The sequence below is a fragment of the Marinobacterium litorale DSM 23545 genome (assembly GCF_000428985.1).
GTDB classification, from domain to species: domain Bacteria; phylum Pseudomonadota; class Gammaproteobacteria; order Pseudomonadales; family Balneatricaceae; genus Marinobacterium_D; species Marinobacterium_D litorale.
Map to the genome: position 1 here is coordinate 1 of NZ_AUAZ01000024.1, position 57,671 is coordinate 57,671.

45 protein-coding genes, 2 tRNA genes, 1 pseudogene and 1 riboswitch (1 of these 49 running past the window's edge) are annotated in these 57,671 nt (G+C 56.7%); of the genes and pseudogenes, 23 read left to right on the top strand and 25 right to left on the bottom strand.

Annotated elements, in window-relative coordinates:
• From G403_RS25890 to G403_RS0116085, 5 genes and pseudogenes are all read left to right on the top strand, one after another.
• Window positions 1-143 (top strand): annotated as a pseudogene (locus tag G403_RS25890) (transposase); the annotation flags it as partial.
• A gap of 114 nt (window positions 144-257) precedes the next feature.
• A complete protein-coding gene (locus tag G403_RS23630; RefSeq protein ID WP_084404074.1) occupies window positions 258-1,193 on the top strand; it encodes a TRAP transporter substrate-binding protein in 936 nt (311 codons plus the stop codon).
• A gap of 56 nt (window positions 1,194-1,249) precedes the next feature.
• Window positions 1,250-1,774: a TRAP transporter small permease gene (locus tag G403_RS23635; protein ID WP_036234191.1), complete on the top strand. Its 525-nt coding sequence runs from the start codon at window positions 1,250-1,252 to the stop codon at window positions 1,772-1,774.
• The gene (locus G403_RS0116080; protein WP_027854898.1) at window positions 1,771-3,042 is read left to right on the top strand and encodes a TRAP transporter large permease; all 1,272 of its coding nucleotides are present in this window, start codon (window positions 1,771-1,773) and stop codon (window positions 3,040-3,042) included. Before G403_RS23635 ends, G403_RS0116080 begins: the two co-directional genes overlap by 4 nt.
• A gap of 332 nt (window positions 3,043-3,374) precedes the next feature.
• A complete protein-coding gene (locus G403_RS0116085; protein WP_027854899.1) occupies window positions 3,375-9,731 on the top strand; it encodes an AAA family ATPase in 6,357 nt (2,118 codons plus the stop codon).
• Between the two features lie 168 nt (window positions 9,732-9,899).
• Here G403_RS0116085 and G403_RS0116090 read toward each other — a convergent pair whose 3' ends face one another.
• Window positions 9,900-10,811, bottom strand: coding sequence for a LysR family transcriptional regulator (locus tag G403_RS0116090; RefSeq protein WP_027854900.1), 912 nt, complete (start codon window positions 10,809-10,811; stop codon window positions 9,900-9,902).
• A gap of 107 nt (window positions 10,812-10,918) precedes the next feature.
• On the opposite strand from G403_RS0116090, the gene mdlC reads away from it, so the two are divergent.
• The 5 genes from mdlC (at window position 10,919) to G403_RS0116115 (ending at window position 17,354) form a co-directional block, all read left to right on the top strand.
• Window positions 10,919-12,508 carry a benzoylformate decarboxylase gene (gene mdlC, locus G403_RS0116095; protein ID WP_027854901.1) on the top strand — a complete coding sequence of 530 codons (1,590 nt, stop codon included), beginning with the start codon at window positions 10,919-10,921 and terminating at the stop codon, window positions 12,506-12,508.
• Between the two features lie 44 nt (window positions 12,509-12,552).
• Window positions 12,553-13,572 (top strand): TRAP transporter substrate-binding protein, encoded by a 1,020-nt coding sequence (locus G403_RS0116100; protein ID WP_027854902.1) that lies wholly within the window; start codon window positions 12,553-12,555, stop codon window positions 13,570-13,572.
• A gap of 20 nt (window positions 13,573-13,592) precedes the next feature.
• Window positions 13,593-15,044: an aldehyde dehydrogenase gene (locus G403_RS0116105; RefSeq protein WP_027854903.1), complete on the top strand. Its 1,452-nt coding sequence runs from the start codon at window positions 13,593-13,595 to the stop codon at window positions 15,042-15,044.
• A gap of 156 nt (window positions 15,045-15,200) precedes the next feature.
• Complete coding sequence (locus G403_RS0116110; RefSeq protein WP_051299151.1) at window positions 15,201-16,178, top strand: ketopantoate reductase family protein; 978 nt, start codon at window positions 15,201-15,203, stop codon at window positions 16,176-16,178.
• Between the two features lie 42 nt (window positions 16,179-16,220).
• Window positions 16,221-17,354 carry an alpha-hydroxy-acid oxidizing protein gene (locus G403_RS0116115; RefSeq protein WP_036234198.1) on the top strand — a complete coding sequence of 378 codons (1,134 nt, stop codon included), beginning with the start codon at window positions 16,221-16,223 and terminating at the stop codon, window positions 17,352-17,354.
• Window positions 17,355-17,804: 450 nt separating this feature from the next.
• On the opposite strand, the gene G403_RS0116125 is transcribed toward G403_RS0116115, so the two are convergent.
• A tRNA-Thr gene (locus tag G403_RS0116125) sits at window positions 17,805-17,880 on the bottom strand.
• Window positions 17,881-18,071: 191 nt separating this feature from the next.
• Between G403_RS0116125 and G403_RS0116130 the strand changes: the two genes are divergently transcribed.
• From G403_RS0116130 to G403_RS25015, 5 genes are read left to right on the top strand one after another with little or no spacing between them, the layout of a single operon-like run.
• A complete protein-coding gene (locus G403_RS0116130) occupies window positions 18,072-19,184 on the top strand; it encodes a 4Fe-4S dicluster domain-containing protein (RefSeq protein WP_027854907.1) in 1,113 nt (370 codons plus the stop codon).
• On the top strand, window positions 19,181-20,029 hold the full coding sequence (locus tag G403_RS0116135; RefSeq protein WP_036234201.1) for an FAD/NAD(P)-binding protein: 849 nt from the start codon (window positions 19,181-19,183) through the stop codon (window positions 20,027-20,029). The genes G403_RS0116130 and G403_RS0116135 overlap by 4 nt, the downstream gene beginning before the upstream one ends.
• A complete protein-coding gene (locus G403_RS0116140) occupies window positions 20,029-20,832 on the top strand; it encodes an NADH-quinone oxidoreductase subunit B family protein (protein ID WP_027854909.1) in 804 nt (267 codons plus the stop codon). The genes G403_RS0116135 and G403_RS0116140 overlap by 1 nt, the downstream gene beginning before the upstream one ends.
• Entirely contained in the window at window positions 20,825-22,126 is a 1,302-nt protein-coding gene (locus G403_RS0116145) for a Ni/Fe hydrogenase subunit alpha (protein ID WP_027854910.1), read from the top strand. The genes G403_RS0116140 and G403_RS0116145 overlap by 8 nt, the downstream gene beginning before the upstream one ends.
• On the top strand, window positions 22,123-22,653 hold the full coding sequence (locus tag G403_RS25015; RefSeq protein ID WP_084404075.1) for a hydrogenase maturation protease: 531 nt from the start codon (window positions 22,123-22,125) through the stop codon (window positions 22,651-22,653). Before G403_RS0116145 ends, G403_RS25015 begins: the two co-directional genes overlap by 4 nt.
• On the opposite strand, the gene G403_RS0116155 is transcribed toward G403_RS25015, so the two are convergent.
• Both G403_RS0116155 and G403_RS0116165 read right to left on the bottom strand, forming a co-directional pair.
• The gene (locus G403_RS0116155) at window positions 22,584-23,411 is read right to left on the bottom strand and encodes an ATP-grasp domain-containing protein (protein ID WP_027854912.1); all 828 of its coding nucleotides are present in this window, start codon (window positions 23,409-23,411) and stop codon (window positions 22,584-22,586) included. The two genes, G403_RS25015 and G403_RS0116155, sit on opposite strands and share 70 nt — an antisense overlap.
• A gap of 326 nt (window positions 23,412-23,737) precedes the next feature.
• Window positions 23,738-24,376: a TetR/AcrR family transcriptional regulator gene (locus G403_RS0116165; protein WP_027854913.1), complete on the bottom strand. Its 639-nt coding sequence runs from the start codon at window positions 24,374-24,376 to the stop codon at window positions 23,738-23,740.
• Between the two features lie 183 nt (window positions 24,377-24,559).
• Here G403_RS0116165 and G403_RS23640 point away from each other — a divergent pair, with 183 nt between their 5' ends.
• Window positions 24,560-25,786, top strand: coding sequence for a multidrug effflux MFS transporter (locus tag G403_RS23640; RefSeq protein ID WP_051299153.1), 1,227 nt, complete (start codon window positions 24,560-24,562; stop codon window positions 25,784-25,786).
• 3 nt (window positions 25,787-25,789) lie between these two features.
• Here the strand turns inward: G403_RS23640 and ggpS are convergent, their stop codons facing one another.
• The 7 genes from ggpS to G403_RS25800 all read right to left on the bottom strand — a co-directional run bounded on the left by ggpS (window position 25,790) and on the right by G403_RS25800 (window position 33,337).
• A complete protein-coding gene (gene ggpS, locus G403_RS0116175) occupies window positions 25,790-28,060 on the bottom strand; it encodes a glucosylglycerol-phosphate synthase (RefSeq protein ID WP_027854914.1) in 2,271 nt (756 codons plus the stop codon).
• A gap of 284 nt (window positions 28,061-28,344) precedes the next feature.
• Entirely contained in the window at window positions 28,345-29,610 is a 1,266-nt protein-coding gene (locus G403_RS0116180; RefSeq protein ID WP_027854915.1) for an HDOD domain-containing protein, read from the bottom strand.
• A 137-nt stretch (window positions 29,611-29,747) separates the two neighbouring features.
• Window positions 29,748-29,824: riboswitch (cyclic di-GMP riboswitch) on the bottom strand.
• Window positions 29,825-29,902: 78 nt separating this feature from the next.
• The gene (gene folM / locus G403_RS0116190) at window positions 29,903-30,607 is read right to left on the bottom strand and encodes a dihydromonapterin reductase (RefSeq protein WP_027854916.1); all 705 of its coding nucleotides are present in this window, start codon (window positions 30,605-30,607) and stop codon (window positions 29,903-29,905) included.
• The gene (locus G403_RS24615; RefSeq protein ID WP_051299155.1) at window positions 30,597-31,643 is read right to left on the bottom strand and encodes a CYTH domain-containing protein; all 1,047 of its coding nucleotides are present in this window, start codon (window positions 31,641-31,643) and stop codon (window positions 30,597-30,599) included. The genes folM and G403_RS24615 overlap by 11 nt, the downstream gene beginning before the upstream one ends.
• 47 nt (window positions 31,644-31,690) lie before the next feature.
• A complete protein-coding gene (gene folX, locus G403_RS0116200; protein ID WP_027854917.1) occupies window positions 31,691-32,065 on the bottom strand; it encodes a dihydroneopterin triphosphate 2'-epimerase in 375 nt (124 codons plus the stop codon).
• Entirely contained in the window at window positions 32,065-32,622 is a 558-nt protein-coding gene (gene folE / locus G403_RS0116205; protein WP_027854918.1) for a GTP cyclohydrolase I FolE, read from the bottom strand. The genes folX and folE overlap by 1 nt, the downstream gene beginning before the upstream one ends.
• A gap of 73 nt (window positions 32,623-32,695) precedes the next feature.
• Complete coding sequence (locus G403_RS25800) at window positions 32,696-33,337, bottom strand: TetR family transcriptional regulator (RefSeq protein ID WP_027854919.1); 642 nt, start codon at window positions 33,335-33,337, stop codon at window positions 32,696-32,698.
• A gap of 124 nt (window positions 33,338-33,461) precedes the next feature.
• Here G403_RS25800 and G403_RS0116215 point away from each other — a divergent pair, with 124 nt between their 5' ends.
• Genes G403_RS0116215 through G403_RS0116225 form a run of 3 tightly spaced genes read left to right on the top strand, consistent with a single transcriptional unit; the run spans window position 33,462 to window position 39,139 of the window.
• Window positions 33,462-34,610 carry an efflux RND transporter periplasmic adaptor subunit gene (locus G403_RS0116215; protein WP_027854920.1) on the top strand — a complete coding sequence of 383 codons (1,149 nt, stop codon included), beginning with the start codon at window positions 33,462-33,464 and terminating at the stop codon, window positions 34,608-34,610.
• Between the two features lie 12 nt (window positions 34,611-34,622).
• Entirely contained in the window at window positions 34,623-37,739 is a 3,117-nt protein-coding gene (locus G403_RS0116220) for an efflux RND transporter permease subunit (protein ID WP_027854921.1), read from the top strand.
• Window positions 37,736-39,139: an efflux transporter outer membrane subunit gene (locus tag G403_RS0116225; protein WP_027854922.1), complete on the top strand. Its 1,404-nt coding sequence runs from the start codon at window positions 37,736-37,738 to the stop codon at window positions 39,137-39,139. Before G403_RS0116220 ends, G403_RS0116225 begins: the two co-directional genes overlap by 4 nt.
• 12 nt (window positions 39,140-39,151) lie before the next feature.
• Here G403_RS0116225 and G403_RS0116230 read toward each other — a convergent pair whose 3' ends face one another.
• Window positions 39,152-40,075, bottom strand: coding sequence for a LysR family transcriptional regulator (locus G403_RS0116230; RefSeq protein WP_027854923.1), 924 nt, complete (start codon window positions 40,073-40,075; stop codon window positions 39,152-39,154).
• A 98-nt stretch (window positions 40,076-40,173) separates the two neighbouring features.
• Between G403_RS0116230 and G403_RS0116235 the strand changes: the two genes are divergently transcribed.
• Window positions 40,174-42,111, top strand: a complete 1,938-nt coding sequence (locus G403_RS0116235; RefSeq protein ID WP_027854924.1) for an FAD-dependent monooxygenase — start codon at window positions 40,174-40,176, stop codon at window positions 42,109-42,111.
• 93 nt (window positions 42,112-42,204) lie between these two features.
• Window positions 42,205-42,858 (top strand): glycerophosphodiester phosphodiesterase family protein, encoded by a 654-nt coding sequence (locus G403_RS0116240; protein ID WP_027854925.1) that lies wholly within the window; start codon window positions 42,205-42,207, stop codon window positions 42,856-42,858.
• A gap of 186 nt (window positions 42,859-43,044) precedes the next feature.
• On the opposite strand, the gene G403_RS0116245 is transcribed toward G403_RS0116240, so the two are convergent.
• The 7 genes from G403_RS0116245 to G403_RS0116275 all read right to left on the bottom strand — a co-directional run bounded on the left by G403_RS0116245 (window position 43,045) and on the right by G403_RS0116275 (window position 48,981).
• Complete coding sequence (locus G403_RS0116245; protein ID WP_051299158.1) at window positions 43,045-44,025, bottom strand: 2Fe-2S iron-sulfur cluster-binding protein; 981 nt, start codon at window positions 44,023-44,025, stop codon at window positions 43,045-43,047.
• 76 nt (window positions 44,026-44,101) lie between these two features.
• Window positions 44,102-45,085 (bottom strand): toluene-4-monooxygenase system hydroxylase subunit beta TmoE, encoded by a 984-nt coding sequence (tmoE, locus tag G403_RS0116250; RefSeq protein WP_027854927.1) that lies wholly within the window; start codon window positions 45,083-45,085, stop codon window positions 44,102-44,104.
• Between the two features lie 10 nt (window positions 45,086-45,095).
• Window positions 45,096-45,407, bottom strand: coding sequence for a toluene-4-monooxygenase system effector TmoD (gene tmoD, locus G403_RS0116255; RefSeq protein WP_027854928.1), 312 nt, complete (start codon window positions 45,405-45,407; stop codon window positions 45,096-45,098).
• Window positions 45,408-45,468: 61 nt separating this feature from the next.
• On the bottom strand, window positions 45,469-45,807 hold the full coding sequence (tmoC, locus tag G403_RS0116260; protein WP_027854929.1) for a toluene-4-monooxygenase system ferredoxin TmoC: 339 nt from the start codon (window positions 45,805-45,807) through the stop codon (window positions 45,469-45,471).
• Between the two features lie 5 nt (window positions 45,808-45,812).
• Window positions 45,813-46,067: a toluene-4-monooxygenase system hydroxylase subunit gamma TmoB gene (gene tmoB, locus G403_RS0116265; protein ID WP_027854930.1), complete on the bottom strand. Its 255-nt coding sequence runs from the start codon at window positions 46,065-46,067 to the stop codon at window positions 45,813-45,815.
• Between the two features lie 20 nt (window positions 46,068-46,087).
• A complete protein-coding gene (gene tmoA, locus G403_RS0116270) occupies window positions 46,088-47,590 on the bottom strand; it encodes a toluene-4-monooxygenase system hydroxylase subunit alpha TmoA (protein WP_027854931.1) in 1,503 nt (500 codons plus the stop codon).
• Between the two features lie 26 nt (window positions 47,591-47,616).
• Window positions 47,617-48,981, bottom strand: coding sequence for an OmpP1/FadL family transporter (locus G403_RS0116275; RefSeq protein WP_084404078.1), 1,365 nt, complete (start codon window positions 48,979-48,981; stop codon window positions 47,617-47,619).
• A 270-nt stretch (window positions 48,982-49,251) separates the two neighbouring features.
• On the opposite strand from G403_RS0116275, the gene G403_RS23650 reads away from it, so the two are divergent.
• Together G403_RS23650 and G403_RS23655 are read left to right on the top strand one after the other, a co-directional pair.
• Window positions 49,252-52,188: an ATP-binding protein gene (locus tag G403_RS23650; protein WP_036234206.1), complete on the top strand. Its 2,937-nt coding sequence runs from the start codon at window positions 49,252-49,254 to the stop codon at window positions 52,186-52,188.
• Window positions 52,185-52,814, top strand: coding sequence for a response regulator transcription factor (locus G403_RS23655; RefSeq protein ID WP_036234208.1), 630 nt, complete (start codon window positions 52,185-52,187; stop codon window positions 52,812-52,814). The genes G403_RS23650 and G403_RS23655 overlap by 4 nt, the downstream gene beginning before the upstream one ends.
• Window positions 52,815-53,045: 231 nt before the next feature.
• Here G403_RS23655 and G403_RS0116290 read toward each other — a convergent pair.
• The 6 genes from G403_RS0116290 to rplT form a co-directional block, all read right to left on the bottom strand.
• Window positions 53,046-53,122: transfer RNA gene (locus G403_RS0116290), tRNA-Pro, on the bottom strand.
• A gap of 71 nt (window positions 53,123-53,193) precedes the next feature.
• A complete protein-coding gene (locus G403_RS0116295) occupies window positions 53,194-53,556 on the bottom strand; it encodes a MerR family transcriptional regulator (protein WP_027854933.1) in 363 nt (120 codons plus the stop codon).
• A complete protein-coding gene (ihfA, locus tag G403_RS0116300) occupies window positions 53,528-53,839 on the bottom strand; it encodes an integration host factor subunit alpha (protein WP_027854934.1) in 312 nt (103 codons plus the stop codon). The genes G403_RS0116295 and ihfA overlap by 29 nt, the downstream gene beginning before the upstream one ends.
• A gap of 14 nt (window positions 53,840-53,853) precedes the next feature.
• Window positions 53,854-56,232, bottom strand: coding sequence for a phenylalanine--tRNA ligase subunit beta (pheT, locus tag G403_RS0116305; RefSeq protein WP_027854935.1), 2,379 nt, complete (start codon window positions 56,230-56,232; stop codon window positions 53,854-53,856).
• Window positions 56,233-56,271: 39 nt separating this feature from the next.
• Complete coding sequence (pheS, locus tag G403_RS0116310; RefSeq protein WP_027854936.1) at window positions 56,272-57,255, bottom strand: phenylalanine--tRNA ligase subunit alpha; 984 nt, start codon at window positions 57,253-57,255, stop codon at window positions 56,272-56,274.
• 88 nt (window positions 57,256-57,343) lie between these two features.
• Window positions 57,344-57,671: the 3' portion of a 50S ribosomal protein L20 gene (rplT, locus tag G403_RS0116315; RefSeq protein WP_027854937.1), read on the bottom strand. 29 nt of this gene lie beyond the right edge of the window; the window shows 328 of its 357 coding nt (coding positions 30-357); its start codon lies off the right edge, out of view — the gene reads right to left on this strand; its stop codon occupies window positions 57,344-57,346.

A 57,671-nucleotide genomic window follows, 5' to 3' on the forward strand; every position in this document is an offset into this window, starting at 1 on the left:
TTTCCTGATCCTCGATAACCACCCGGTTCATCATGCTCGTCGGGTTCGAGACTATGTTGAGAGTCTCGACGGCAAGCTCAGGTTGTTCTTCCTGCCGCCGTACTCGCCGGAGCTGAATCCTGACGAGTCTGTTTGGGGCTATATCAAATACCATCACGTCGGTAAAAAGATCATTAACAGCAAAGAACAACTTCGGAGCACTGTTTACCGGCAGCTTCGACGTTTGCAAAAATTGCCACGACTATTGAAATCGTTTTTTGGCCATCCGGATTTGGCTTATATCTCCGGGTAATGTTCGCTTACTTTATTTCGAATTAGTAACCCCGCCCAGCCACATCTGGCACAAGGTTGCAGAGCGTTTTGACGCTAATCTTCAGGCGGCCACCGGTGGTGATGATTCGATGATGATCTTCCCGCTCGGCAAACTGGGTGGACCGGATCAGATGATGGATCTGCTCCAGTCCGGCGGCCTGCAACTGGCCATCCTCACCGCCAGCTCCGTGGCCAACCGCTACGAACCGATGAACGCCTGGTTCCTGCCATACACCTTTAACAACGTGACGGAAGCGGCCAAAGCCAGCCAGTCGCCGGAAGCACAGCAGATGCTGAAGGATCTGGAAGAGCACAAGATGATCGGTCTGGGCTACGCCATGGCCGGTATGCGTCACGTGCTTTCCGCCGAGCCGATGACCGACATCGACTCGTTCGAGAACAAGAAGATCCGTGCCTTCCCGAACCCGGTCTTTAATGACTGGTGGTCCGAGCTGGGTGCTGCCCCCACCGCGCTGCCGTTGGCGGATGTCTCCTCCGCGCTGACCACCAATCTGTTGGACGGCGTCGATGTGGATCTGGACATCGTGGTTGGCCTGAAGATGTACCAGCAGGCACCGAACCTGACACTGACCAACCACATGGCCTTCCCGGCAGTGGTTGTCGCCTCGGAAAAATGGTGGTCAGGCCTGTCTGCCGAAAAGCAGCAGATCGTTATGGAGGCATTCAAGGAAGCCGAAGCCTGGGGCTTTGAACAGCAGGCGAAAGCGGAAGTCAGCAACCTGCAGTTGCTCAAGGATGCCGGTGTCACCGTTAACGAGATCGACCCGGTCGAGCTGCGCAAAGCGGCTGGCACAATCGTCGACAAGTACACCTCATCCAACGAAGCCATCGCTGAGTTCTACAAGGCTCAGACCGAGTAAACGTGAGGCCGGGCCCGGCCAGGACTCAAACTAGGACCGGGCCCACAGGGGTTGCCATGATCAAGTTGATTGAACGGCTGGACCGGGGAGTCGCGCGCGTTGAATTCACGCTGCTTATCGCCCTGATCGCGGCTCTTACGCTTATCCTTTCCGCTCAGGTTATCCTGAGATACCTCTTTAACAGCCCGCTGTTCTGGGCTGAGGAAGTGGCGGTTCAGATTCTGATCTCGGCCACCTTCATTGGCGTCAGCTATCTGACCTTCGCCGACTCGCTGGTACGGGTCGACTTCCTCATCGATCAGTTGCCACCCGCCTTACAGAACACGCTTGTATTCCTGCTGCGTCTGATCGGCTTGGGCGTTCTGGCGATCTTCTGCTACTACGCCACCGACTGGATTCTGCGCCCGGAGATCAAAGCCGATATCTCGCCAACCACCGGGTTGCCGCGTTGGTACAACTACTCGGTGCTTGTTGGTGCGTTCTACTGTATGACCTGGCACATGCTCGTCAAGCTGGCGCTGTTCCGCCCCTATCAGCATCAAGACGCGACCGGCGCGACTAACGTGGGAGGCGAGGCATGATTACCACACTGACTTTCTTTGTAGCCCTGCTGATCGGGCTGCCGATCTTTATCACCCTGCTGCTGGGCACCCTGGTTTTCCTCTGGCAGACCGATCTGACTATCCTGATGAGTTCGCTGCCGATCCAGCTATATGGCTCACTGAACCAGAACGGCCTGTTGGCGATTCCGCTGTTTATGCTGGTGGGCGAACTGATGAACAAGGGTGGGCTCACCCGCCGTCTGATGAACGCCGCCGAGGTGTTCGTCGGTGGCTTTCGCGGTGGGCTGGCCTACGTCAACCTGCTCACCAACGCCATGGCCGCCTCGATCCTCGGTTCTGCCACCGCGCAGATCTCAGTAATGAGCCGACTGATGGTGCCGACCATGGTCGAGAAGGGCTACAACAAGGAGTTTTCCGCTGCGGTAACCATGGCGGGCGGGCTATTGGGGCCGATCCTTCCGCCATCCATGCTGATGATTATCTACGGAGTGGTGGCGTATCAGCCGATCTCCGCGCTGTTTATCGCCGGTATCCTGCCGGGCCTGGTCATCATCGCCGGTTTTGCCCTGGTGATCTTCCTGACCGGCCTGACCCAGGGGCTGCCCAAGGGGGAAACGCATCATCGCGAAACCCTTAAAAAAGACCTGATCGGTGGCCTGCTGCCGGGCGCGATCCCCGGTGTAGTCATCGTCTGCATCATCACCGGCGTGATGACACCGACCGAAGCAGGTGCCATCGCCTCCATCCTGTCGTTCCTGCTGGGCAAATTCGTCTACAAGGCGATTGCGCTACGCGATCTGCCGCAGATGTTCGGCTCCGTGGCGATCAACACCGCCACCATCACCGGACTGATCGGTATCGCCTCGGTATTCGGCTGGGCGCTCTCGTTCGAGGGTGTGCCGGACATGATGGTTGAGTACATCACAGGGCTCACCGATTCTCCGGTAATGTTCCTGATGCTGGTCTATCTGCTGGTGATCCTGCTGGGCATGTTTCTGGAGAGTATCAGCGTGATGATCGTCATCGTACCGATCATCCTGCCGGCGGCGATCTCCTACGGCATCGACCCGATCCATTTCGGGGTGATTATCAGCCTGGCGACCCTGGTGGGCCTGGTGACACCACCGGTGGGCCCCGGTCTCTATATCGCGATGACCGCAGCTAATCTACCGATGGGCAGACTGTTCAAGGCGATGCTGCCATTCCTGGCTACGATGCTGCTGAGTATGTTAATCATCGCGCTAATCCCGGCGATATCGCTCTGGTTACCCGGTTTCATGGCGTGATGGTTTAAAACCTTGGTGCGATGAACATGTTGAGACCTGGTGCGACTTTTATGATCACACCAGATCCCTTTTTCACCCTGGGACCAACCGGCGAAACCGGGGGCCGGTCGCTAAAGTATTGCGGTCTATCGAGGACTGGGGGCGATTCAGTTGGTGATCTCATCGTCCCTTCTATATATTGCCAGTATGAGTGCTCATCCATCGCTAACCGCCATCGCAGAAAGGCCTCGGCCCGGACTGTCACATGTATTCCGCACGCCTCGACCAGTGGCGGAGCTGACGATTCAGTCATGTGTGAATGAGCACCCTCTGTTCGCAGGCGATGTCAGTCAATGAACACACCGCAAGGCTACGAGGTTGCTCGCCACCTGCACCGCCGCAAGGGCGTACTGATCAGTCGCGCCGTGCGGGTGCAAGACAACCATCAGGTCATACTCAAGCAACTCGATCCCTCCCAGTGCGGTCGCGAGGATCCGGGGCGACTGCAGCACGAATACGAGCTGCTCAAGTCACTCAAGATTACCGGTATTCTGCGCCCACTTGAGCTGATATCGACCAATAATACCTTAGTGGGCGTCTTCGAAGACTCGGGGGCGATTCCGTTACGTCAGTTCATCTCCGAGCAGCAGATGGAGTGGCACCATTGGATTCCCGTCGCTATACGTCTGAGTGAACTGATTGGCCGTCTCCACGAGGCTCGGGTCATACATAAACAGATCAGCCCGGATCATGTACTGCTGCATCCGACCACCCTGCAACCGGTACTGATCGGGTTCGACTACTGCACGCGCTTGAGCCGGGAGCAGCCCAACTGGCATGCCCAGGCGCTGCACACTTCGGCCCTTGCCTACATCGCGCCGGAGCAAACCGGACGGATCAACCGTACCATCGACTACCGCACCGACTACTACAGTTTAGGTGCGACGCTGTATGAACTGATGACGGGTCGCCCACCCTTCATCGGCGGTCAGGATATAGAGCTGGTCCATAATCAGATTGCGCGTCCGCCCGAACCGCCCAGCCGCATCAATCCGAGCCTGCCGGAGATGGTCTCTCGCATCATTCTGAAGCTGCTCGCCAAGGATGCGGCCCAACGCTATCAATCCACCGTGGGTTTGATCCACGATCTGCGCCGCTGTCAGAAAGAGTTTAATCAGCACAGTCGCATCTCGACCTTCGAACTGGCCGAACAGGATATTGCCGCCCAGTTCCAGATACCCCAGCGGCTCTATGGACGCGAGGCTGTGTTGCAACAGCTGCGGGGGCTGATGGACCGGGCCGTGCAGGGCAAACAAACGCTGGTGCTGATCAGCGGCTATGCCGGTATCGGCAAATCCAGCCTGGTGCACGAGCTGCGGCAGTATGTGAACGAACTCGGCGGCCACTTCAGCAGCGGAAAGTTCGATCAATACCGGCGCAACCGCCCCTACTTCGCCATTGTTCAGGCACTGCAATCACTGGTCAGACAGCTGCTCACCGAGCCGGAAGAGTCGATCCAGCAGCTGCGTATCGAACTCAATACCAGCATGCGTGGCCAAGGTCAGATGCTGCTAAAGCTGATACCGGAGCTTGAGCTCATCATCGGCCCCCAACCGAGCCTTCCTGCCGCCACCCCGGCCGAGGAGCAGCGCCGGTTTTCACGTCTGTTTATCCGCGTGCTCGATGTGCTGGCCACACCCGAGCGACCGATGCTGCTGTTTCTCGATGATCTGCACTGGGCCGACCAGGCCTCACTGCAGCTGATCGAGACGCTGGTAGAGAGCGGCGAGAGCGCTCACCTCTTACTGATGGGCAGCTTTCGGGATCAGGAGCTGGAGCCTGCACCCCAAAAGACACTGGACCGGCTACGCGCGCTGCAAAAAACAGTGATAGAACTGCAACTGGGGCCGCTGGACCTGCAACAGGTATCCCAGCTGCTGGCCGACACCCTGCGTCGTGACGTTTACTCCTGCCAGAGTCTGGCCCGCATCTGCATGCGTAAAACCCAGGGCAACCCCTTCTTCCTCAGCCAGTTTCTCTATGCGCTGCATGAGGAGGGGCTGATAAGCTTCCGAGAGCAACGCTGGCAGTGGGATGAAAACGCCATTGAAGCCCGGGAGATGACCGACAACGTGGTAGCGCTGATGGTCAGCAAGATCCAGCGACTCCCCAAGGCCACGCAGCGTACGTTGCCCCTGGCCGCCAGCATCGGCGGAAGTTTTAACCTGCGCACGCTTTCCGTGGTCAGCAAGCTGCTACCCTCAGAGGCAGTGGACGCGCTCTGGCCGGCGATGACCGAGGGCTTGATCGTCCCACTGGACGATCAGTACCGCGTGTTCGAAAAGACGGATCAGATCAACACACGTTACCGTTTTATCCATGATCGCGTTCAGCAGGCTGCCTATTCACTGATACCGGAGCAGGCTCGCGAATCCCTGCATCTGGAGGTAGGACGTCAGCTCTGGCGGAGCCTGAGTGCCGATGAAATCGACAACCGTATCTTTGAAATAACCAACCACCTGAATCTTGCATCGGCGCTGATTGAGGATCCACAAGAACACGTCGAGCTTGCCCAACTCAACCTGCGCGCCGGCACCCGGGCACGAGAATCCGCCGCGTTTGACGTGGCTATGGACTATCTCAAGCGCGGTTTGGGATTGCTGCCGGAACAGAGCTGGCAACACCACTACTCGTTAACCCTGGCCCTGCACTCTCTGGCCGCGGAAGTGGCTAACATTCGTGGCGAGCAGGCGCTGATGGACAACCTGATTCTCGCCGTGGAGCAGCACGCCCAGAATCTGCTCGACCATGTGCGTGTGCATGAGGTCAGAATTCAGTCACAAGTAGCCAATAACCAGTTCAGAGAAGCGCTGAGTACCGCGCTGACATTGCTACATCAGCTGGGCGTAGAACTGCCCGAACATCCAACGCCGTTTCAGAACACCTGGATCGCTAACCGGGTCAAATGGCTGCTTAAGCGCACGCCACCGGAGCGCGTCCCTGATCTGAAGTCGATGAAAGAGCCGACATTGCTGGCAGCCATGCCCCTGTTAACCGGCATGTTCGGCATCGTTAAGTTTTCCAGCTCCGGACTGCGCCCCATGCTGATGGCCAAGCAGGTGGAGCTGACACTGACGTACGGTTTATCAAACGCTTCCGCCCTGGCCTTCGCTGGTTATGGCGGTGTGCTTTGCGGCAAGATGAACGATATAGATCAAGGCTATCGGCTCGGACTGCTGGCTCTGGAACTCGACAAGCGAATGCCTGACACCGCTAAGCACCACCGCACCATGTCGTTGTTCAACAGCTATATCCGCCACTATCGGGAACCGCTGGCGGTCTGCCGTGACTCGCTACTTGATGCTCACCAGCAGGCGCTGGATTGCGGCGACATGGAGTGGGGTGCATACGCACTCGCCGCGTACATACAGTACGCGTTCCCGCTGTGCCAGAATCTGGATCAGCTGCAACCGAAACTTGAAAAAGATACCCGGCTGCTTCGCCAATACGGTCAGAAGCAGTCGCTGCAATACTCGCTGTTCATTCTCCAAACCATGGAAAACATGCGCGGCCAGAACAACGACCCGACCCGGCTCGACGGCCGTTTTTACCGCGAGGATCGTGATCTTGCGGAACTCACGCGCGAGAACCACCGTACCGCTATCTGTCTGCACCATTTCTACAAGGCGTTGCTCAGTTTCATCTTTGGTGACATGGAAGCGGCCTATCATCACAGTGAAATCAGCCTTGAGCTGCGTGACTCCATATCGGGGACCTTTACCGTCCTCTGGATCATGATGATCAACGCCTTGAGCATTATCCAGCTACTGCCAAACACCAGCATTCTGACGCAACCGACTCGGCTGAAAACCGTCCGCAAAGCCCAGCGTTACATCCGCAAACTGGCCCGTTTCGCGCCGGATAACCGCTTGCACCACTATGAGCTGCTCAGCGCTGAGCTGCTTCGCAGCAAGCGGCGTTACACCAGCGCCATGAACTTATACGAGAAAGCGATTGAGCACGCCCACAGGCAAGGGCTAAAACTCGATCAGGCAATGGCCTGCGAGCTGGCCGGCCGCTTTTATCAGCAGTGGCAAAAGCCGGGGATTGCGCGCACCTACCTGCTGGATGCCTACCGGCTCTACGCTGAACTCGGCGCCCAGGCCAAGCTGCAACAGATGCAGACGCAGTACGATATCGACCTGCCCTCCCCCCACCCGATGGCGGTGGAGTCACGCGCCTCAAGCACGGAGCAGCGCCGCGCGCTGGACAACCAGACTCTGGATATCAGCTCGGTGATCAACGCCTCGCAGGCAATCTCCGACGAGATCGTACTGGAAAAGCTGCTGAGTCGGCTGATGCGACTGGCGATTCAGAACGCCGGTGCGCAAAGGGCGATACTGGTGATGTACCGTCGGCAGCAGTTGTTCATCGAGGCGGAGACCCGCATCGACGAGGCACCGGCCCTGTTTACCGCCATACCACTCACCGACGGTGCGGATATGCTGCCTCTCAGTATCATCAACTTTGTAGCGCGCACCAAAGATCCTGTGGTCCTGGGTAATGCGGTTGAGCATCAGATGTTCCAGTCAGATGGCTATATCCGCCAGCAACAGCCCCGTTCACTGCTTACCCTGCCGATTCTCTACCACAGCGAACTGACCGGTATTCTCTATCTTGAGCACCGCGAAAGCCGGGATGTTTTCAGCCGCGAACGCCTGAAAACCTTGCAGATACTATCGGCACAGGCGGCGATTTCCATCGAAAACGCCAAACTTTACAAAAGCCTCGAACAATCGGAACGCGAATACCGTTCTCTGTTTGAAAATGCGAGCGAGGGGATCTTCCGCATCGCACCCGACGGTCGCCTGATCTCCGCGAACCCGGCCCTTATATCGCTGCTGGGCTACGACGCTTGCGAGCAGTTTCTGCACGAGGCCACCGATCTGATTATGGACTGCTTCATCGATCCCGAGCAGGGACGACAGTTCCTCGCCACCCTGCAAGCCGGGCAGCGCGTCAAAGATCTGGAGACCCGCTGGCGGCGGCAGGATGGCGGCGAGCTGCATGTATCCATATCGGCACACCGCATTGCTGACGAGCATGATGCTATTCGCTACTACGAAGGCTCCCTTACCGATATCGGCGAACGGAAGGCTAAAGAGCTGGCGGAACTCGCTCGCCAGAAAGCAGAAGCGGCGAGCGAAGCCAAGAGCCAGTTCCTGGCCACCATGAGCCACGAAATACGGACCCCGATGAACGGCATTCTTGGTATGGCGCAACTGCTCAAGCGTTCAACAATGAACCCTTCACAACGTGATCAGGTCGAGTCCATCTACCAGTCGGGCCAGTCCCTGCTGACCATTCTTAACGATGTGTTGGACTTCACCAAAATCGAAGCGGGTCAGATGACCTTCGAGGCGGAGAATTTCGAGCTACCCCAGTTGCTGAAAAGGCTCAAGACCCTGCTCACGCCCATGGCGCGGGAGAAAAAGATCGACCTGATCCTGAGGCTCGACCCCAAGCTGCCCCAAACGGTTCAGGGCGATGCGAGGGCATTGAACCAGGTTCTGATGAACTTGTGCACCAACGCCCTGAAGTTCACCGACGCAGGTTATGTGGTGCTCAAAGCTCGTCCCTTAGCGCATGAGGACGCCGGCCACCTGATCCGTTTTGAAGTCGAAGACAGCGGCATCGGGATCCCACCCGAAGCCCACGAACGTATTTTCCAGCACTTTAGTCAGGCCGACAGTTCGATCACCCGACGTTACGGCGGCACAGGACTTGGCCTTTCCATCTGCCGCAAACTGGTCGAAAAACAGCAGGGCCGGATCGGGTTCAACAGCCAGGCAGGTAGCGGCTCACTGTTCTGGGTTGAACTGCCCTATCAGGCCGCCGATCAGACCACCGCACCTGAGCCGCCGACGGAGTCCGTCACGCCCAGCGAGCCAAAGCAGACCCTCAGCATATTGCTGGTGGAAGACACACCCATCAATCAGGAGGTGACCGCCAGCCTGCTGCGCGCAGAAGGCCACCATGTCAGCATCGCGGATGATGGGTACACGGCGCTGTCGATGCACAACGACAACGATTACGATCTGGTACTGATGGATATCCATCTGCCCGATATGGATGGACTGGAAACCACCCGCCGCCTGCGTGCCCACCGTGACGCTGACAAGGCCAAGGTAACGGTCGTGGCATTAACAGCAGCCGTTACCCGCCCGGAGATAAGACGCTGCAAAGACGCGGGTATTGAAACGGTGCTAAGCAAACCCCTGCAGTTCGAGGAGCTTGAACAGGTGGTACGCGCCGTCGGCCGGCTAGAGTGCCTGCCACCTCCATCGGTCCACTCCTCCGCCGATACGGAAGGAACACTCGATATCGTTTTGCTCAATCAGCACCGGCGAATGCTCGGCGAAAAACGCATGCTGGAGCTGCTCGATACGATGGGTAAACAGTGCGAATCACTGCTGCGTGAGCTGGAGCAGGCAGATACTCCCCAGCGGGCTTCTGTGCTGCACAAGCTTGCCGGCGCCAGCGCCAACTTCGGATTGCAGCAGATGGCCGAAAGGTGCCGAAAACTGGAAACAGAGGCCAACGTAACGACTGAACAACTGGCCTCACTCAAGACGCTATGGGCCGATACCCTTCAAGCACTGTCCGCCTTCAAAACGACACCCTGTGCGCAGACGGAAGCGCGAGACTAACGCTCAGCAATAAGTGACTCGACCCGGATGCAGGGCGGAGGCTATGAAATCGGCTTGGCCGAGAATGTGAAGTGCAAGTCCCCAATCAAGTGTGGTGTGGCGATACCACATACATCTGGGCGCCGAATCGCTGGCACTATCAGGCGATTGTGATCGAGAAGAACATCATTAGCTTGTTACCGAGTCAGGCTGGTCGAGCGCCGCGATAATGCATTCTCTAAACCAACGCTGAGAGTGTGAGCGTTCATTGCGTGCCAACCAGTAGAGAGCGACCTCAACCCCCGGTACCTCAAACGGAAGTGGGAAAATCTTGAGCGGCGCCATTGTCGAAAACGCCTGGGCTATCTTGCCCGGCACGATCGCCAGCAGGTCTGTCTCGCGCAAAACTGACGGCAGGATCGAGAAATGTTGCAGCACCAGACTCACCTTTCGCCGCACACCCAGCTCCGCCATAACCTCTTCAGCTAATCCATGACCCAGAGAGCGGCTGACAACCGCATGCTTGTACTCCAGGAACTGTTCCATTGTCAGCTCGTCTCCCTGAGGCGCTATCTGCGCATTCATCACACAGACGTAGCGCTCCTCAAGAATCACCCGCCGCTCAACGTCAGAGCCCGCTATCGGCCTGCTGCAGATCACGGCGTCTACCTTTCCGGTCACCATCCATTCGTACGCTTTATCGATTTCCAGGGGAACGATTTCCAGCTCCACATTGGGGGCTTGGTGTTGCAACTCTCTGAAGATATGGGGCAACAACGTCATCTCGCCTAAATCGGTCATCGCGACGGTAAAACGCTTCTCCGAGATCAACGCCTCAAAACCCCGGGCGCTCTCGATGGTGCTCTCTATCTGGGTAAGAGACTGACGCAGTACGTGATAAAGCTGGGTGGCGACGGCCGTGGGCTGCATTCCTTCCCTGGTCCTCACGAACAGGCGGTCATTCAATAGATCCCGCAATCTCGATAGGGCGTAACTCACCGAAGGCTGGGTGACAAAGAGTTGCTCGGCAGCGAGAGTCACGCTTCGTGACTCATACAGCACCACGAATGTACGGACCAAGTTTAGATCGATACTGGACAAAAATAGATACCCTCTATTTTTAAAAGAAAAACTATCAATTTGATCAATTAAAACAGGCGCAATAAGGTGTGTTCAAGCATTAATCGATCTAATAAGAGACACCTTTTATGGCGACCGTACATTCAACGACCTACGAGCTGTTGCGCAATCAAGGAATCACCAAGGTTTTCGGTAATCCCGGCTCCAACGAACTGCCTTTTCTCAAAGGCTTTCCCGAAGACTTCGAGTACATCCTCGGATTGCACGAAGGGGTTGTCATGGGCATCGCCGACGGTTACGCCCTCGCAGGCTCCAGACCGGCTTTCGTCAACCTCCATGCCGCTGCCGGCACCGGCAATGCGATGGGCGCGCTGACAAACTCCTGGTACTCACACTCCCCCCTGGTTATTACCGCCGGTCAACAGGCGCGCTCGCTGGTGGGCGTCGAAGCGATGCTGTCCAATGTCGATGCCACTCAGCTGCCGCGCCCACTGGTTAAGTGGAGTTATGAACCCACTTGGCCCGGCGATGTACCGCGGGCTCTGAGTCAGGCCATTCACATGGCAACTCAACCAGCCCCCGGGCCGGTTTACGTTTCCATCCCACATGACGACTGGGAGCAGGAGATCGACGATGATGCGCTATTACTCGCCGAGCGTCAGGTAGCCACCGCCGGACTTCCCTCCACAACCCAGCTTGGTGATCTGGCAGAACGTCTTACCACTGCACGCAACCCGGTCCTGGTGCTCGGTCCCGACGTCGATGCTTATCAGGCCAATGCGAAGGCTGTCGAACTGGCGGAGAAGCTGGCAGCACCCGTATGGGTAGCCCCCTCTGCTCCGCGCTGCCCCTTCCCGACACGACACCCCTGCTTCCGTGGCGTTCTGCCAGCGGCCGTTGCCGGAATATCGGCAAGGCTTGAAGGGCACGACCTGATCGTTGTGATCGGAGCGCCGGTATTTCGCTATCACCAGCACGCCCCGGGTCACTACCTGCCCAAAGGTGCCAAGCTCATTCACCTCACCTGCGACCTTCAGGAAGCATCTCGCGCGCCGATGGGAGACGCCCTGATCGGCGACATCGGTGAGATGCTCAATCTGCTATTACAGAACATCCAGCAGAGTGATCGAGCGATGCCCGAACCGCTCCCCCTCCCGGCTCCCCATGCAGACGCTGATGAGGGGCCACTGGCACCGGAGGCGGTTTTTGACGAGCTCAATGCTCTGGCACCCGAGGATGCGATCTATGTGAAGGAATCCACTTCCACCGTCACCGCCTTCTGGCAGCGGGTCGAGATGAAACATCAGGGTAGCTACTACTTTCCTGCCGCCGGCGGCCTTGGGTTCGGTCTGCCGGCAGCCGTCGGCGCTCAACTTGCTCAGCCTAATCGCCAGGTGATCGGCATCATCGGCGACGGCTCTGCCAACTACTCCATCACCGCGCTGTGGACAGCCGTGCAATATCAGATCCCGGTGATCTTCATCATTCTGAAAAACGGCACCTACGGCGCATTGCGCTGGTTCTCACGCATTCTGGATGCAGAGGATTCTCCCGGCCTGGATGTACCCGGTCTGGATTTCTGCGCCATTGCCAAGGGATACGGTGTCGATGCCGTCACTGTGAATACGCGAGAAGAGTTCAGATCCGAGTTCAACAAGGCGCTTAAAGCGCAGGGACCGGTACTTCTTGAAGTGCCCACCACCACCATTGAACCCTGAGTGTTCATTAGAAAAACAAAACAAAAATAAAGCGGGAGAAAAGTATGAACAACACACTCAAATCAGGCATCCTGGCTGCGTCGATAGCTCTAATTGCAAGCCAGGCCTCGGCCGAAACCACGCTGCGCCTGTCGCACATCTGGCCAGCCACCTCGGCGGTGCACACGGATATTTTCGACGTGTGGGCAAAGAGTGTCGAGGAAGCGTCCAACGGGGAACTGAAAGTAAATATCTACCCCTCACAAACGCTGGTTAAAGCAGCCAAAGCGTATGATGGGGCCGTCAGCGGCTTGACCGATATCAGCGCTGTCGTACAAGGCTATTCCGCAGGTCGCTTTCCGCTGTCCGAGATTGCACAGTTACCGGGCGTAACCGAGTCAGCTACACAGGGTAGCTGCATTCTGCAGTCGCTGTACGATTCTGGAATGATTGCGGAGGAGTACGCCGACAGCCATGTACTGTTCATGTACTCGACCGGTCCGGCCTATATCCATACCCGTGAGAAAGAGGTCAAGAAACCCTCTGATCTTGCCGGCTTGAGAATGCGTCGCCCCAATGCCGTGGCCGGTGAGATGCTCGCTCAGATGGGCGCATCACCGGTGGGCATTCCGGCACCTGACATTTACCAGGCGATGGAGCGTGGCGTTGTCGACGGTCTTAGCTTCCCGGCAGAAGCCATGAAAGTATTCCGCATCAATGAATTGACCAAATACCACGTTCAGATCCCCTACTCGAGCAGTATCTTTGTCGCGACCATGAACAAACAGCGCTATGACAGCCTGTCGCCTGAGATGCAGGCAGTTATTGATGACCACAGCGGCATGGAGTGGGCGAAGGTAGCCGGACAGGTCTTTAACAAGCTAGATATGGAGGGAATGGCGGAAGCTCGAGATCAGGGCGATATCATCCATGTGGTCAACGATCCGCTGAACGATCCTGACTGGTCGGCGCCGCTCAAGGAAGGAACGAAGAAATATCTTGACGATATCACCAAGAAAGGTGCTGAAGGAGCCAAGGACGTCTACCAACGCGCGCTTGAGCTCGGCCAGGAATGCGCATCATAACGAGAATTAAAGGTAGCAATATGAACAAAATAGCACTGTTAGTCGGCGGCCAGGAACGCCATGCCGAACAAAAGGCACTCTTTCAACGCCGCAACCCACTTAGTGAAGAGGTCGTTACAGAAGCCGCTGCCGCTTCAGTAGCCGATGCCAAAGCGGCTGCAACGTCCGCCGCACAAGCGTTTAAGCATTGGTCAGCATCAAGCGTCGGTGAGCGCAGGGCAAAGCTGCTCAAGGCCGCTGATCTGATGGAGTCCTATCAGGACGAGTTCATCGCCCGCATGGTCGCAGAGACCGGTGCCACTCCCACCTGGGCGGGGTTCAATGTGATGGTGGCCGCTGGCGTTCTGCGCGAAGCAGCAGCGCTGACTACACAAGTGGGCGGGGAGATCATACCGTCCAATGTACCCGACAACATGGCGATGGGCATTCGTGTACCCTGCGGCGTGGTGGTCGGTATCGCACCGTGGAATGCACCGATTATTCTCGGTACCCGCGCCGTCGCCACCCCGCTTGCTTGCGGTAACACGGTCATTCTGAAGGCCTCCGAGCAATGCCCGGCAACCCATCACCTGATTGGGCAGGTGCTGGTGGAAGCAGGCTTTGGCGAAGGTATCGTCAACGTCATCACCAACGCGCCGGAACAGGCGGCCGAGGTTGTAGAGGCACTGATCGAGCACGATGGGGTTCGTCGAATCAACTTTACCGGCTCAACCGGTATCGGCCGCATCATCGCCGAAAAAGCCGCACGTAAGTTAAAACCCGTGCTGCTGGAACTCGGCGGCAAAGCCCCCTTTGTGGTGCTTGAAGATGCCGACCTCAATGCTGCTGTCGAAGCTGCCGCATTCGGCGCTTTCTTCAACCAGGGCCAGATCTGCATGTCGACCGAGCGTCTGATTGTGGTCGATGCAGTCGCCGACGAGTTTGCCCGTAAACTGGCGGCGAAGGCAAAAAGCCTGAAAGCCGGCGATCCGTTAACTGAGGGTAACGCTCTGGGTACGTTGATCAGTGCACATGCCGGTACCAAGCTCAACGCTCTGCTTGAAGACGCGCAAAGCAAAGGGGCCAGTGTGCTGTCGGGCGGCCCGGCAGCCGGTGTCATTATGCAAGCCACATTGGTGGACAACGTGACGGCCGACATGCGTCTATACAGCGAAGAGTCGTTCGGCCCAATGGTGGCGATGATCCGGGCCAAGGACGAAGCCGACGCTATCCGGTTGGCCAACGATACCGAATACGGCCTCTCCGCGGCAGTCTTCAGTCGCGACATAGCGCGCGCCATGCACGTCGCCAAGCAGATCGAATCCGGTATCTGTCATATCAATGCCCCCACTGTGCATGATGAGCCGCAGATGCCGTTCGGCGGCGTCAAGGCAAGCGGCTACGGCCGTTTCGGTGGCAAGGCCGGGATCGATGAGTTTACTGATCTGCGCTGGATGACCATCCAGATGGGGCCGCGACACTATCCTATCTAAACGCTAGACAAGGCCCTGCTCACACACGCCGGTGAACGCGCGAGTTCGCCGGCGTGTTGTCTCACTTAGGCTCGGGCATGCCCTTTCCATGGTGCCAAGCAATCGATAGCAGCCTATTTAACCCGACCGATTAGCGCGTTTCTTTGGAGTTTACTTATGTCAGATCAATCATTTGATCAAGCCAACAGTCAGTTGACAGATTTTCCTGCTAACCCTCGCATTACCGTCGTCGGCGCTGGTGCTATGGGATGCTATTTCGGCGGTATGCTGATCCGCGCCGGACAAAGGGTTACGCTGGTTGACGTCAATCCCGCGCAGATCGAAACGATCAACACCCGCGGGCTGATCCTGGACACCGACGAGGGTCGTAGTGAGCTGAAGGCGACCGCCGCACTGGCAAAGGATGTGGACGAGGCAGCTGACCTGGTTGTGCTGTTCACCAAAACACTGCACACCGAAGCGGCCATGGCCTCCATTGAGCATCTGCTAACCCCCACTACCGTCGTGCTGTCGTTGCAAAACGGACTGGGCAATGCCGAGCGAATATCGAAATACCACGACAGCGCCAGCATTGCGGTCGGCACTACGCTGGTACCCGCTGACCTTCAGGGCCCCGGACATGTCGTCTCTCACGGCCCCTCCAGCTCACGCATGATGGATACCAACACCCTGCATCCAAAGTGGGTGGATGCATTGGCCGCGCTCTTTAACAGTGCGGGGCTAACCACCGAGCTGGACCCCGATATCCATTCCGTCATCTGGTCCAAGGTGGCGTTCAATGCGGCGATGAATGCAATCTGCGCTGTCACCGGTGCGACTCCTGGCCGCATCGGGCAGGTCGACGCAGCGGTCGAATTGGCTCGCATCGTAGTGCATGAAACCGTTCAGGCCGGCAAAGCAAAAGGGATCTCGCTGGACGGAACCCATATCTGGCAGAGCGTGGAGATGGCGATGCGAGAACACGCCAATCACAAACCCTCGATGCTGCAGGATATCGAACACGGCCGTGCAACCGAAGTCGATGCCATCAACGGCGCCATCGTTGACGCGGCTTTGCAGGCAGGTCTGGACGCGCCCGCCAACAGAACGCTGTTTCAGCTGGTTAAACTGAAGGAATTGCTCACCCGGGACTAAACCCCAAGTTCTCCAAAGTATCGCATTCAGGACATTCTTATTATGGCGTTGAGCTCGCGTAAGCCGATCAATATCGAAGACTACAGGCAACTGGCCAATAAGCGCCTGCCACGCATGGTGTTTGATTATCTGGATGGCGGTGCCGACAACGAAGTGAGTCTGCGGCATAACCGCACAGCGTTGGACAGTATCCGCTTACGGCCCAAGCGGCTCATCGATGTCAGTAAGCGGCGCATGGATACCGAGCTGTTCGGCAAGCGATTGGCGGCGCCCCTGGCAATCGCGCCCACCGGGCTTAACGGTATCTTCTGGCCCAAGGGCGATCTGGCGCTTGCCCGTGCTGCAGCGAAGTTCAATATCCCCTTTATTCTCTCGAGCGCATCGAATGCGTCGATCGAAGAGGTCGCAAGCTGCTGCAATGGCGATAAGTGGTTCCAGCTCTACGTGATCCACCGCCGCCTGGCAAAGCAGCTTGTCGAGCGTGCGCTGAACGCTGGTTACAGCACCTTGGTACTCACCACAGATGTAGCCGTTAACGGTCTGCGGGAACGCGACCTGCGCAACGGATTCGGGCTGCCGCTCAGATACACACCGCGCGTGGTTCTGGATGGTTGTTTACATCCACGCTGGTCGCTGAACCTGCTACGGCAAGGTGTCCCGCAACTGGCAAATTTCAAGAGCGCGGATGCCCAGGACACAGAAGTTCAGGCTGCGCTGCTGGCCCGGCAGATGGATGCCAGTTTCGACTGGGAGGCACTCGAACAGCTGCGGGAGCTTTGGCCCCATACGCTTCTGATAAAAGGGATTATCGATCCGACTGACGCCGCACGTTGTATAGAGTCAGGCGCAGACGGCGTCGTTCTGTCCAATCACGGAGGCCGACAGCTGGATAGCTGTCAATCTCCAATCGAGACACTGCAACAGACCATATCCACGATCAACGAGCCGGTGCTGATCGATAGCGGTTTTCGCCGTGGAACCGATATCGTGAAAGCGATTGCTATGGGTGCACAAGGGGTCTTGCTTGGCAGGGCGCTGCTCTACGCGCTGGCCGCCGACGGGCAGTCCGGTGTCGAACATGCGCTTGAACTGATTATCAGTGAAATCGATCGCACCCTGGCCAACCTGGGTTGCCCATCAATCGACGAACTCAACAGTAGTTTCGTTCAGTCGTGACGCGCGTATTCGTCACACTTAGCCAACACGCAACCTAATCGACAAAAGATCAAATGGTCAAGCTCGGTCAGAGGGCGTGGGACCACTACGTTCACGACAGTGAACGGGTAGAGTTTTTATCGAGCTCCCCCGGTCTTGATCTGCACCTATCTGCTGTCAAAATGTTCACAGGCCCGCGCAAGGGTGATTTGCTCAGCCTGAAGGTCTCGGGACCGCGCAAGGATGGCATGCGTCTGGCTATTCTGGACCCGGCGCGGCCAGCCGTACCGAAAGGAGGACGGCAGCACTTCAGGATTTGATTCGATCTGGCAGCGCGCGATGGCAAAGAAAGTGACGCCGTAAAACCTGAGAACTGGAAACGCTGATCGGGCAGATTTTCACGAAAAATATAGTACAAACCAGCTTTTATAGTACAGGGTTAGTACCTACTATCTATATATATCACGCAACTGGTGCCGTTGAGAGGACTCGAACCTCCGACCTGCTCATTACGAGTGAGCTGCTCTATCAGCTGAGCTACAACGGCGAAGTGAGCACTGACCTCAATCGGAGGTCGGCGCGATCAGGATATTAGCAATGCATCTTTTACTGCTCAAGAGCAAACAATCACCCTTGTCGCCCCCGCTTCGACCTTCTATTTTATAAGGACTTTGCACGTAGGTGTTGTGCCTGGGCGGCCCAGTACCACAATACAATAACAATTCAGAGGGCCCCAGGATGGAGATACCGGGCTACCTGCCACGCGAGCAGCTTCAGGCTTTACTCGAGCGGTTACAGCAACAGGGTTACCGCTGCGTCGGGCCCCGGGTCCGTGAAGGGGCTATGGTGTACGACGACATCAATCACGCCGACCAGCTGGCCGTCGGTTACACCCAGACCCAGGAGCCGGGGCACTATCGGCTTAAAGCGGGTAGCACGGTTCGTCAATTTGCCTGGGCCAACGGCCCGCAGGCCCTCAAACCTTTGACATTTGCCCCTCGGGAAGAGCTCTGGTGTGCGCAAGAGCAACCGGACGGTAGCCTGAAGTTTCATCCGGCGGCCACCGATTACGAGCCGGTGGCTGTTATTGGAGTCCGGGCCTGTGATCTTGCGGCACTGAGGCTGCAGGAGCAGCACTTTCTGGACAGTTGTGCCGACCCTCAGTTCGCTGTGCGGCGCCGCTCCCTCTTCCTGATCGCCGTCAACTGCACACATCCGGCGCAAACCTGCTTTTGCGCCAGCACGGGTGACGGCCCGGAGGTGGATCAGGACTGCGACCTCTCACTGTATGAAACCGACGAGGGCTTTTTTGTTTCGGCTGTCTCCCCTGCCGGACAGCAACTCGCTCTCACTTTGCCGCTTGAACATGGTGATGCGGAGCTGTTCAAACAGGCCTGCGCCGAGGTGACCCGGGCAGGTGAGGCGCAGGTACGTCGAGTTCCGGCGAAGAATCTGCGTGACTCACTGTTTGCACAGCTGGATCACCCTCGTTGGAAGGAGGTTGCGGAGCGGTGTTTAAGCTGCGGAAACTGTACCCAGGTCTGTCCCACCTGCTTCTGTCACAGTGAAACCAGCGTCCCGTCAGTGGATGGCCATCAGACCACACACCAGCGCCAGTGGGACTCCTGTTTCAGCCCGGGCCATAGCTATATTCATGGCATCACGCTACGGAAGGAAACCGAGCAACGTTACCGGCAATGGCTGACCCATAAATTTGGCAGCTGGCACGATCAGTATGGCCGCAGCGGCTGCGTTGGCTGTGGTCGCTGCATTAGCTGGTGCCCGGTGGGCATAGACCCCACCGAGGAGCTGGACGTGATCTGTACGGATGTGACCGGGAGGCCGGAATGACAATTAACCCCTATCTCCCGTTAGAAGCCGAGGTCATCGAACGTATTCAGGAAACACCGACCATCGTTACCCTGCGTTTAAGACTGACCGACCCGGACGCCCGTCACCGTTTTTACTGCTCACCGGGCCAGTTCAATATGCTTTATCTATACGGCGTTGGTGAGGTGCCGATCTCCATTAAATCCGGGCCTCAGAGCTTTCTTGACCAGACGCTGCTACTGGATCACACAATCCGTGCTGTGGGTCGAGTAACCCGGGCATTGGTCGAGTTGCAGCCCGGTGCACGGCTGGGTGTGCGGGGCCCCTACGGACGCGGCTGGCCTCTGAAGGAAGCACAGGGCAAAGATGTGCATGTGATCACCGGAGGCCTGGGCTGTGCCCCGGCGGTTTCCATGGTTCACGAGCTGGTCAAACAGCGCGGCCGCTTTGGCCGGATTTCGGTGGTGCAGGGGGTCAAGCACGCCGATGACCTGATCTGGCGTGAGCAATATGAGCACTGGGCAAAACAGCCCGACACTCAGGTACTGCTAGCGGCGGACCAACCGGATGCCACTTGGCGCTGGCACCAGGGCATGGTCACCGGCCTGCTGGATCAGCTCACACTCAATCCGGATCGATCGATCGCCATGTTGTGCGGCCCGGAGCCGATGATGAGAGCTTCCGCCGAACGCTTAATTGAACTGGGACTGGAACCAGAACAGATCTGGCTGAGCATGGAGCGCAATATGCAGTGCGCCATCGGCCATTGCGGCCATTGCCAGTTTGGCGGCGCTTTCGTCTGCAAGGACGGGCCTGTATTCAATTACCCACAGGTTCGTGAACTGCTTGGCGTAAGGGGGTTTTAATGAAAGCGTTTCCGGAAAAGCCAACCGTTGCCGTTCACAAGTTCAGCTCCTGCGATGGCTGTCAGCTCGCTTTTCTCAACATGGGTGCCGATCTGGTTACGTTAACCCAGCGGGTCGAGATCCTGCACTTTCTCGAAGCCGGTCTCGATAATCCCAACACGCCGGTGGATATCGCTTTTGTCGAGGGAAGCCTATCCACTGCCGATGAGATCGAACGTGCCCGACGGGTGCGCAGCGCCAGCCGCTACGTTGTCAGCATCGGTGCCTGCGCCACGGCCGGAGGTCTGCAGGCGCTCAGGAATCTGGATAATAGTCACGACCAATGGCGAGATGCGATCTACGCTAACCCTCAGTTCATAGAAACCCTGCAGCATGCTCGCCCCATCGCCAGCGAGATCCGCGTTGATTACGAACTTTGGGGTTGTCCCATCAACAGCCGTCAGTTACTTGCCGCCATCAACGCACTGCTGTTTGGCGTGCCGCCCATCGACGACCATGACAAGGTCTGCCTGGAGTGCAAACGACAGCAGCAGGTATGCGTCATGGTTACCCAGGATAAGCCCTGCCTCGGGCCTGTCACCCGTACCGGTTGCGGCGCGCTATGCCCCACCTTTGGCCGGGACTGCTACGGCTGCTATGGGCCTGCGGATAATCCCAACACGGCCAGTTTAAGTCGACGTTTTCAGGGCCTGGGCCTGTTGCCCGATGCCATCGCCCGCCGTTTTTTGATGATCAACAGCGGCGCACCTGCATTTCATGACGCCGGACTGATCGCGCGCAGTGGAGGGAACCAGGATGACTGACAGCCGCCGTATCCAGATCGACGTCCCGGCCCTGACGCGGGTCGAGGGGGAAGGTGCTCTGCATCTGCGTGTTGAGGGTGACTCAATCAAACAGCTGCAACTGTCGATCTTTGAACCTCCCCGCTACTTTGAGAAGTTTCTGGAGGGGCGTCACTTTTCGGAGGTTCCCGATATTGTCGCCCGCATCTGTGGGATCTGCCCGGTGGCCTATCAGATGAGCGCGGTTCAGGCCCTGGAACAGGCCTTTGGCGTTGAGCCGGACCCCTGGGTGAAACAGATGCGCAGGCTGTTCTACTGTGGCGAATGGCTGCAAAGCCACGCCCTGCACATTCACCTGCTCGCCCTACCCGACTACCTGGGCTACGACAGTGCGATCGGCATGGCAGCCGACCATCCGGAGGCGGTGCAACGGGGCTTGGCCTTGCAGGCGTTGGGGAATGAGATCATTCGCCTGTTTGGTGGCCGCTCGGTCCACCCCGTGGGCGCCCGGGTTGGCGGATTCCATCACGCACCCTCCCTGGCCGATGTCCAGGCTCTGCACAACCGGTTGCAGGGCGCACGCATTCAAGCTGAAGCGCTCACTCGCTGGTGCGCGGAGCTGCCGATGCCGGATCAGGCTGAGGATTTCGTCTGCGTGGCCCTGAGCCACGACGACCAGTACCCCTTTTACGAAGGACGCCTGCTAAGCTCTGATGGCCTGGATATTGGAGCGGATGCCTGGGAACACCATTTCCATGAGGAGCATGCGCCCCACTCCACCGCCCTTTGGGCCCTTTTAAATGACCAACCCTATCTGGTAGGCCCCCTGGCCCGTTTGAATCTTAACAAACAGCGGCTACCTGATCCGGTGGCTGAGAACCTCGAACGTACCGGGATTCATTTCCCCAGCCGGAATATGTTCCACAGCATGCTGGCCCGGGCCGTCGAGATTGAGGTGGCTATACATGAAGCCATTCTGCTGACTCAGGATTACCGCCCTCCGGAACAGCCTTACGTGGACGTTTCTCCGCGGGCGGGGATTGGCTATGGCATGACGGAAGCTCCGCGCGGCATGCTCTGGCACCGGTATGAAACCGATGACGCCGGGCTTATCCAAAGCGCTCGTATCGTGCCACCGACCAGCCAGAACCAGGCCAGAATCGAAGCCGACCTGCATCACTCGTTAACCGCTTTTGGCCTGGCGCACAGCGACGATGAAATCCGGCTGCATTGCGAAAAAGTTATTCGTAATTACGACCCCTGTATCTCCTGCGCCACCCATTTTCTGCGGCTAAAACTGGAGCGTGACGCATGACCGCGCTACGTATAATCGGTGTCGGTTCACCCTCCGGTGATGATCGGGCAGGCTGGGAGGTTATCGATCGTTTGAAACCGAGAATCCCGGTGGAGTGGTCGATTGAATTGATCGCACTGGATCGTCCGGGCAGTGGTTTAGTGGAGTGGCTGGCAAATGTGCCGGAGTGTTGGTTAGTGGATGCAATACAGGTAGAAGGGGTGCCCGGCCGCTGCCTGCAGCCGGGACTTGATGAGCTGCTGCAGGCCGATGTTGCTACAGCAGGATCACACGGGTTCGGCCTGTCCGAAAGCCTTAATCTCGCCGCGACGCTGGGATTGCTCCCGCAGCGCCTCGAACTCCACTGCGTGACGATCCGCGAGGCGGATATCTTCGGCCAGCAGCTGAGCACGGCGGTTAACGCAGGTGTTAACGGACTGGTAAGCCGCTTTCACGAACGCTTGGTAAAACAATTTGATCATACAGCTACCTTTAAAGGTGGAGTTGGTTCATTGGGATCATCATCAGGATCGTCTGTCCGTTCCTGAGCCATCAAATAATTCAGAATCGCCTGTTTGACTCGCATATCCAGGCCCGGTAAACCGGTGTTTCCAAACAGCCGGTTAAACTCAAGCACCCAGGGATGGCCATCAACCATGGCGATATCAAAACCGGCATGGTTAATATCCAGCGACCGCGCGAGGTTCAGCACCAGCTCAATCGCCGCCTGGGGCACCGGTGTCCGGCTATCGACCGTGCCACCCTGAGACAGGTTGTTGCGAAAGCCATCAAAGCCCTGCAGCCGCCAGAAACCATCCACCACTTGATCGCCGACCACGATAATTCTCAGGTCACGATCGATGGGCAGATACTCCTGCACGTACAAAACATCCGTGCTTTCCCGATATGCCTGCCAATCCTGCCGATCCCGAATCAGCCAAACCCCCTGCCCCATGGACGCCTTGGGCAGCTTGGCGACAAAGGGCACCGGCATCTGCGACCAGATGCGTTCAGCGCCACTGTCCGTATTGGGCTCGATCAAGGTCCAGGGAGTATTTGCCGGCGCCATCAATTCGAAGGCACGGGTCATCTCCACTTTGTCATGGCCCAGAAAATAACTGGCCAGACTGGGAAAAATACGCCCCTTGAGTCCAAACAGGACTCCGCCGAGTTGCCAATACTGAGGAAACAGCACCCAGTCAGCCGAGGCGATCTCCGCCTTATGCCGAAAGAGCTGCTCCGGTTTGATATAACGCGTATTGGGCAACCCGAGAGCACGAAACGCATCAAAGGAAACGCACTGCATGGGCCAAACTCTCTGGAAATTATCGCCCCGGCGGACCGCCAAGAGGGCTGCATATCGAATCAGCGCCGAGGACACGGCTGACGATTCCGATGGCGCGCATATTAGTCCAATCAGTCAGATTTTCCAGTGAATATTTTCCCGATTTCACTGGAATTACATGAATATTTTTTAAGTATAAAACAGGTGCCAGAGAAACCTGACAATGAAGCATCCGATGCGCCCAGATAGCGATTTTACCCGGCTGTGAGAGCTGCTAGACTGGGTCTCAACGATACACCGCTTTCTTCCCAGGCCGGTTGCAGGCAGAACTGCCGCGCCGGCCATTTTTACCGTTTGGCACGAATCCCTTGCAGAAAGATATCAACCGCCTGGGGAAGCGATTTCACAGGTAGCTCTGGATCAAACGGTATACCCAGCAGCGCCCGCATATGCCAAGGCTGCTTGAGTAGCTCGATGAACTGAAACGCCGCCAGCTCCGGATCCTCGAGTGCAATAACACCTCGGTCGCGTTGATGCGTCAGAAACCGCCCCAGCTCGACCCCGATACGCTCCGGCCCCTGTGTATAGAAGATACGCTGAATGGCTTCGCGCTCGTCGCTTTTCACTGAAATAACGAGCCGGTACATAGCCACAGCGCCGGGACGAAAGACCATGCTCAGAAAACGCTGCCCAAATCGCAGCAGAGCCGATCTAATATCCGGGTCTTCCAGCCACTCCTCTATGGCCAAATCGGAAAACAGCTCATTGCAGGAGTTATTGACCATCGCCTCAAACAGACCGAGCTTGTTACCAAAGCAACGATAGAGCGTACTCATCGAACCGCCTGAACGCTTCACAATCTCGGCGAGACTGGCGTTTTCAAAACCCTGCTCCAAAAACACCTCGCGAGCCGACTCGAGCATGCGATTACGGCGCTCAATACCTTTAGGAGTGAGCGTGGGCGGGCAGGGGGCTTCGGTAGGCATAGGGAGACTCCGACAAACCGGAAATATATATCCGAGTACTGGACTTGGTCTAAAAGTGTAATGTATATTACACGAATTCTAATCTGAACACCACGCAGCCACATCGCCTTTCGCCCAAGCGCGAGGTCATCCATCACCCGACGGTGTTCATACCAAGCTTAGAGCTTACCTACGGAGTATTTTATGTCTACCGGTGTGCACACACTCCGGATACCCGGTTTCGTTTTCCTGCTTGCAGCGCTGACAGCCCTGGCTCCGTTGGCCACGGATGCCTACTTGCCGGCAGTCCCGACCATCGCCGATGACTTATCGCGCTCAGTACATGATGTGGAACTATCGATCAGCCTGTTTCTGGCAGGCTTCTCCATAGGCCAGTTGGTAGGCGGTCCCTTTTCAGACCATTTCGGACGCCGCATCGGGATCTTCATCGGCCTCGCACTGTTCTGTGCAGGCTCACTGGCAATCAGTTTTGCCCAAAACATCGAATGGATGTGGGGAATGCGCGTTATCCAGGCACTCGGTGGCGGAATGACGGTCGTTAACACACCGGCCATCGTTCGGGATATCAGCGGTGGCCGTGACAGCGCCCGTACGCTTTCACGGATGGCGATCATTTTGATGCTCGCTCCCATGCTGGCGCCGCTTCTGGGCAGTCTGATCCTACAAACGCTGGGGTGGCGACCTATTTTTATCCTCCTGCTTATCTATGGCGTGATTCTGGCAGTCGTCATTTTCCGTGTGCTGCCTGAAACCCGGATTGTCCAGAAGGACAGACCCAACGCCATCAAGCGCTACTGGATGGTGTTGAAAAGCCGCTACGCACTGGGATACCTGTTTTCAGCCTGCTTTGCCTATGGCAGCCTGTTCGCCTTCATCACCGGCTCGCCCTCAGTTTACATGGGCTACTTTGAACTCAGCGAAACCGCTTATCCGTTTGCATTCGGCGCCAACGTATTCGCGTTGATGATTTTCAACAAGCTCAATATTCGTCTGCTCGGCCGACACCATCCTCAGAAGCTGCTTCTGGCCGGCCAGATCATCCAGCTGGCGACCGGTCTTGTGCTGGCCCTCTACACACTGGTCAGTGGGGCTCCAACACTACCCATGTTTATTCTGCTGATTATGCTGTTTTTCGGATGCCACGGATTGGTCAGCGCCAATTCCATGGCGGGTATCACCGAGATTTTCCCCCATAACAGCGCCACGGCAACGGCACTGATGGGGGCTTGCGGCTTCGCCTTCGGGGCGTTGAGTGGCTCACTGGTAGGATTGGTGGCGGACGGTACACCGCAGCCCATGGTCTTAATGATGGCGGCTTGCGCCATCCTTGCCCCCGCCACACGGCTGATGCTGCAGCGGGGACTACCGGTCGCGGCAGAAACCGGGTTAACACCGGAAAACCCGCGTTAGAACTCAGGCAGACTCGGCTTCCAGCGCCGCTGCCGTATCGGCTTCGGATAATGCGGTGGCACCGGAGATGAACTCTTCGCCCCAGCGGCGGATATCGTAGTAATTGACGATATCGTATAGCAAACGCATACGCGTCGCCGCTTCGCTCGGCGGCATCACCAGCCCCTGATAACAGCGCTCGGCCAGGTCGTTAATATCATGGGGGTTGGTTAACAAGGCACCATGAAGCTCGGCAGCTGCCCCGGTGAACTCAGACAACACCAACCGTCCGGCACGTTCCGTTAACCCCTGTGTGGCGACAAACTCCTTGGCAACCAGGTTAAGACCATCCCGTAGCGGTGTAATCCACATCACATCAGCGCGCTCGTAGAAACTGACCAGCTGCTGGAGTGGGAACCCCCGGTAGTAGTAACGGATCGGTGTCCAGCCCACCTGGGCAAATCGACCGTTGATCCGGCCCACGGCCTGCTCGATATCGGCCACCAGGTCCTGATACACCTTAATCTCCTGGGCCGCCGGTACGCAGATGATGACCAGCGTCACCTCATTCTGCATCTCCGGGTGTCGTTCCAGCAGCTTCTCAAAAGCCAATAGCTTGGGCAGAACCCCCTTGGTGTAGTCCAGCCGTTCCACCGACAGGATCATCTGCCCCTTGTCACCCATCTCCTCCTCCAGCAGCCGACGCTGCTTGCGGTAGGCACGGGAGTCCAGCGCCTGCTTCATGCGATCCAGATCCAGCCCGACCGGATGCGCACCCAGCCGGATAACACGTTGATCGGTCTCAATCTCCTTGGTCATCTCACCAAGCCCTGCCGCACAGCCGTAGGTGAGGAAGCGCGGCGCACAGGACTGACGCTCCTGCACGGTAAACGGCATCACGCCACGAACCACATCGACAAAGTTCTCCACCTGGCGCGGGATATGGAAGCCGACATAGTCACACTGCAAAAGGCTACCCACAATTTCGCGACGCCAAGGCACCACGTTAAAGATATCGGCGGATGGAAAATGGGTGTGGTGGAAAAAGGCGATCCGCAGATCCGGTCGGCGCTCGCGCAGGTAGGCAGGCACCATCCACAGGTTATAGTCGTGAATCCAGACCAACGCGCCTTCAGCCGCCTCCTCCGCCGTTTTCTCAGCAAACTTGCGATTCACCTCGCAGAAGATCTCCCAGTGATCTTCGCGGAATTCTGCACGCTCCCAGAAGGTATGGAGCATGGGCCAGAACGCCTCTTTGGAGAAGCGCTTATAAAAGATATCCACATCATCCTTGTTCAACGGGACACGGGAGCAGATCAGGTTGGGGTAAGCGTCCTTATCAACACTGGTATGGGTCACAAAGGGTTGCTCGGTACCATCGTCAATACTCCAGGCGATCCAGGCACCGCGAGTTCCGTCCGCGAAGAAACTCAGCAACGTGGGCAGGATACCGTTCGGCGAGCTGTGAGGCTGACGGCGCACTTTACCGCGCTCCCTCACCTCCTCGTAAGGCAAGCGGTGATAGACCATAACCAGGTCAGATGTCCCCGGCTTTGCATCCTCGTACCCCTCATGCGCCACACCCTGTGGCCCCAGGAAGCCGAAGTGGCTCATCGCCTCCAGAATCCCGCCACAGCCGGGTTCTTCGGCATGCAGTATCCAGGCGTTCTTATCCGTTGCCTCCAGCAGGCCGGGCTCGGAATCCCCTACGCAGACGCCTTTGAAGCTGCCATCGAGCATCGCCAGATCATTCAGTGTATCGCCGGCAGCGAGTACATCATCGCTACTCTCGCCCATAAAGCTCACCAGGCGCTTGAGCGTGGCCCCCTTGTTAGTGCCTTTAGGCAGAAAATCGAGGTAATGCTCGGCTGAGTACAATAGATCGCAACCGAGTTCCTCGGCTACCCTGTGTACCTCATCGGTGACATCCGAAGGCTCACAGAACCAGGAGCAGCGACGGGCCTGGGGCACATCCTGACGCTGGATACCGGGGAACTTCGACATCGCTTCAACGATGGGGATTTCTCCGGGCCAGGTTTCCTCGATCTCATCGAGCAGTTTGGCCACCGGCTGAAGTGTACTGCCTTCAACGACCGTCGCGCCCACATCACAGATAATATATTCAGGCTCGGGTATACCGGGGTCCGACAGCAGTGGCATGACCGCCTCCAGGCCTCGACCGGTTACGAACACAAGCCTGATGCCCGGGTGAGCGTTAATCAGCTGATAGAGGCGTGCTCGGTTTTCGGGTGTCCCGCCAAGAAAGGTGCCATCCAAATCTGTCGCTAAAATCATTACATCACTCCTGTCGAATAAGAAGACGGCCGGATGAGAGGATTTCTTCAGACAGACTAGCACTCCAGCATTGCACCAATACAGTGCATTTCAATGAGAAGGGGTGCGACGCAGGCTAATCTTCACCGGACCGCAGGCACCGCCTGCCGTCCGGTAGATGCTCCTGGTGAGACAAACTCGAAGAGAGCAGGCCAGACCGGTTTACCGGAAGACAAACACTGTGCCTGCCAAGTACCGAAGCAAAAAGCACACCATCAATGCGCCATTGCCTTTCATCTAGTGCTTCAGGCTGATTGCGCCTCGCTCTTGCGCATCCGTAACCGATAGGCGTTAGCCTGCATCTTCCAACCGGGGAATTCGCCTTTGCAGCCGGTGGACTGAACATAGTCTTCATCCAGCTCGGCGTTTAATTCCAGTGCAAACTCATTGGTGATGGACGGCAGCAAACTATCCGCAATGTGAGCAGCCGTAAGAGGCGTAAAGCCTTCGCTGACCGCTTCATCCGGTGTGTGGTGCATCAGCACGGCCTCCACAACCTGCGGCGGGAGATTCCACATATCCAGCAGATATGCGCCGAGCTCGGCATGGGTAACACCATACGCCATACGTTCGACCACATGCAGCGGCAACTCCTTGCGGGCCGCGTACCTGAGCACTTTGAGGTAACCGTCGCCCTGCTCGGCCGCTAACATCAACATGCCGATATCCAGCAGCAGCCCGGCCAGGAACGCCTGATCCCTCGCAACTTGAGCCCCTTCATGGGAGCCTGCGATATCCTGTGCCAGTCGCGCTACACTCAGCGCCCGCTCGCTCAAACGCTCAAACGAAAACGCCTGCCATTGTGACTGCTCACCGTAATGGGAACGCAAATGCCCTGCCAGCGCCAAACCCCGTACGGTCCGCACACCCAGCAGAGTCAACGCTTCCTGCAGATTGCTGATCTTGCGCTGAAGACCGAAATAACTGGAATTGACCAGCTGCATAATACGCGCGGCCAGCGCCGGGTCCCGTTCGACAATGGCCGCGATATCACGGGCATTAGTATGGTCGGCGGTGACTGCACGGGTGAGCTCACTGTAGATGCCCGGAGGTGACGGTAACTGTCTGAAGGCGGCAAAAGAGCGTACCACCTTATCGCGGTACAACTGACGGGTAACCGTTACGGTCTGTTCAACCGCGGAGATAACGTCGCGCAGATCACTATTCTGGGTAATGTTACGGTGAGCAACATCGAGCGCCTTGGCCTGTTTGGAAACGCTGAGCGGCGGAGATAACAGAATACGTGCGACGCGATGATCATAATCGGCGACCCGGCGCAGCACGCCCAGTTCACGTTCAAAACTGCTCAGACTCGCGACGATCACCGCATCAAACCGCCCCTCCTGCAGCAGCTCCAGGGCGACCTGCGTATCATCCATTCGCACAATTTGCCAATCGCAACCGTGCTCGGCAAGCTCACCGCCCCAGGTGACGAACGCGGAATGCGGGTCGATAAAGAGGATCCTCAGCGGGGTCGGATCACCGGATTGACCGATTGTTGTCCTGTTCATGATGCGCTACTCCTCGGACACGCTAGACTGCCCGGCGATTATGGCGCTACGAACTGCAGACAGATCCGAGCGCCTCAACTGTAATGTGGCATACGTCAGATCCTGGAAGAAGTCGTGGACTAGCAAGCTCACTCTCCTTCGACGGCCCAGCCATCCCCAAGGGGGACCTGTGACTTTGCGTCCTCCGGTTACCCGAAGTTTGCCCTTGTCGAGAAAGGATCCGCTCAGGAAAAACTCCTGTTGAATAAACTATAGCACACGGCTGTTCGAAAATTGAACAACCAAATATGAATTATCGTTTAAGGTGACGCCCCCCATTCAGGTCCAGCGTCGTGCCGGTCACATAGGGGTTATTCATCAGATAGTTAACCGCCTGAAACACCACATCGGGGCCCGGCACAATACCCAACGCAGATTTGGACAGCGCTTTTTTGCGGTATTCAGGGGAGTCCCCCTCGTTGAACATGATCAGCGCCGGAGCGATGCTGTTAACCTTGACCGACGGCGCAAAGCGGCTGGCAAAGCTGAGCGTCAGATTTTCCAACGCCGCCTTGGTGGCGCTGTAGGCGATATGGCGTGGTGAGCCCTGGCGAGCGATAAAGTCGGTCATATGAATGATGTCAGCAGGCCCCTCCTGATCGAACCAGCGCTCACTGGCCAAATTGATCAGGTAGGGTGCCTGCAGATGAACCATAAACATCTGCTGAAAGGCATCAGCACCGGTGCTGTCATCAAGCCAGACCGATGCGTTATGGATCAACGCGCGCAGGCGGGCCTGGCGCCGATCCAGACGCTCAATAAAGGATTCGATCCCCGCTTGCGTGGAGAAATCCGCCAGCATCACCTCGATACCCTGCAGTGGCGTATGCTCCCACTCCGCCCGGGGAGCACGGCAGGTGATAATGACTCGGTAACCCGCTTCAGCAAACCGCTGGGCACAGTGTAAACCGACACGCTGCGCGCCACCGGTGATTAAAATAGTCTGCTCAATACTCATCGGTTATCTGCTCCATCAGGGCGAGCAATGCACTGTTGTGCCTGGCCGACAGTGTCGCCTGTGGGTCATTTGACTGGGCGTCCAGCCACTGGCGTAGATTCAGCGCAGCGTGGCCCAATGTCGGGTGGTGTTCTATCCAGTATTTTAACGCCGTCCGATCATGCCCGGGCAGATTTTGGAGCTCTATGATCAGCCCTTGCCAAACCGTCCGCAACAACACCGGAGTCGGCAGCTGATCGATGATTCGCTCGATTAGCCGTGCCACTTCAAGTGGGTCATCGGCGGCGGTTCTCAGCTCAAGGACTGCCGCTTCACCCGCCATGACCAGGCGCTTAACGAGCATCTCCAGCAGCGTAATAATAGATAGCTCCACCTCGCCCGGCGGACGCCCTGTCGACGGTGGGTTAGCGGCCCGCCCCGGATCAAGCAACCGGAACCCGCGCTCGGCTTTGGCCACATCCAGCGGGCATAAGGGTATCTGCCGGGCGAGTTCAATGGCGAAAGCCAGCAGCCCCTGCGACTCTCCGGCCCGAAGCTCAAGCTCCAGTTCGCAGATCGGACTGCGCTGGTGACGGGTGCGCACATCGCCCACATCCAGGGCCAGCTCGAGCTCTACCGGACTACCCCGCCAGTTCCAGAGTATGGCTACTTTTCTGCGCTCAAAGTCATTACGAAACAGGGGAAGCAGCTTTTTTCCGGCCAGGGCTTCCCGGATCACCGCTGGCGCGCCATCGATCAGAGCAGGGAGATCCAGCTGTTCCGAGCTGGGATACCAGTCCCACTCCTGGCGCACCGACAAGCCGGCCCGGCTATCGCCTCGCCCCTTGAGCGTCTGGATAAACTGGTTGCCATCCCGACGCATCCGCAACGCAAAGCCCGCTTTATCCAGATCCAGCCCGGCTGTGTCGAAGTACTGGTTATAGAGCCTGACCTGCTGCCAGCCAGAGTGCTGATACCGGGTTATAAGAGGAAGGGTCTTGAGCGAGTCGACCAAGCCTCGGGGAAGCGCCAACTTAATTTCGGTTTCAACTAACACGATCGTTCCACTCTCCGTCAGGCGAACCGCGGGTTTGGCTGAGAACCTTAATCGCGGCTGTCGCAGAGCGTAATTGAAACCGAGTCTGCAAAACGCAGCGCATGGGGCTTATCGATCTCAACTTCCGCATAACAGACCATCGGGTCTTCCATGACCAAGCCCAGAACCTCGCTGGCCAGTCGCTCCAGCAACAAAAAGCGACCATCTTCTACATGATTGATGATCGCCTTATTGATCGTGCGGTAGTTCAAGGCATGATCGATATCGTTATGGGTGATTGCCCCATTGACCCGATAGCGCAGCAGGACGTTGATCACGATATCCTGTTGTTTCTGCTTTTCCTCCTCGTTGATCCCGATAAAGGTTCGCAACCGGAGGTTCTTTATTTTGATGGTCGCCTGTCCTGGCTGTGCCTGCTTCATTATCCACGCCCTATCAACTGCAGAAATTCCTGCCGAGTGGTATTGGATTCCCGGAACGCGCCGAGCATTACCGACGAACTCATCACCGAGTTCTGCTTCTCGACACCGCGCATCATCATACACATGTGCTGAGCCTCGATCACGACACCGACCCCGGCGGCACCGGTAACGCCTTGAATCGCCTCGGCAATCTCAAGTGTCAGGTTCTCCTGAATCTGCAACCGGCGGGCGAACATGTCAACGATACGGGCGATCTTTGACAACCCCAGAACACGACCGGTGGGGATATAAGCAACGTGCGCCTTGCCCACAAAGGGCAACAGATGATGTTCGCACAGGGAGTAGAGTTCAACATCCTTGACGATCACCATTTCATCATTGTTGGTGGGAAACAGCGCGCCATTCACAACCTCTTCGAGGCTCTTGTCATAGCCGTTGCAAAGGTAAGCCATCGCTTTGGCGGCGCGCTTAGGTGTATCGCGTAATCCATCTCGGTTCAGGTCTTCGCCCAAACCTTCAATTATCTGGGCGTAGCAGCCCTGCAGTGCCTCGCTCATACTGTCCCCTCGCCTTCCGGCTAGCTTGTCCGTATATTGGTGCGAGGATTTACGCTTGAAGCTGAGCTTCGGTTCAGTCCGGTGAGCGGTTAACCGGCTGCAGGCGCACTCCCTGCTTGAGCACGACCATAATCGACTCTACGATCTGGTCCGCCCTGTCGGCGATGGAAAAACAATCGGGACGCTGTAACCAGCTCATCAGAACCCCTTCCAGCATCACCTTGATCATCAACGAGCCTGCGTCGGGATCCAGATCGGCGGGCAACTGCCCCTTGCGCATGGCGTTCTCCAATGTGCGGCGGCGTTTCTGGTGAAGTTCTTCCTGAAATTGTTTGATTCGATCCGGAATATCCTGCCCCCAGACAGCGCTCTCCCGGGAGCACATCACAATCATGCGACGAAAACCTTCATCGTTTTCCATTTTAAACAGCACCAGATGGAAAAGCTGGGCAAGTTTGCCCAGTGGGTCTGCCTCATCCTCCGCCTGGCTTGCCTCACCCAACGCGTTAATGGGTCCGGAGTAGTGCTGCCAGATCGCATCGAACAGATCCCACTTATTTTTAAAGTGCCAATAGATCGCACCCCGGGTTACCCCCGCTGCTCGAGCGATACCGGTCAGACTGGTCGCAGCGATGCCTTGTCGGGCGAAGAGCTCAAGGGCTACAGACATAATCTGTAACCGGGTCTGCTCCGCTTCTTCTTTTGTTCTACGCAATACTTGACTCTTTACCTAAGTTTTCGATGTCATTCAGTTTACATACAAACGTGATTGTATGTAAACTGAGCCATCAGCTGGGCTATTCCCCACCTCTAATCGATACCGTCTTTTCGAGGAACACATGGACAGACTAATTGCATCACTCAAACGCTGGCCGACATTGGCACTGGTCATCGGCGGCGCGTTTCTGGCAGGGTGCCAGGACTCCAGCGAACAACAGCAGCAGGGAGCTGCACCTCCTCCTCCGGCCGTTGAGTTCGTTACCCTCCAGACCGAGTCAGTCAACATCAGTGAAACCTATTCCGGCCGGGTAACGGCTTATCGCAGCGCTGAAATTCGCCCGCAGGTCAGCGGCATCATTCTTGAGCGCGCGTTCGAAGAGGGTGCCCGCGTCGAGGCCGGCGACCTGCTCTATCAGATCGACCCGGCGGTATATGAAGCAGAACTGGCTGCGGCCAGAAGCGAGCTGGCACTGGCCCGCGCCAACGCGGAGAGCGCTCGCCTGCTGGCCGAGCGTTACGCCAGCCTGGTAAAAACGTCCGCGGTGAGCCAACAGGAAGCGGATGATGCATCAGCCGCCTGGAAACAGGCCCAGGCTCAGATTCAAGCGGCTGAAGCCGCGGTTAAACGGGCCCAGATCGATCTGGACTACACCCGTATTACCGCGCCCATAGCCGGTATTATCAGCCGTTCCAACGTTACCGAAGGTGCACTGGTATCCGCTCAGCAAAGTACCGCTCTGGCACGGGTCCATCAACTGTCACCGGTGTACGTGGATATCCGCCAGCCCGCTTCAGCCTTGCTCAAGCTCAAGCGTGACAGCGGCGTGCCGGAAACCAGCATTCAGGTCAGCCTGGATGACGGCACAACCTACCCTGAAACCGGCACGCTGAAATTTGCCGAAAGTCAGGTGGATCAGGATACCGGCACCGTTAACATCCGTGCGCTGTTTAACAACAGTGACGAATGGCTGCTACCCGGCATGTTTGTGCGCGCCAGCGTAGTGATCGAGCAACTCGACAATGCGATTCTTGCGCCGCAGCCCGGCATCATCCGTCAGCCTAATGGTGCCGCTTCTGCGATGGTCATTACCGAAGAGGACAAAGTGGAATCCCGCCCGGTCAGCGTCGGACGAGCCATCGGTAATAAGTGGCTGGTCAATGACGGATTGCAGGCGGGTGATCGCATTATCGTCAAAGGTCTGCAGAAAGTTTCACCGGGCGCGCAGGTCACACCTCAACCGGCCCAGGGCGACAGCGAAAGCCGTTAAGGAGCAGCATTCATGGCCAGATTTTTTATCGACAGGCCCATTTTCGCCTGGGTGATCGCTATTGTGATCATGCTGGCGGGTGCGCTGTCGATCCTCAAGCTTCCGATTCAGCAGTACCCGAGTATTGCACCGCCATCCGTGCGGGTCAGCGCCACCTACCCCGGCGCTTCGGCCCAGACGCTGGAAAACAGCGTAACGCAAGTGATCGAACAGAGCATGACCGGCCTCGATGGTCTGCTTTATATGTCATCCCAAAGCAGCAGCTCAGGCAGCGTTCAGATCACACTGACCTTTGCCGCCGAAACCGATCCGGACATCGCCCAGGTTCAGGTTCAGAACAAGCTATCCCAGGCTGAACCCCTGCTACCGACAGCTGTTCAGCAACAGGGGGTTCGTGTTACCAAGGGCAACACATCCTTCCTGATGGTTATCGGCCTGGTATCCCCGGACGGGACCATGAACCGTGCCGATTTGGCGGACTACGCCGAGAGTCAGCTCAAGGATACGCTGTCCCGAACACAGGGCGTGGGGGATATCCGTATTTTTGGCGGTCAGTACGCCATGCGGATATGGCTCAAGCCGGATCGTCTGGCGGCTTACAACCTGACGCCGGTAGAGGTGAACGCGGCCATCGCCTCACAGAATAACCAGTTTGCGGCCGGTCAGCTCGGCGGGCTGCCCGCTGTTGATGATCAGCAGCTCAACGCCACCATCATCTCCCAGACCCGGCTGACCGATACCAGTCAGTTCGAGAATATCCTGCTCAAAGTAAACAGCGATGGCTCCCAGGTTCGCCTGCGCGATGTGGCCCGCATCGAGCTCGGTGCTCAGGACTACTCTGTAGTCAGCCGCTTTAACGGTAAACCCGCAGCCGGTCTTGCCGTGCAGCTGGCCAGTGGTGCGAACGCGCTGGATACCGCCGACGCCGTCAAAGCGCGCATCGCAGAGCTCGAACCCTTCTTCCCGCCCGGCATGGAGGTGGTTTACCCCTACGACACTACGCCGTTCGTCGAAATCTCCATTACCGAGGTTGTAAAAACACTGGGTGAGGCGATCCTGCTTGTCTTCCTGGTGATGTACCTGTTCCTGGGTAATTTCCGCGCCACGCTGATTCCCTCTATCGCTGTACCGGTCGTACTGCTGGGTACGTTCGGTGTTATGGCGGCCTTCGGCTACAGCATCAACACACTGACTATGTTCGGTATGGTCCTGGCCATCGGCCTGCTGGTGGATGATGCCATCGTGGTCGTGGAGAACGTGGAACGTGTCATGCACGAAGATGGCCTCAGCCCACTGGAGGCCACCCGCAAGTCGATGGATCAGATTACCAGCGCCCTGATCGGTATCGGACTGGTGCTGTCGGCCGTGTTCGTTCCCATGGCGTTTTTCGGCGGATCTACCGGTGCCATCTACCGCCAGTTCTCACTGACCATCGTCTCGGCCATGGCACTGTCGGTGCTGGTCGCTCTGATTCTGACGCCCGCACTGTGTGCGACGATTCTCAAGCCAGCCAAACCAGGCCATGGTAAGCAGAAAGGGTTCTTTGGCTGGTTTAACCGGACCTTCAACCGAGCCACCGATGGCTACAAGCGTGGCGTTGGCGGCACCATGAAGCGCCCGGTGCGGATGTTGATTGTCTATCTGGTTCTGGTGTCTGGTCTGGGTTACCTCTATGTACGCATGCCCACCGCCTTCCTGCCCAACGAAGACCAGGGCGTCTTCCTGACACTGGTTCAGCTGCCGGCTGGCGCCACGCAGGAACGGACCCTGGATGTCATGAAGCAGATCGAAGGCTTTGCCGAGCAGGAAGAGGCGATCAACTCACTGTTCACCGTGTCCGGCTTCAGCTTTGCCGGTCAAGGTCAGAACATGGGCCTGGCATTTATTCAGCTCAAGGACTGGTCTGAACGTACCGAGCCCGGTCAATCCGTGCAGGCGGTGATCGGCCGCGCCTGGGGCGCCTTCAGCCAGATCAAGGATGCCCGGGTATTCCCGATCAATCTGCCTCCGATCCCGGAATTGGGTACGGCATCCGGTTTCGACCTGATGCTTCAGGACCGGGGTAATATCGGCCATGACGCGCTGCTTGCTGCCCGTAATCAGATGCTGGGCATGTCCGCTCAGGACCCTCGCGTCACCGGCGTGCGCCCCAACGGTATGGAGGATGTGCCTATTTTCCGGATCGATCTCGATTACGAGAAGATCAAGGCTATGGGGATCAACATCGAAGACGTAAACAGCACCCTGAGTACCGGTTGGGCCTCAACCTACGTCAACGATTTTGTTGACCGCGGTCGCGTCAAGAAGGTCTATGTACAGGGCGAAGCCTCTTCACGCATGCTGCCCGAAGATATCAACGAGTGGTATGTCCGCAATAACGCGGGCGATATGGTGCCCTTCTCCGCCTTTGCCACCAGTTACTGGGACTACGGATCGCCGCGCCTGGAGCGTTACAACGGCGTACCCGCCATGAACCTGCAGGGTCAGGCCGGGCCCGGATTCAGTACCGGTGATGCCATGGCGGCCATGGAGGAGATGCTGACCAAACTGCCACCGGGTGTGGGCCTGGAGTGGACCGGCATGTCGTTCCAGGAAAAGATGGCCGGTGCTCAAGCGCCCGCTCTCTATGGACTTTCGTTGCTGGTTGTCTTCCTCTGTCTGGCGGCCCTGTATGAAAGCTGGTCGGTGCCGTTCTCGGTCATGCTGGTTGTGCCGCTGGGGGTCCTGGGCGCGCTACTTGCTGCTACTCTGCGCGGGCTGGACAACGATGTGTACTTCCAGGTGGGTCTGTTGACGACCATCGGTCTTTCGGCGAAGAACGCGATACTGATCGTGGAATTCGCCAAAGCACTCTATGATCAGGGCTATGATCTCTGGGAAGCCACGGTGGAAGCCGCCCGTATGCGTCTGCGTCCGATTATCATGACCTCCATGGCGTTTATCCTGGGTGTTACGCCATTGGCGCTGAGCACCGGCGCTGGCGCTGTGAGCCGTCAGGCGATCGGTACCGGCGTTATCGGCGGGATGTTGGCGGCGACCTTCCTGGCGATCTTCTTCGTTCCCATGTTCTACTTGCTGGTGATGAAACTGACCAAAGCCCGTCGCCACACAACGGAGGCTCGCCCATGAAACGGATGACCACACTTGCTGCAGCCATTGCGCTGGTCAGCGGCTGCTCCATGATGCCCGATTATCAGCGGCCCGAGGTCACCGCGATCAGCCAGTGGAGCAGCCCGACTAGTGCGCAACTAGCAGCGGCGGACACTGGCTGGAAAAACGTGATCGAAGACCCGGCACTGGAGCAGGTAATCGCTCTGGCGCTGGAGCAGAATAAGGATCTACGCGCAGCACTGTTGAACGTGCAGCGCTACCAGGCCCAGTACCAGATCCAGCGCGCCGCTCTGCTGCCGGAAGTCGGTGCGGACGGATCCAGCACGCGGCAGCGGGTACCGGAAACACTCAGTGGCGCCAGCGATGCCAGCATCAGCAGCCAGTACGGTGTGACGCTGGGCGTTTCCTCCTATGAGCTGGACCTGTTTGGCCGGGTCAGTAGCCTGGAGGAAGCCGCTTTGCAGCGGTATCTGGCACAGGAAGCCACGCTGCGCTCCACCCAGATTTCTCTGGTCGCCGGCGTTACCAACGCCTATCTGACATGGGTCGCAGACCGGGAGCAGTTGAACCTGGCCCGTGAAACCCTGGAGATCGAATCAGAAAACCGGGATTTGGTGCAGCAGCGCTATGATCTGGGTGTCGCTTCAGAGCTGGAGTTGGCGCAGGCTCAAGCGGCCTACGAGGATGCCGAGGTCATGCGCTCGCGCTATCAACGGCTGACCGAAGTGGACCGCAATGCGCTGACGCTGCTGATCGGACAACCGCTACCGGACGACTGGAGCCCCGCCTCTGAGCTGGCCGCCGTATCTATCGCCGGTGTGGAACCCGGGCTGCCCTCGGACCTGCTGCTGCAGCGTCCCGATCTGATCGCGGCCGAGCGCCAGCTTCAGGCCGCCAACGCAGCGATTGGCGCGGCTAAAGCCGCCTACTTCCCCAGCATCCGGTTAACCGCCAATGCAGGCACACTGAGCTCTGAGTTCAGTGACCTGTTTGATGCCAACTCGGGCACCTGGCTATTCAGCCCTTCCATCAACCTGCCACTGTTTACCGGCGGGCGACTGGATGCGGAACTGGAAACCGCCGAGGTGGATCGGGATCTGGCTGTGAACAGTTACCAAAAGGCGGTGCAGACCGCGTTCACTGAAGTGGCCGATGCACTCAGCAACCGCACCGGGTTTGCCAACCAACTGGACAGTCAAAAGCGGGCTTTGGAGGCTTACCAGCGCTACTACGATATTGCCGACCAGCGGTATCGTAATGGTATCGATAGTATGCTGACCCGCCTCGACGCTCAGCGTAACCTGGTGGCAAGCCGTCAGGCTGCCATTAATGCCCGCCTCTCCCTGCTGCAGGCCGAAGTCGACCTGTACCGGGCGCTGGGCGGCGGCTGGCTGGCGGAGAGCGCAGCATCACAGTGACGTAAAGACGGATCAGAGCGCCAGCCCGAAGGTTGGCGCTGTCCGATCCAGTGTTTGCACGAGCTCCTTAATCACCGACCGGACTTTGACGAAGTCCGGTTTTTCTTCATCTTCCGCCCTTAACCAGAGTGCAATATCCCGGCGCACACCCGCGTCCTCCTGAACCTCGATCAGCTGTGAAAGCTCAACCGCTCCAGTCATCAGCGCCAACCGTGCTGGCAGGCGAACCAGCATATCCGTGGTTTCCAGCAGATGCAGTACCGACCGAATACTGCCGGTAAATGCGATCTTCGCCGCCTCGTTCCCGGCCAGATTTTGCTGCCCATCCAGAAAGCCTGCACTGGCACCGGCCAGTATCCAATTCTGCTGTTCAAGTTGGTCAACAGATACCGGGCCAGCCTGGCCCAGCAGCTGTGAGCGCTTACCAGCAAAAACACCGGAACGGTCACGAAACAAAACCTCCCGCTCCAGTGATTGCTGGGGTGTGGTCAGATGTGCCGGCGCCAACAGGAAATCCAGTTCCCCCTCCTGCAGCAACCGGATCTGGGACGCCGCCGAGCCGGTTCTGAGATGAAAGACGAACGCTCGCTCTGCCAGAAAGCCCGCGGTCATCTGAGCCACCGTTGCAAACTCCCAAAGCGGGTCTACACCGACGATAAATTCGTTTTTATAGCCACTGTGCCACTGCCTGATCACCTCCTGTCCGTGTTCGCTCTCGGCCAGTATACGCTCACCGATCTGGGCCAGGCGCGCACCGATCTCGGTGGGGATCACGCCATGGCGAGTGCGGGTCAGAACCGGCGCGCCAACGCGCATCTCCAGCTGTTTTATACTTCGAGTCAGGGTAGGCTGGGTGATAAAGAGCTGTTCGCAGGCGCGACTCAGCGAACCCTGCTTTACAACGATCGCCAACTGCTTCAACAGGTTAGGGTTCATTTATTCATTTTCTTTTAGTCTTAAAATAAAAAACTATTTTTCCTGATATCTTAATCGAAATAAAGTTGATCTCGATCAAAACTACAGGAGTTCAGCCCATGCAGTTCCATCTCAACGGTTTCAACCCCGGCGACCCCCGTTTTTCCGACCCGCAGGATGCTGTCGTCCCGCCACCGATTAAACGCCCGCTCCCGGCAGAGGTGGATGTATTGATTGTCGGCTGCGGCCCGGCCGGTCTCAACCTAGCCTCTCAGCTGGCCCAGTTCGGCACTATCTCCGTGGCAATAATCGACCAGAAAGATGACCGCCTGCTGGTGGGACAAGCGGACGGCATCGCCTGCCGTACCATGGAGATGTTCCAGGCCTACGGCTTTGCAGACCAGATTATTCAGGAAGCCTACCAAGTAAACGAAGCGGCCTTCTGGAAACCGGATGCGGACAAGCCCAATCAGATCAGTCGCAGCAGCAAGGTCCCGGACGTGGCTGATGATCTCTCCGAAATGCCGCACCTGATCATCAACCAGGCCCGCGTCCACGACGAATTTCTTAAAGTGATGCGCCAGTCCGCCATCAAGCTCGAACCACATTACCAGCGCAAGTTGCTGGGCCTTGAGGTGAGTGAAGACAGCTCTGAGGCTTACCCGGTAACAGCTAAGATCGAGCGGATGGTGAACTTCTCCCAGTACACCCAGGAGATCGAAACAGTCAAAGCCAAGTATGTGGTTGGCTGCGACGGGGCTCGCTCCAGCGTTCGCAACGCGATTGGCAAGGAGCTGGTCGGCGATGCGCTGAATCAGGCCTGGGGCGTGATGGACGTGCTGCTCAATACGGACTTCCCCGATATCCGCCTGAAGTCACTGATCCACTCCAACAACGAAGGCAACATGCTGATCATTCCGCGCGAGGGTGGCTACATGGTGCGCCTCTATATCGAGCTGGATAAGCTCAAGCAGAACGAGAGGGTCGCTCGTGACCAGATGACCCCAGAGGTGCTGATCGCCGCTGCCAATCGCATCATGCAACCCTACACCGTGGATGTGAAAGAAGTCGCCTGGTGGAGCGTATACGAAATCGGACAGCGTATTACCACCGCCTTTGATGACTCCACCGAGACACGTGCAGCGCGCGTTTTCCTCGCTGGGGATGCCTGCCACACCCACAGCCCCAAAGCGGGCCAGGGTCTTAACACCTCGGTGATGGATACCTGGAACCTGGGCTGGAAACTGGCCCATGTACTGACCGGCCGCGCCGATGAGAAGATCCTGAGAACCTACTCCGATGAGCGGCGTGAATATGGCCAGGCTCTGATCGACTTCGACCGGGAGTTCTCTCGCATGTTCAGCGCCAAACCCAAATCCGCCGACAACCCGGACGGTGTCGATCCGGCCGAGTTCCAGCGCTACTTCCAGTTGTTTGGCGAATACACTGCCGGCGTTTCCATCCAGTATCGCCCGTCGCTGATGGTCAGCGAAGGGGAACATCAGACACTGGCAACGGGCCTGACTGTAGGCAAGCGTTTTCACTCAGCGCCAGTAATCCGGCACGGTGACGCCAAGCCCGATCAGCTGGGACACTGCCACACCGCTAATGGTGCCTACCGTGTCTATGCCTTCGCCGGTAACCAGACACCGATGTCTGAAAACTGCGGTGTAAAAGCGCTGTGTGAGTTCCTGACCAACAGCCCGGAATCACCGCTTAAGAAATATACCCCGGCTGACGCTGATCCGGATAGCGTGATCGACCTCCGGGCGGTTTTCCAACCCCACCACCAGTCTATCGAGCGCAGCACTCTGCACCCGGCCCTGAAACCGAAAAAAGGCCGCTACGGCCTTGAGGATCATGAAAAGGTGTTCTGCGTCGACAACCGTCCTGAATCATCAGGCGGTGGCAAAAACATCTATGAGATGCGTGGTATCAATAAGGAACAGGGCTGTATCGTCATCGTCCGCCCGGACCAGTATGTGGCCGACGTCATTCCGCTGAATGACTATGACCGCCTTGTTGCCTTCTTCGATAACGTGCTGAACCAGATCTAAGCTGCACCAAAGCCCACCTGTCTGTCTCCCCGTTCAGGTGGGCTTTTCTCTCCCCACCCCTTTCGGTCGATCCATCTCCGCTAAACTGGTGCTATGGACAAGTTAAGTAACGACATACCATCACCGGTTATCGGCCACCGTGGCATTCCAAGTCTAGCGCCGGAAAACAGTCTTGAGGGTCTACACAAGGCCTCGGAGCTCGGCGTCGGCTGGGTAGAGATGGATGTCACCCTTAACCCAGATGGCATCGCCGTTATGAGCCATGATCCCGTGACTGGTGGTCTAGGCTCCAGCCCCGCTCTACCGACACTGGCCGAGACCCTGCAACGGCTCAACGAACTCTCGACCGGCCTCAACCTTGAAATCAAAGACCACGGATATCCGCCGGAGCTGATCGTCGCGCAGGTTCTGAAAGTCATTGAGCAATCGCAGGTCCCCGGGGATCACCTGCTGCTTTCCAGTTTCAACAGCCAGATACTGGCCCAGTGCCTTATCCAGGCACCTCATCTGCGCCGGGGGTTGATCGCCAAGACGCTGAGCAAAGACTGGCAAGAGATATCCGTACAACTGAATCTGTACAGCTTGCATCCTTACTGGAAAACGTTGACTCCCAACCTGGTTACTGAGATCAAGCGGCAGGGACTGCACCTTTACACCTGGACCGTCAATGATCCTAAAGCGGTACGAATACTCTGGTCCTCGGGACTGGATGGCGTGATAACCGATTACCCACAGCGCTTCAAATAGATAGCCGAATCAACGAAGACTCACCCCGGCTGTTAATCCAAGCGTCACAAGATCATCACGCGCCTGCTTTCCCGCCGTCACAAGCCCCCCAGATAATTTCGCACGAAACAGGAAGCTGCGTGAACAAGGTGTTTAGTATTCACACCTAGCTTGATCTTCCTTCTATCAAGCCTTCAATAACGTACTCTAAAAAAATCGGTCAAAATGAATAGATTCGAAAGGGACGCCGTTTTCGATCATCAGCAGCTTTTGTACTGCACTAATCATTGGTGGAGGACCGCAAAGGTAGAATTCCGTGTTTTGAAAGCATTCCAAATAGATGGGAATAACGTCGTGAAGATAACCAGTTTTACCCTGCCACCTAGTATTGTGATCCAAGTTTGACAGTACATTAATAAGCTTTAGGTTGTCAGCACTCAAAAAGAGGGATTCAGCCATTTCAAGCTCTGCCTTCAAGCGTGAACCATAAAACACTTTAATCGGATGCTCGTAGCCTTCACTTATCAAGGTATTCGCCATCGATAGCATCGGCGCTATACCTGAACCACCTGCAATAAAGACGGATTGCTGCTCATCAGCAGTGGTTAGCACCGACAGTCCATAGGGGCCGTCCAACTGCAGCGTTTCAACCCTGTCATGCGCCAGCGCACAGGACACCTTACCACCGGGCACCGCCTTGATGATCAAGGTCAGCCTGTTGCCATCAACCGGATTAGCCGCCGAGTAAGCACGGGCACCGAGCTCCGGTAGCTCAACCATAAAGTACTGACCGGGAGAAAATATCACCTCCTGCTCAGCCTCCAGCTGCAGCTCAAACATCTCCTCGGAAAGAAAACGTTTACCCACCACCCGAGCGGAGAAACGGGCTGGCGGATAGAGCGCACGCCCCTCGGCACGATTGATAACCTTGATCCGGAGGTCGGATTGCGCCTTGCACTGGCACGCCAGCAGACGCCCTTTGCGGCGCTCGCGGTCAGACAAACCCGGCGCGTCGGGCCAGAGGTTATTCACCTCGCCCTCAAGCACCTCAATTTTACAGGCACCACACCCGCCGGAGTTGCACTCGTAGGGAAACGCCAGTTCAGCACGCAGCGCAGCGCTGAGTAGCGTGTCGTCACTCGCTGACTCGAATTGGAGCAGCTGATCGTCTGATTGAATTTTGAACATAGACAACGTCTCTGAAAAAGCCCCTTCGACAGCGCCGAAGGGGAAGGCCTTCTGATAGGTTACAAGCGGAGCGTCATCAGACCGCCAGCATAGAACTCCTTAACGAGGCACTACGTTCAATGTATTGCCCAGGGACCAGGTCCTCGGAGAGCATCTTCAGATACGCCTCCGCAGCCCTGTCTGCCAGCGGCTGCCACTTCTCGACCCAGCCATCGATAACCGCATGATTGTCCGGGTTTTCCAGCGCATGTTTGACCAGCGCTTTCGCCCAGCGGTTATGACGCTCAGCGTCTTTCAGCTGGCTATCGATCAGCAGCGGCAGCAGGGTATCGTTGTTCTCCCACGCCTGCTGCTGCAGCGGCTTGAGCACACTCTCGACCAGCATCGGCTTGATCACCAGATTGAGGCTGACAAAAGCCTCCGCCCAGTCGAACGCGATCAGCTGCTTCTCCATCAGCTCACGCAATCCCTGCCAGCCCGGTTCATTTTCCCACAGCTCCCGCTCACGCTCGCCAAAGCCGGCATCGCCATAGGTGAGGCCAAGTTCGTGGGTACGGTAGGCGGTGTGGGTCAACCAGCGCAGAGAGTCTGCGGTTTGCAGAATGCAGCAGTTGGAGATCGTGCTCGCCGGCGCCATCTGCTGAACATAAGCAGAGGACATCTGCAGGCAGTGGAACAGATAGCGCAGCGGAGCGAAGCAGCGCGCCATCGTGTGCTGCCAGCCGTCGCGGACCATCTGGTCGTGCTCGCGCTCGTTGAACTGGTCGAACAGGCCCTGCACGTACGCCTCCTGGCCATCCTGCATCATGTTGTAGGTGCGGTAGACCAGTTGGTCGGGATCGGTAAACGCATCCCAATCATCATGTTTAAGCGGTGATGCGTTGCGGTACTGCTTGTACCAGAGGTTCATCGGGCTATCCGGGCTCAGCTCCCAGGGCGCGTCCGGATTGTTGGTGCTGTAGTGCAGTTTGCGCGACACGATGTCGTATTCACTTGGCTTTTTTCTCATCTCAGCCAAGTGGCTCCATGTGCGCAACGGTTTTTTGGATTCAAAGCTCATGAGTACCTCCTCACAGAGATTTATCAAAGTAAAAACGGATCTGGTCCTGGTCGGCCCAAATCTGTCCCGCGAAGGAAGCCAAATTAATCTCCAACTCCTGCATGTTGAACCGGCGGCCCAACTGCTCCTCCAGCGTTTTGCGGGTCAGGATCAGTTCTCCATCGGTCTCGATACGTACATATGCCCGCTTGTCTTCCACCCGGATCTCCTTGCCCGGATTATCGATCTCCGCCGTTTCGATCACTGGCTCCACAAGTTCACCAGCGCGGATAATCGGTCCAACGTTATTGTTGTTTAAGGCCTGATCACCCATCGTACTCATCACGTTATCCCTCTTTTGCTCAGCTGTTTTGCTAATGGTTGGTGCAACAACTGGCGCTGCTTCAGGTGTGTGCCATATTTGGCGAAACGCCTTCTGTATTGACGTAAATATCATCGCCCTTCACCTCTACGGGGTACTCAGCAAGGCAGCAATCTTCCGGGTTGATGCCCTGTCCGCTTTCATCATCAAAGGTCCACAGGTGGGCACGACAGGTGATTACGCCACCCTCGTAACTGCCCTCAGACAACAGAATCTCCTGATGGGGACAGATCGCCTGGTAGGCTTTCACCCCATGCTCCTCGCTGTTGACGATCAGGATTTCGGTACCGTCCGAGGTCTCGAAGGTCTCCATCTCGCCTGCCCAGATGTCGTCAAGGGAACAGACTTTTTCAAAGCTCATTACGGCTAGTCCTCAAATACCACATCGATCACTTCGGTCGGTTTCAGGCCGCTCTCGGCGACCGTCATCTCCCGCGGGAACAGTTCTCTTGATTGATGTTTGCGAACACGCATCACCCCGGCACGAGGCGCAACGCGGCGGTTAACACAGTGGTAAGCGACCTTCTCCGCCACCTGGTCCATGGAATCATTCAGATCCACGACGATCAGTTGCACCAAGAAGTCACGTTCAAACGCGGCATGAATTGGAAATGCTGACATCATCTACTCCTTAAACCGGTTCAAGCCGACTTTTTCATTTCGGGTTTACACTTCTCGGCCCAGGCGAAGTCATGGGCGTCTTTACCCATCTCCTCCACACACTGGAACCCCATGTACTGCAGCGCGCCCTCCAGAGTCATCGGCTGGATCTGCCCGGCCAAGAAGCGGTCGACAATGTTCAGGTGGTTCTGGTACTGCTCCGGATCTTGCTGGAAGATCCAGCGATCCACTTCCGAACCGAAGTGGTACAGGCGACCGTTGTGCTCAAGGCTGAACACCTTGACGTCCCAGTCATCGCCGGGAATACCGACCAACGGAATCTGGCTCATATTGCACACGGTAGGCAGAGTTTCCGGGGAAACCAGTTCCATGCGATCGTTAATCACGTTGTCGGTGATCACATCCCAGCAACGGCCCCAGCGCTTGCTCCAGCCCGGATACTTCTCCTCCAGCCAGTCACGCTCCTCCGGTGTCACCCCTGCCGCCGGGTTCCACCAGGCGGTTGTACGCCAGTACCAGACACCCATGTGATAGCTGTGGGGCAGCTCATCGATATCCTTGAGGAACAGATCCCAGTACCAGGGCTTATCCAGACCGAGATCGAGCAGTGCACGTTCGAACTGACCGATGATCCACTCGTACATGAACTCCTTGAACGACTGGTGGCGGTGCTCCAGCGGCGTGTAGTAATCCATGATCGGACCGGTCAGCACCGCGAACAGACGCCAGGCACGCCAGATCGCCATGTCGACCTTCTTCTGCGCTTCCTCCTTCTTGCCGTTCTCGATCAGCACCTGCAGCGCCGGACCACCCTGCTGCGCGTGGCGGGACTCATCGGTCTGTATGCTGGAGATCAGGTTGGCAAAGGTGTAGTCCCCGGCATCGGCCGCATCGGCCGCCAGACCGAGGAACTGCATGTTGGTGAAACCGGTTTCGAACGAGAAGGTCAGCATGATCGCGACGCTGATCGCATCGCGTCCGGTGATGATGTCGTCGAAGAAGTGCTTGGCAGCGATCGCGGCCCATTCATTACTCTGGTAAGCGCGCCAGGCCCAGTCAAACTGACGGTCCTTCTTGCAGTACTCATGCGGGAAAAACAGTTGGATCTGGCCGTGACGCAGCTCGTCCATCATGCCGAACGCGGCCATGTTGCGGTTACCAGGCGCCTTTGAGAATCTCGCCATGCGCCCTTCACCCGTTACAGCTGCATACTCGCCAACGGCTATGGCACCGTAATGCGCTTTCAGGATGCTGATCCAGCCCGGATCGGAATTTTCATAGATCTGCGCACGCTCAAGTGCGGCCTTTACGGAATAAGCACCGGCATCTTTTTCACGCTGAATACTGACATATTCCGGGTAGGAGGTTTTATAAGGCTCATCGTAGCTTTCCCATTTTTCCAGCGGGATGCCCATATGGCCGGACATCTGCTCAGGGAACAACTGCTCTTCGGTGACATAACTGGGGGTCCAGTTAGTCGCCCTGGTCAGTTCATACCAGTCTTTACGGGGATGCATCGCCATCTTGTTATTCTCCGTGCGGGTTGGGTTTAAAAGTTCTTGCTATAGGAGACCACGGCGTTGATCTGGCTGTGGCTTTGGTTCAACGTCTCGGTGCCTGCAAGGTAAGACGGCGTATCCAGGCTCTCTTTCAAGCCGAACGAAAGCGCCATACCCAGCCTCGACCCGCTGTCGAAGCGGTACTCACCACCAAGAGAGATGTGTTCTTTCAGATAAGCTGGGATCACAGGCAGTATCAGGTTGTTGTCCTGTGCCTGCTGCGCATAGCTGTAGCCTGCGCGAAGTGTCAGCTTGTCGTTGTAGCGGTAAGCGGTGCCGATAGAGGCCACCGTAATATCCTGATACTGATGCGGCAGTACGATATCGATTCCACCAGCCGGGGAGCTGAAACCCACATTGATGTTCTCCATCACATCACTCCAGTAGGTGCGCTTGATATCGCCGGTCACCAGCCAACGGTCGTTGATCTGATGCGCAATCCCCAAGGCCAGACTGGCGGGCATCTCGAAGTCTTTAATGCGGATATCGCCACTTAGCGGCAACACAGAACCGTCACTAGCGACACCTGTAAGCGTTGCCCTCCCCTCCAGGTCCCCCACCGAGGTCTCGAAGTTGTACATCGCGCCCAGAACGGTGCTGTCGCCTAGCTTATAGGTCAGGCCCAAACGCCCACCCAAACCGATCGCGTCTACACCGCCGCCAGTCGGAGAGTTACGGGTTAAGCTGAAGTGCGCGGCACCGCCAGGACCGACGAATCCGGCCAGCGGGGCCACCAGGCCACCTGAGAGATTACCTCCGGCAGCGAGTGCACCAACTTGGGAGGCAGGAAGAAGAAGTTCGAGATTAAGTGCAGTCCAGACCAGATCGAGGCTGCCGCCGACGGTCAGGTCCGGTGTCACCTCATAGCTGAAGCCGACGGGTGCACGCAGCACCAGCAGACGGCTGGAGTTTTCGAAGCTGGTTTGTGTCCCGTTTTCGGTCCGTGACAGGAAACTGTCGTTACCGAACTCGGTGCCCAGGCCACCGTTAGCGAACAGCCCTACACCCAGGTGCCATCTGTCCAGCTCGGTGACATAACTCAGCTGCGGTGCGAAGTAGGGTCCACGGTTATTGGATTCCGTGCTGCTCTTGGCCACCTCTCCGCTGCTGTTTCGCGCCTTGATATCGGTGGTGACGATATCCAGCCCGACTTCGAGCTGACTGCCATCCGGCGCCAGCCCCAAGGTAGCGGGGTTGCTGATCAACGCCGCGTTTCCGGTATAGTAAGAGGAGCTGGTGCCACCCATCGCACGAGAGGTTGCACCAAATCCTTCAAGGTCAAACACCTGCGTTGCATGTACGCTAAAAGCACATGACCCCAATAGCAGTGCGCTGGCACTTTTTATTTTTATCATCTGTTCACCCATTTTTATTTTTATATACTTTCTCAGGCAAAACGCCGTTTGATAGTGATTAGAATTCTTTCAGCTCAGGGATAAAAAGAAATTATTTTTTGGATTATGGGTTTATTTTAAAAATGTAATTATCTAAACCAAGGTTTATCAAAACTAAACTATGGGTTAACTTTGGCTGAAAATTAAGTTATCTGGATCAACAAAAGAGCATCAAAAAAAGGCTATACTCATTACCCATAACAACAAAAATCAATTGTCAGAGTCTTGAATATGAGTTCGGTGGATAAAAAGCAGTTTCAACCTGGCTCCGCACTTACCGTTCACAGCACCTACCTCGAAACAAACGGTTCCGGGCAGCTTCAGCGAGAGAAACTTGCCCGCATCATCTTTGATGGGCTTTACGAGTTCGTTGGCCTGCTCGATGCGCAGGGTAATGTGCTTGAGGTAAACAGGGCGGCCCTGAGCGGGGCCGGCATCACACTGGAGGAGATTCAGGGTAAGCCGTTCTGGCAAGCTCGCTGGTGGCAAATTTCGCAAGAGTCGGTCGCTGCCCAGAAACGGCTGGTAGAAGCCGCTTCCGCGGGAGAGTTTGTCCGTTGTGATATTGAAGTGTTAGGAAAAGCGGGCGGGCAAGAGATTATTGCCGTCGATTTCTCACTTCTCCCTATCCGTGATGAACAGAACAATATCGTTTTCCTTCTCGCCGAAGGGCGCAATATAACCGATAAGAAAAAAGCCGAAGCACAGCTGGCATTAAAAAACCGCGAACTTGAACAACTGGTTGAAAGAATTAGAAAACTGGATAATGCCAAAAGCGACTTTTTTGCCAAGGTCAGTCATGAGCTACGCACGCCGCTCTCATTAATTCTAGGGCCGCTGGAAGCGATAATGGAGGCGGAAAAAGAGCGCGGTTCGCCTCACTGGAACCAGTTTGAGGTGATACAACGCAACGCCACCACCCTGTTAAAACAGGTCAACGCCCTGCTCGATCTGGCAAAGATGGATGACCAGCAGATGGGGCTCACCTATCGTCGCACCGACCTCACCCTATTGACCCGCGCTATCTGCTCACACTTCGAAGGCGTCGCTCAGCAGCAGTCGATCAGTTTCAACACACAGCTCCCTCTGCAGATGATTGCCGAAGTGGATGGCGAGAAGTACGAACGTATCATCCTCAACCTGCTTTCCAACGCCTTCAAGTTCACGCCATCCGGCGGCCTTATCCGCTGCACCCTTAGCCTGAGTCGTCCGGACCATGCGCTGATCACCGTCTCCGATAGCGGGCCGGGCATCCCCTATCAGCTCCGAAGCGAGATATTCGAACGCTTCCATCAACTGCAACCGGAAAGCCCTCAGACCCAGCAAGGTACCGGCTTGGGGCTCTCCATCGTGAAAGAGTTCGTTGAGCTGCACCACGGCACGATCTCCGTCAGCGATGCGCCGGGGGGAGGAGCACTGTTCCAGGTGGAGCTACCACTGAAAGCGCCGGAGGGTGCTTACGTAGCCAGCGACACTCTGGCACGTGGCGAACCGCTGCAAACGGTTAACCCCGATGAATACATGACACCAACACCCTCAGTGGAAAGCACCGCCACACCGGCTCAGTTGGAGTACGATCGGCCCCGCGTCCTGATCGTGGAAGACAACGCGGATATGCGCTGCTTTATCAAGGATTGTCTCAACACCGATTATCAGGTGTATCTTGCGCCAGACGGCGCACAAGCGCTGGAACTGATGAGCGCTGCGCCGCCTGACCTGATGATCACCGACCTGATGATGCCGGTAATGAGCGGCGATACGCTCGTCCATGAAATTCGTAACCAGGAGGGGTTTGCACACATCCCGATCATGGTGCTGTCCGCCAAATCGGACGAACGGCTGCGGGTAAAGCTGCTCTCTGAATCGGTGCAGGACTATCTGTTAAAACCCTTCTCCGCTCAGGAACTGCGAGCACGGGTCAGCAACCTGATATCGATGAAGGTAGCCGGAGACGCCTTGAGGCAAGAGCTATCCGACCAGAGCAACGATATCGCCCTGCTCACCCACCGCCTGATCAAAAGCCGCCACCGTCTGCAGGAGAGTCACGACGCGCTACGGGCGTCGGAAGCGCGCTGGAAAGCGGTTTATGAAAACTCCGCCGCCGGGATTGCACTGACCGACCCCGACAGCCGTATTCTCAACGCCAACCCCGCGTTTCAGCGCATTACCGGCTATACGGAAAAGGAGTTGAAACAGCGCTCGATAGAGCAGCTGACCCCGTCCGATGCACGACCGCAGATGAAACAGCGCCTGTCACGTCTGCTCAAGAGCGGTGTCTCCGATTACAGCGTTGAGCGCCCCTACCTGTGCAAGGATGGCTCCACGGTCTGGGGTAACGCCAGCGTCTCGTTGATGCCCCCTCGCGCAGATGAGCCCCAGGTGGTGCTGCAGATCATCGACGACATCACCGAACGCAAACAGGCGCAGGAAACGCTCAATCAACTGCAGCAGGAGCTCGTCCACGTCTCCCGCTCCGCGACGATGGGCGAAATGGCCGCCTATATTGCACACGAGTTGAATCAGCCGCTCTCGGCGATCATGACCAACGCCAACGCCGGCACACGCTGGATAGGCAATCAGCCACCCAACATAACGGAAACCAAAGAGGTACTGGCCCGCATCGTCCGCGATTCCGATCGCGCTGGCGAAATCATCCGCATGGTCCGCTCCTTCCTGAAGCGCCAGGAGCCGGTACAGAAACCCATCGACTTCAAAGCACTGATAACCGACACCGCCCTGATACTGAAGGCACCCACACAGAGCAACGGAATAGGACTGAAGATCGTGGCGGACGATACTCTCCCCAGGATTCTGGGAGATGCTGTACAGATACAACAACTGCTCATCAACCTCGCCATGAACGCCATCGAAGCAATGAACCATAGCGACTGTAAAACACGCGCTCTGACCCTGTCGTTCTCGACAGATCCCGCCCAGGATGCGCTGATGATCCGAGTTACCGACACAGGCCCGGGCATTCCGCCGAGTCAGATGGAGCAGCTGTTCAATGCGTTCTACACAACGAAAAAAGAGGGGCTCGGCATGGGGCTGGCAATCTGCCTTACCATAACGGAGGCACACAACGGGAAAATCTGGGTGGAACATCCCCCGGGGGGAGGCATATGTTTTGCCGTACGCCTTCCCATGACTCAAGAGCGCGGCATATGAACGAACAAAAAACATTAATTTATATAATCGACGATGACAGTGCCGTGCTGGAAGCATTGAGTAGCTTAGTGCGCTCAATCGGTCTTAGTGTAGCCTGCTTCTCATCAGCTACAGATTTTCTCAACAATTTAGATGAGAATACCCAAGGCTGTCTTATTCTAGACGTAAGAATGCCTGAAATGAGCGGTATGGACGTGCAGAGAAAGATGTTAGATATCGCAGAGCATATCCCAATTATTTTTATTAGCGGTCACGGTGATATTCCTATGGCAGTCAAAGCGATTAAAGCAGGCGCCATTGATTTCCTAACCAAGCCCTTTCGTGAGGAAGATTTACTTTGCGCAATTCGAACAGCTATAAATATGATACCTAAAAAGGAAGTGACAGTAGCAGAAATAAAAGATCGCTATGACAGTTTAAGCAAACGGGAAAAAGAGGTTATCCGATTTGTTCTCAAAGGATTTTTAAACAAGCAAACGGCGTTAGAACTCGGTATATCTGAAGCAACTGTCAAAGTACATAGACATAATATAATGAGAAAAATGAAAACCTCTTCTGTCCAGGATCTTGTTAGAGTTTGTGACCGGATCGAAAGTTTTTACTTCGATGACTGTGATAATAATTGAAGCGCTCGAGCATCTCAATTATCCCCCAGACCATCCGTGAGAGCATTCGTTGGTTCGATGCATAGGAAAGCCCTACGCCCTTAGGAGACTGTGCTCCAACTAGCAGCATTCACCGTTCTCCCATGAAGACAAGCAAATCGTAAACGGTCACAGAACGGCCACGAAAGAAGGCCAAAGAACCATAAACGAAAAAATCGCCCTAAGGCGATTCTTCTATCTCTTTGATTTAAATGGTCGGGACGGCAGGATTTGAACCTGCGACCCCCTGCACCCCATGCAGGTGCGCTACCAGACTGCGCTACGCCCCGACTAGGCGGAGACCCTGAGGCCTCGAAGAGAGATGCGAATACTACCTTAAGGGTTTGATAATGTGAAGCTTTTATCGCACTGTTTTTAACAGGTCTCGAATGCTTTCGAGTTCTGTAATAGTTTGCTTAAGCAACTGCCGATAACGTTTGGAATCCTCACTGGCTTCACCGCCTTTCAACCACTGCCTGGCTCCGACAATCGTAAAGCCCTGATCATACAAAAGGCTACGAATCTGTCGGATAAGGAGGAGGTCCTGGCGCTGATAGTAACGGCGGTTATTACGTTTGACCGGCTTGATTTGATCGAACTCCTGCTCCCAATACCGCAGGACGTGCGGCTTGAGATCGCAGAGCTTGGCGGCCTCGCCGATGGTGAAGTAGCGTTTGCCGGGGATCGGTTCCAGCTCAGTCTGAGTTGGACTGCTGGCCGGCATAGGCTTCTACACGTTCCTTGAGTTTCTGTCCCGGACGGAAGGTCACGACCCGACGTGCGGAAATCGGGACCTCCTCTCCGGTTTTGGGATTGCGGCCCGGCCTCTGGCGCTTATCGCGCAGATCGAAATTGCCAAAGCCGGACAGCTTCACATGCTCGTTTGACGCGAGGCTTACACGGATTTCATCGAAGAAGGATTCCACCATCTCCTTTGCTTCCCGTTTATTAAGACCCAGTTCTTCAAAAAGACGCTCGGCCATATCCGCTTTTGTCAAAGAGCTCATGACATTCACCCTGTCTAATCTCTTAACGCAGCTCCCAGCTTTTCGCCCAGAGCCGATACCACAGCGCTCACTGCACTGTTTATTTCTTCATCATTAAGAGTGCGTGATGGATGTTGCCAGGTCAAGCCCAGCGCCAGACTTTTTCGTCCCGGTTCAATACCTTGGCCCTGATAAACGTCAAACAGGGTGATCTGTTTAAGGTATTCACCGGCCGCCGCTTTCACCACTTCGCGCAGCTCGGCGAAGCAGGTCTCAGTGCTGACCAGTACAGCCAGGTCACGGCGGGACTCCGGGAATTTGGACAGTTCGGAGAAGCGCGACACCCGTCCGCCAATCACAGCGTCCAGTTCAATCTCGAACAGGAACACAGGACCGGTCAGATCCAGAGATTTTTGCAGTGAGGGATGCAGGGCGCCGATACGTCCGACGGTCTGCCCATTCTGCTGAATAGCCGCGCTCTGCCCCGGATGCAGTGCCACCTGGTTGTCGGCTACGAAACTGAAGCTACCGGCATTGCTACCCAGGCTCAGCAGGGATTCCACATCGCCCTTGAGGTCGTAGAAATCGACCTTGTCACTGCCGCCGTTCCAGCCCTCTGGCTGACGGCTACCACAGATAATACCGGCCACCACGTTTTGCTGCTTCAAGCCATCAGTGGTCGGGACAAAACGCTGCCCGATCTCAAACAAGCGTACACGCTGCTGCTGACGGTGCTGATTGTACTGCAGAGCCTTCGCCAGTCCGGGCCACAGGGTCGTGCGCATGACGGCCATCTCAGCCGAGATCGGGTTGGCCAGCGCCATGGGCTCATGTTGATCATCAAACTGAGCAGACAGCCCTTTCTCGATAAAGCTGTAGGTGATCGCTTCCTGATACCCCAGAGAGATCAGATGGCTGCGTACCCGACTTTGACTGACCCGCGCTTCCGGCAGCGGCGGGATCGGCAACTCCGCACGCGGTGTGCGAACCGGCAGGTTGTTATAACCGTATACACGCGCGATCTCTTCGATCAGGTCCACTTCCAGGCTGATGTCGAAACGGTAGCTCGGTACCTGCACCTGCCACTCACGGTCGCCGCTGACCTCGAGCTTGAGGCCGAGACGGGTGAGGATCTCTACGATCTCTTCCGCGGGAATCTCAAGTGCGAGAGCCGAAGTCACCTTATCGTGGCGCAGCTGAACACTGGTTACCGCCGGCAGATCCTGTTCGGAAACCGCTTCGGTAACAGGGCCTGGCTGGCCACCTACGATATCCAGCAACAGGGCGGTCGCTCGTTCCATGGCATCACGCTGTAACTGCCAGTCCACACCACGTTCAAAACGGTGAGAGGAGTCGGTATGCAGCCCGTAGTTACGAGCGCGCCCTGCAATAGCAAGCGGAGCAAAGAACGCACTTTCAAGCAGGATATCGCGGGTCGCATCAGTTACCGACGTGGGCTCGCCACCCATAATGCCGGCCATGGCCACCGCCTTTTTATCATCGGCGATCACCAGAGTATCCGCGTTGAGTTTAACCTCTTGGCCATCCAGCAGCGTCAGAGCCTCGTCCTGTTGCGCCATACGCACCTGGATCTGCCCTTCAAGGGTGTTCAGGTCAAACGCATGCATCGGCTGGCCCAGCTCGAGGAGGACGTAGTTAGTCACGTCCACAACCGGATCGATGGAACGAATACCGGAACGACGCAGCTTTTCCTGCATCCACAGCGGTGTCTCTGCAGATGAATCGATGCCGCGAATAACCCGTGCCAGATAGCGCGGGCAGCCGCTGGTCGCCTTCAATGACGCTTCCACTTGATCATCGATCTGGGGCGCTACCGGTGAACAATCCACCGATGCCACCGGCACTTTGTTGAGTACGCCGACTTCACGGGCCATCCCGGCAAGGCTCAGGCAGTCACCCCGGTTCGGCGTCAGGTCCACGTCGATGATCTGGTCATCAAGCTTCAGGTATTCGCGGATATCGGTGCCGACCGGCGCATCTGCCGCCAGTTCCATCAGCCCGGCGTGATCTTCGGATAGACCGAGCTCATCCTCGGCACAGAGCATGCCGAAGGATTCGACCTGGCGCAGCTTGGCCTTCTTGATCTTGAAATCTCCCGGTAGAACGGCACCAACCTTGGCAAAGGGCACACGGATCCCGGCGCGAGCATTGGGCGCGCCACAAACTACCTGGAACTCCTCACTACCATCGGAGACCTGGCACACCCGCAGCTTATCCGCATTGGGGTGCTGTTCGGCACTGAGGATCTCACCAACCACCACGCCACTGAATGCGCCGGCAACGGGTTCTACTTTATCGACTTCCAGTCCGGACAGACTGAGTTGATCGACCAGCGACTGGGTGTCAATTTCGGGCTGCACCAGTTCGCGCAACCAGTGTTCACTGAATTTCATGCTGCTGTCCTGAAATCTCTAAAATTTGGGTATGGTCGATTAACGGAACTGGCCGAGGAAGCGCAGGTCGTTTTCGAAGAACAGGCGCAGGTCATCAACGCCGTAGCGGAGCATGGCAAAACGCTCAACGCCCATACCAAATGCAAAGCCGGTGTACTCTTCCGGATCAATCCCGGACATCTCCAGCACTTTCGGGTGGACCATGCCGCAGCCCAGCACCTCAAGCCACTTGCCGTCACCACGATCGATATCCACCTCGATGGAGGGCTCGGTAAACGGGAAATAGGAGGGGCGGAAACGTACCTTGACGTCTTCTTCAAAGAACTCGCGCAGGAACTGCTCCAGCGTCCCTTTAAGGTCGGCAAAGCTGATCTCTTTATCGATCAACAGGCCCTCAACCTGGTGGAACATCGGCGAATGAGTCTGATCGTAATCGCAGCGATAGACACGGCCCGGGCAGATGATCCGGATCGGTGGCTTCTGCGCTTCCATGGTACGTACCTGAACCGGTGATGTGTGGGTACGCAGGAGGGTATGCACATCGAAGTAGAAGGTATCGTGCATGGCCCGAGCCGGGTGGTGAGCCGGAATATTCAGCGCTTCGAAGTTATGGTAATCGTCCTCGATCTCCGGCCCCTCTTCGACCGAGTAGCCGATGCTGGAGAAAAAGGCTTCGATACGCTCCATGGTTTTGGTGACCGGGTGCAGACCACCCAGTGTTTGCCCGCGCCCGGGCAGGGTCACGTCGACCTGCTCTGCGGCCAGCTTGGCCTCAAGCGCAGCGCTCTCCAACTGTTCTTTTCGGGCATTAAGCTCGTTGGACAGCTCGTCCTTGGCTTCGTTGATCTTGGCGCCGGCAGCCGGGCGCTCTTCCGCCGATAGTTTGCCAAGGCCTTTCAGTAACTGGGTAAGATGACCTTTCTTACCGAGATACTGAACGCGCACCTCATCCAGCGCTTTTACATTGTCGGCCGTTGCGACCGCTTGTTTACCATCCGCCAACAGGGCGTGAAGATTTTCCATTTCCGGCTCCAAACAAAAATAGGGGAAGAGCTTCCACCCTTCCCCTATTTGGATCTGCTTAATAACCTACCAATAGGCGGGTGACGCCTTAGGCCAGGGCCGCTTTGGCCTTCTCAACCACCGCCGCAAAAGCTGTCTGCTGGTTTACAGCCAGGTCAGCCAGTACCTTACGGTCGATTTCGATGTTGGCCTTTTTCAGACCGGCGATAAAGCGGCTGTAAGACAGACCGTTGATGCGGGCAGCAGCGTTGATACGTGCGATCCACAGAGCGCGGAACTGACGCTTACGCTGACGACGGTCACGGTAAGCATACTGACCTGCTTTGATGACCGCCTGTTTGGCTACACGGAATACACGGCTGCGAGCGCCGTAGTAACCTTTCGCCTGTTTCAGGATTTTCTTGTGACGGGCGCGA

Excerpts from the sequence above, each read along its gene's own strand:
- G403_RS23635 (WP_036234191.1), top strand. The coding sequence starts at position 1,250 with ATGATCAAGTTGATTGAACGGCTGGACCGGGGAGTCGCGCGCGTTGAA.
- G403_RS0116080 (WP_027854898.1), top strand. The coding sequence starts at position 1,771 with ATGATTACCACACTGACTTTCTTTGTAGCCCTGCTGATCGGGCTGCCG.
- G403_RS0116085 (WP_027854899.1), top strand. The coding sequence starts at position 3,375 with ATGAACACACCGCAAGGCTACGAGGTTGCTCGCCACCTGCACCGCCGC.
- mdlC (WP_027854901.1), top strand. The coding sequence starts at position 10,919 with ATGGCGACCGTACATTCAACGACCTACGAGCTGTTGCGCAATCAAGGA.
- G403_RS0116100 (WP_027854902.1), top strand. The coding sequence starts at position 12,553 with ATGAACAACACACTCAAATCAGGCATCCTGGCTGCGTCGATAGCTCTA.
- G403_RS0116105 (WP_027854903.1), top strand. The coding sequence starts at position 13,593 with ATGAACAAAATAGCACTGTTAGTCGGCGGCCAGGAACGCCATGCCGAA.
- G403_RS0116110 (WP_051299151.1), top strand. The coding sequence starts at position 15,201 with ATGTCAGATCAATCATTTGATCAAGCCAACAGTCAGTTGACAGATTTT.
- G403_RS0116115 (WP_036234198.1), top strand. The coding sequence starts at position 16,221 with ATGGCGTTGAGCTCGCGTAAGCCGATCAATATCGAAGACTACAGGCAA.
- G403_RS0116130 (WP_027854907.1), top strand. The coding sequence starts at position 18,072 with ATGGAGATACCGGGCTACCTGCCACGCGAGCAGCTTCAGGCTTTACTC.
- G403_RS0116135 (WP_036234201.1), top strand. The coding sequence starts at position 19,181 with ATGACAATTAACCCCTATCTCCCGTTAGAAGCCGAGGTCATCGAACGT.
- G403_RS0116140 (WP_027854909.1), top strand. The coding sequence starts at position 20,029 with ATGAAAGCGTTTCCGGAAAAGCCAACCGTTGCCGTTCACAAGTTCAGC.
- G403_RS0116145 (WP_027854910.1), top strand. The coding sequence starts at position 20,825 with ATGACTGACAGCCGCCGTATCCAGATCGACGTCCCGGCCCTGACGCGG.
- G403_RS25015 (WP_084404075.1), top strand. The coding sequence starts at position 22,123 with ATGACCGCGCTACGTATAATCGGTGTCGGTTCACCCTCCGGTGATGAT.
- G403_RS0116155 (WP_027854912.1), bottom strand. The coding sequence starts at position 23,411 with ATGCAGTGCGTTTCCTTTGATGCGTTTCGTGCTCTCGGGTTGCCCAAT.
- G403_RS0116165 (WP_027854913.1), bottom strand. The coding sequence starts at position 24,376 with ATGCCTACCGAAGCCCCCTGCCCGCCCACGCTCACTCCTAAAGGTATT.
- G403_RS23640 (WP_051299153.1), top strand. The coding sequence starts at position 24,560 with ATGTCTACCGGTGTGCACACACTCCGGATACCCGGTTTCGTTTTCCTG.
- ggpS (WP_027854914.1), bottom strand. The coding sequence starts at position 28,060 with ATGATTTTAGCGACAGATTTGGATGGCACCTTTCTTGGCGGGACACCC.
- G403_RS0116180 (WP_027854915.1), bottom strand. The coding sequence starts at position 29,610 with ATGAACAGGACAACAATCGGTCAATCCGGTGATCCGACCCCGCTGAGG.
- folM (WP_027854916.1), bottom strand. The coding sequence starts at position 30,607 with ATGAGTATTGAGCAGACTATTTTAATCACCGGTGGCGCGCAGCGTGTC.
- folX (WP_027854917.1), bottom strand. The coding sequence starts at position 32,065 with ATGAAGCAGGCACAGCCAGGACAGGCGACCATCAAAATAAAGAACCTC.
- folE (WP_027854918.1), bottom strand. The coding sequence starts at position 32,622 with ATGAGCGAGGCACTGCAGGGCTGCTACGCCCAGATAATTGAAGGTTTG.
- G403_RS0116215 (WP_027854920.1), top strand. The coding sequence starts at position 33,462 with ATGGACAGACTAATTGCATCACTCAAACGCTGGCCGACATTGGCACTG.
- G403_RS0116220 (WP_027854921.1), top strand. The coding sequence starts at position 34,623 with ATGGCCAGATTTTTTATCGACAGGCCCATTTTCGCCTGGGTGATCGCT.
- G403_RS0116225 (WP_027854922.1), top strand. The coding sequence starts at position 37,736 with ATGAAACGGATGACCACACTTGCTGCAGCCATTGCGCTGGTCAGCGGC.
- G403_RS0116230 (WP_027854923.1), bottom strand. The coding sequence starts at position 40,075 with ATGAACCCTAACCTGTTGAAGCAGTTGGCGATCGTTGTAAAGCAGGGT.
- G403_RS0116235 (WP_027854924.1), top strand. The coding sequence starts at position 40,174 with ATGCAGTTCCATCTCAACGGTTTCAACCCCGGCGACCCCCGTTTTTCC.
- G403_RS0116240 (WP_027854925.1), top strand. The coding sequence starts at position 42,205 with ATGGACAAGTTAAGTAACGACATACCATCACCGGTTATCGGCCACCGT.
- G403_RS0116245 (WP_051299158.1), bottom strand. The coding sequence starts at position 44,025 with ATGTTCAAAATTCAATCAGACGATCAGCTGCTCCAATTCGAGTCAGCG.
- tmoE (WP_027854927.1), bottom strand. The coding sequence starts at position 45,085 with ATGAGCTTTGAATCCAAAAAACCGTTGCGCACATGGAGCCACTTGGCT.
- tmoD (WP_027854928.1), bottom strand. The coding sequence starts at position 45,407 with ATGAGTACGATGGGTGATCAGGCCTTAAACAACAATAACGTTGGACCG.
- tmoC (WP_027854929.1), bottom strand. The coding sequence starts at position 45,807 with ATGAGCTTTGAAAAAGTCTGTTCCCTTGACGACATCTGGGCAGGCGAG.
- tmoB (WP_027854930.1), bottom strand. The coding sequence starts at position 46,067 with ATGTCAGCATTTCCAATTCATGCCGCGTTTGAACGTGACTTCTTGGTG.
- tmoA (WP_027854931.1), bottom strand. The coding sequence starts at position 47,590 with ATGGCGATGCATCCCCGTAAAGACTGGTATGAACTGACCAGGGCGACT.
- G403_RS0116275 (WP_084404078.1), bottom strand. The coding sequence starts at position 48,981 with ATGATAAAAATAAAAAGTGCCAGCGCACTGCTATTGGGGTCATGTGCT.
- G403_RS23650 (WP_036234206.1), top strand. The coding sequence starts at position 49,252 with ATGAGTTCGGTGGATAAAAAGCAGTTTCAACCTGGCTCCGCACTTACC.
- G403_RS23655 (WP_036234208.1), top strand. The coding sequence starts at position 52,185 with ATGAACGAACAAAAAACATTAATTTATATAATCGACGATGACAGTGCC.
- G403_RS0116295 (WP_027854933.1), bottom strand. The coding sequence starts at position 53,556 with ATGCCGGCCAGCAGTCCAACTCAGACTGAGCTGGAACCGATCCCCGGC.
- ihfA (WP_027854934.1), bottom strand. The coding sequence starts at position 53,839 with ATGAGCTCTTTGACAAAAGCGGATATGGCCGAGCGTCTTTTTGAAGAA.
- pheT (WP_027854935.1), bottom strand. The coding sequence starts at position 56,232 with ATGAAATTCAGTGAACACTGGTTGCGCGAACTGGTGCAGCCCGAAATT.
- pheS (WP_027854936.1), bottom strand. The coding sequence starts at position 57,255 with ATGGAAAATCTTCACGCCCTGTTGGCGGATGGTAAACAAGCGGTCGCA.